The organism is Microbaculum marinum (assembly GCF_037855135.1).
Classification (GTDB): domain Bacteria; phylum Pseudomonadota; class Alphaproteobacteria; order Rhizobiales; family Tepidamorphaceae; genus Microbaculum; species Microbaculum marinum.
This window is the reverse complement of record NZ_JAZHOF010000002.1, coordinates 56,565-113,547: the sequence shown is the minus strand read 5'-3', so window position 1 is coordinate 113,547 and position 56,983 is coordinate 56,565. Positions and strand designations below refer to the sequence as shown.

Sequence of the window (56,983 nt, the reverse complement as noted above, 5' to 3'; positions counted from 1 at the left end):
CGCTGGCTACTGGGCGAAGTAGGCCTTCGTCTCCTGCCACAGGTCCAGGTAGGTCTGGCGCTGCTCGTCGGTGAGCGGCCCCTTGAAGTTCAGGCGCTTGAGGGCATCCGGCTGGGTCAGGATCTCGCGCGTCAGGGAGCTTTCCGGCAGGTCCCCGATGGCCTTCTCGTTCGCCGAGACCGGCGCGCCGCCGATGTCCACCCAGCCCGCGTAGAAGTCCTTGCTGATCATGTAGTTGATGAAGGCGTTGGCGCCGGCCTCGTTGGGCGGATCGGCGGCGATCGACATGCCGTCGCGGAACGCTATGGCGCCTTCCTCGGCGACGATGAAGCTGACCGGCAGGCCGTCTTTCACGGCTGCGGCTTCGGTGTTGTTGGTCCAGATCGTCGACAGGTCGCACTCGTTGGCCGCCACCAGCTTCAGCCATTCGTCGCCGGACTTCCAGAACGCCTTGATCTGCGGCTTCAGCGCCTTGAGCTTCTCTGCGATCGCGTCCATGTCCTCCGGATCGTCGGGGTTCTGGCCGAGCGCCAGCGCGGCGAAGCGCACCGAATCCTCCGGATCGTCGCGCCAGCAGACGCGGTCGGCGTATTTCGGATCCCAGAGCACCTCGAGCGAGGTTGGCGGGTCGGAGAACACCTCGGTGTTGTAGCTGACCGAGGTCCCGCCCCAGACCCAGGCGACGCCCCAGACCTTGCCGTCGAAGCTGAGCTGCGGCGCGTCGCGCATGTCGGGATAGAGCTCGGCGAAGTTCGGGATCTTCGAGGTGTCGATCGGCTGGATCAGTCCCTCCTGGGCCGCCTGGCCGATGAACGCGGCGTTGAGGACGACGACGTCGTAGTAGCCCGGGTTGGTCCGCAGCTTGGTGAACACCTCCGGAAACGAGGTGATGTAGTCGTGCACGACCTTGGTCCCCGTCTCCTTCTCGAAGGCCTCGACCGCCCACGGCTCGTCGGTGCCCCAGCCCTTCCAGTTCAGGACGCGGACTTCATCTGCGAGCGATGCCGAGGCGCCGAGCGCCGCCGTGATGCCCAACACCGAAATCCCGGCAAGCAGACGGTGAAATCCCCGCTTGCGTGGCGTGCGTTCCGTCATCGACATACCCTCCTGTTGCCTCAGCCCGCGCCATTGTGACAGCGCTTACACTATGAGGCGGACAAGAAGGCGTCAATCGCCCCGCGCGGCGTCCCGTGCATCGGCTGCCGAGACCTAACCTTCTGGTATTGATGAGTGTTTCCGCCTGCCGGAGCAACCTTCAGTAGAATCTCCGGGGCTCCGGCGCTGCAACGCGCGCACGCCCGGCGATGCGGCCGGTCACCGTTGTGCATCCATTGCCCACCCCGCAGAACCCTGGTCGGATGGAACCATAATGCCGCATATTCCTGCATTTCATCCCGGAAGCCGCCTCCCGGGATGGCCGACCGACGTCATGTAAGCGCTTGCACAAATTCGGCCCTGCGCTACGAATATGCCGGGCAGACGGATTCGTGGACACGGTCGCCGATGAAGAAGAAGACGGGAAAGCCGCCCCGCGAGACGGCACGCCGCCGCCATCCCGGCCGCGTCCGCGTCGAGGACGTGGCACGCGCGGCAGGCGTCTCCGGCGCCACCGTGTCGCGGGCGCTGAACAGGTCCGGCCCGGTCAGCGAGGATATCCGGAAGCGGATCGAGCGTGCCGTCCTCGATCTCGGCTACGTTCCCAACGGGGCGGCGCGCGCCCTCGCCTCGCACCGCACCCGCGCGATCGGCATCGTCGTGCCGACGCTGAAGAACGCCAACTTCGCGGTGACCGCGGAGGCAGCGGAAGGCCGGCTCGTCGAGGAAGGCTACACCTTCCTGGTGGCGACCAATTCCTACAGCACCAGCCGCGAATCCGATCTCATCCAGTCGCTGGCGGCGCACGGCATCGACGGGCTGATCCTGGTCGGCGCGCAGCGCGATCCGGCGATCCTTCGCTTCCTGGACGCCCGGGGGATCCCCTATGTGGTGACATGGACGCTCGCCAGGGGCGACGTTCCCAGCGTCGGTTTCGACAATACCGAGGCGGCGCGCCGCCTTGCCTCCCACCTGCTCGATCTTGGCCACAAGCAGATCGGCGTGATCGCCGGCCTGACCGGCAGCAACGACCGGGCGGCCGCGCGGCTGGCGGGCGTGCGTCAGGCGCTTGGCGAGCGCGGCCTGGAGCTGTCCCAGGAACTGCTGATCGAAAGGCCCTACCGGATCGCCGAGGGCCAAATCGCGCTAGGCGCCCTGCTGGACCGCGCCCCGCCGCTGACCGCCATCGTCTGCGGCAACGATCAGCTTGCCTTCGGCGCCCTGATCGAGTGCGGCCGGCGCGGCATCGAGGTGCCCGACGAGCTGTCCATCGTCGGCTTCGACGACCTGGAGTTCTCCAGCCAGATCAAGCCCGCGCTGACGACGATCCACGTCCCCGCCGCCGAGATCGGCGTGCGCGCGGCCGAATACCTGCTTGCGAAGATCGCCGGCCGGCCCGCCCCGGTCACGACCACCGTCAGCGTCAGCCTCATCGTCCGCGAGAGTTCGTCGCCGCCCCGGACGGCAGCCTGATGGCAGCCGTTCGACCGGCGGCCCGGCGCCTCATCCCCGTTCCCCGCAGTTCTCGAAGAGGTTCGCCATGGCGCCCCGACCGCTGATCATCGACGCCGATCCCGGCAAGGACGACGCCGTGGCGATCCTGCTGGCGCTGGCCTCGCCGGAAGAGCTCGACGTGGTGATGCTCGGCGCGGCGGCCGGCAATGTCGGCCTCGACCACACCACCGCCAACCTGCTGCGGCTGCGCGAACTGGCGGGCCGCACCGACATTCCCGTCCATGCCGGATGCCCGCGCCCGATCATGCGGACGCTCGCGACGGTGCCGCACATCCACGGCGCCGACGGGCTGGGCGGCGCCGAGCTGCCGCCGCCGGCCGGCGCGGTCAGCGAGCCGCACGCCGTCGCCGCGCTGATCGAGGCCGTCCGCGCCTCCCCGGTCCCCGTCACCATCGCCGGCATCGCGCCGCTCACCAACATCGCTGTCGCCCTGGTCATGGCGCCCGACATCGTCGGGCAAATCCGCGAGATCGCGGTGATGGGCGGATCGTTCTCCGGCGGCAACATCACCCCGCATGCGACCTTCAACGTCTTCAACGACCCGCACGCCGCCGACATCGTCTTCAGGTGCGGCGCCCCGGTCACCATGATCGGGCTCGACGTCACCCGCAACACCATGCCGACGCGGGAGTGGTGCGAGCAGTTGCGCGCCACCGGCACGCCGTTCGCGAAGGTCGTCGCCGACCTGTGGCGCGAGCCGACCGCCTTCATGAACGATGCCTGCGTGATCGCCCATCTGATCGCCCCGGACCTGCTGCGGTGCGAGCCGCACCGCATCGCCATCGAGACAGACGCGTGCGAGGAGATCGGCAGGACGACGTCGGTCGCCGGCGAGCCGAACGCCGCGGTTGCGACCGGGATCGATCGCGAAGGCTTCTTCGAGCTGCTGATGGACCGGCTGGCGCGGCCCTAGGCCTTCCGTATCGCGGAAGAGGCATCCGGGCGAGGCCTCCGCTCAGCGCATTGAGACGCCTGTACATTCCTCCGTTTTCGGCCCCGACCTCCGGACCCTGCGGCATCCGACGGCCGGCGCCTGCCGGACCCGCTTTTCTGCACAGCGGAAGAACTCGGGCCGGATCTCCTTGACTTGAATTCTCCCGCCTTGCTTTTGTGAGCCGCACCCTGGAGGTCCGGAAAAGAGACCGGCCCCGCCCTACAAAAGCATCAACACCATCGGGAGGTTCTTCCACATGGCACGTTTTTCGGTCCTCGGCGCGATGGCGATCGCGGCGACCGCCTTCGCAGCTCCTGCGCACGCTGAAACCCTGACCCTGCTGTCGAGCTGGGACGAGAGCTACAACGCCGTGCCGGTGTTCGCGCAGGCCTTCGCCGAGCAGGTCACCGAGAAGTCCGGCGGCGAGCTGACCGTCGAGATGCGCGGCCCCGAGACGGTGCCGCCGTTCGAGCAGCTGCAGCCGGTGTCGGCCGGCCTGTTCGACATGCTGTTCACGCACGGCGCCTACCATCTCGGCGAGACCGCCATGGCGTTCGGCATGGACGCCGTCGTCGACGATCCGGAGGCGCGCCGCCAGAGCGGCATCTACGACGTCATCGACGCCCACTACCAGAGCCGCAACCTGAAGCTCATCGGCGTCTTCTCCGCCGCGTCCGGCTACCACATCCTGCTGAAGCAGCCGATCGGCGACGACGGCGGCCTCGAGGGCCGCAAGATCCGCGCGTCCGGCACCTATCACGACCTGGTCAACGAGCTCGGCGGCTCGGTCGTCACGCTGCCGGCCAGCGAGATCTACTCCTCGCTCGAGCGCGGCGTCGTCGACGGCGCGGCCTGGCCGGTGTTCGGCGCCATGGACTACAAGTGGTTCGAGGTCGCCGACTACATGACGCGCCCGACCTTCGGCGTCACCAACCTTACCCTCTTGATGAACCTCGACAAGTGGAACGCCCTCACCGAGGAGCAGCAGACCCTGCTCGTCGACACCGCAAAGCAGCTCGAGATCGACGGCCGCAAGCACTTCGAGGAACTGTGGGCGAAGGAAGACCAGGCGATGCAGGACGCGGGCCTCGAGGTCACCGAGTTCGGCCCCGACGTCGCCGACCGCGTCGACGCGATCTTCGCCGCCGGCGTCTGGAAGCAGGTCGAGGAGAAGGCCGGCGAGGACGGCGCCTCGTTTCACAAGCTCGCGGTCGAGAAGGGCCTGACCGCCCAATAAGCGAAGGGACGGCCTGCGATGCGGTGGCTTCTGCGCCTGCATGACGGGCTGACGGACGCGAGCTTCTGGGGGGCCACCCTCGCGGTGGCCTACCTGACGCTGGTCACCGCGTGGGAGGTGTTCGGCCGCTACGGCCTGCAGGCCCCCAGCGACTGGGCGCCCGACACGGCGGCGGTGAGCTTCGCGATGATCACCTTCCTCGCCGCCCCCATGGTCACCCGCAACGCCGGCCACGCCCGCATGACCTTCGTGGCCGAGCGGGCGCCGGCCGCGGTCGGGCTCTGGCTGAACCGGCTGGTGCTGCTGATCGGCGTCGCCGCCTGCGCCCTCTGCGCCTGGTACGGCGCCGCCGAGACCGCCCGCCAGGTCGGCCGCGGCGTCATGATGATCGCCGTGACGCCGATCCCGAAATGGGTCGTCACCGGCGTCATCGCCTACGCGCTCGCCTCGATGGCGATCTACTTCCTGCGCCACTTCGCGGCGACGTTCCAGGCGCACCCGGCAGCCGCCGCGCCGGCGCAGGACTGACGGACCGGATCGATGGACTGGTGGATCGTCCTCATCGGCATGTTCGCGATGCTGCTCGTGCTGTTCGCCACGGGCCTGCCGATCTTCCTGTCCTTCCTGGTGCTGAACCTCGCCGCGCTGTTCTACCTGACCGGCAGCTTCGGCGGCGTGCTGCTCATCGTCAACTCGATGTTCGACACCGGCACCAGCTTCTCGCTGGCGGCGATCCCGCTGTTCATCCTGCTCGGCGAGATCCTGTTCCGGTCCGGTTCCATCAACATCCTGTTCAACGCCGTCGACGCGATGATCGGCAACATCCGCGCCCGCCTCTATGCGGTGGCGATCGTGCTGTCGACGATCTTCGGGGCGCTGTCCGGCTCGGCCATGGCGGTCGCCGCGATGATGGGCTCCTCGCTGCTGCCCGAGATGCGCTCGCGCGGCTACGGCCGCGACCTGTCGATCGGCGCGCTGCTGGCCGGCGCCAGCCTCGCCCCGATCATCCCGCCGAGCGTCATGGCGGTGGTGCTCGGCATCCTCGCCAAGGTCTCGATCGCCGCGCTGCTGATCGCCGGCATCCTGCCCGGCATCCTGCTCGCCATCGCCTTCTTCCTCTACGTGGCGGTGCGCGGCCGCATCAATCCGGCGCTGGCGCCGGTCAGCGACCGGGTCGCCCTGCCGGCGCGGGAACGGGGCATGCTGGTGCTCCGGGCGCTGCCGTTCCTGCTGATCATCGCCTCGATCCTCGGCTTCATCCTCGGCGGCATCGCCACCCCGACGGAGGCCGCCGCGGTCGGCTGCGTCACCGCCGCGATCGTCTGCACGATCTTCTCCGAGCTGACCTGGCGCAAGATGGTCGAGTGCCTGCGCTCGACGGCGGCGATCACCACGGTGATCACCATCATCATGGTTTCCTCCGTCTCCTTCAGCCAGGTGCTGAACATGACCGGCGCGACCTTCAAGCTGGTCAGCGCCGCCACCGCCCTCGACCTGCCGGCCTGGGCGATGTTCGTGCTGCTGCAGATCCTGCCCTTCGTCCTGTGCATGTTCATCGACCAGATCGCCCTGATGATCATGCTGGTGCCGCTCTACGGGCCGATCGTGCTGGCGCTCGGCTTCGACCCGATCTGGTTCTGGACGATCTTCCTGATCAACATGTCGATCGGCGGCATCACGCCGCCCTTCGGCTACACCCTGTTCGCCCTGCACGGGGTGACCAGGGACGTGCCGCTGCAGGCGATCTTCCGGGCGGTGGTGCCGTTCATCGGCATCTTCATCCTGGTCATCGTCATCCTGGCGCTGTTCCCCTCCATCATCCTGTTCCTGCCCTCCTTCCTCTGATCTGACGGAGCCATTTCATGGATCTCGGCATCTCCGGCCTCAACGCTCTCGTCCTCGGCTCGACCCAGGGGCTCGGCCTGTCCTGCGCCGTTGCGCTGGCGGAGGCCGGCGTCAACGTGGTGATCAACGGCCGCGACGCCGAGAAGGGCAAGCGCGTCGCCTCGGAGATAGGCAAGGGCGTCGCCTTCGTCGCGGGCGACGTCTCCGAGCCCGCCGAGCGCCGCCGCATCGTCGAGGAGGCGCGGCGGCTGACCGGCCCGATCGCGATCCTCGTCACCAATGCCGGCGGCCCGCCGCCGGGGCCGCTGGAGACACACGACCACCCGGTCTGGCAGAAGGCGCTGGAAAGCAACATGCTGTCGGCGATCGACCTTGCCGGTCTGGTGCTGCCCGACATGCGCGCGGGCCGCTTCGGCCGGATCGTCAACGTCACCTCCTTCACGGTGCGCGAGCCCTACCCCAATATGGGGCTTGCGACCGGCGTGCGCGCCGGCCTGACCGGGGCGATGGCGAGCCTCGCCCGCGAGGTCGCCCGCGACGGCATCACCGTCAACAACGTGCTGCCCGGCCTGATGGACACCGGCGCCCTGAAGCGCGTCTACGACGCCCAGGCGAAGCGGCAGGGCATCACCCCCGATCAGGCCAAGACGGCGATGGCCGAGAGCGTGCCGATGGGCCGGCTCGGCGAGGCCGACGACTTCGGCCCGGTCTGCGCCTTCCTGTGCTCGCGCCACGCGAGCTACATGACCGGACAGAACATCACCGTCGACGGCGGTCTCGTCCGCGCGCTGATCTGAAGCGCAACCAAGAGGAAATCCCAAATGCAGGACATGAACGCGGCCGGGCTGTCGCTCGGCGTCGTCGGCGCCGGCGCGATGGGCACCGGCATCGCCCAGGTCGCCGCCCTCGGCGGCATCGAGGTCAGGCTCTTCGACACCCGTGAGGGCGCGGCGGCGAAATCCTGCGAGGGAATCGCCGGCCGGCTGTCGAAGCGCGCCGCCGAGGGCAAGATGCCCGCCGACGAGGCCAGGGACGCCGCGGCGCGGCTGAACGCTGCCGGCGCGCTCGCCGACCTCTCGGGCTGCGACGTCGTCGTCGAGGCGATCGTCGAGGATCTCGAGGTCAAGCGGTCGCTGTTCGCCGAGCTCGAGGCCATCGTCTCGAGCGACGCGCTGCTGGCGTCGAACACCTCCTCGCTGCCGATCGGCGCGATCGGGGCGGAGATGAAGCATCCCGAACGGTTCGCGGGCCTGCATTTCTTCAACCCCGTGCCGCTGATGAAGCTGGTCGAGGTGATCCCCGGCCCGGACACGACGGAAGCGGTCGTCGAGGCGCTGACCGTGCTGTCGCGCCGGCTCGGCCGCACGCCGGTGCGGGTCAAGGACACGCCCGGCTTCCTCGTCAACTACGGCGGACGCGCCTACGCCACCGAGGCACTGGCGATCCTGCAGGAGACCGTCGCCACGCCGGCTGAGATCGACGCCGTGATGCGCGACTGCTTCGGCTTCCGGATGGGCCCGTTCGAGCTGATGGACCTGACCGGCGTCGACGTGAACTTCCCCGTGACCCGCTTCGTCCACGAGAGTTCGTTCGGCGACCCGCGCCTGCGGTCCACGGCGCTGCACCGCTACATGCTCGAGACGCGCCGGCTCGGTCGCAAGTCCGGGCGCGGCTTCTTCGACTATGCCGACGGCGCCGCGCGGCCGTCCGCGGACGCCCCGGGCGACGCCGCGCCGGCACGCTCGGTCTTCGTCCACGGCGATGCGCCGATATTGAAGGATCTGGTCGGCGACTGCGGCGCGCAGGTGCTGGACGCCGACGACGGATCGTCCCCGATCCTCGCCGCGCCGGTCGGCGAGGACGCCACGGCCCATGCCGTCCGCTGTGGCGTCGACCCGCGCCGTCTGGTCTGCGTCGACACGGTCGGGGATATGTCGAAGCGTGTGACGGTGATGACAGCGCCGGGGGCCGATGCCGATGGTCTTGCCAGCGTCGTCGCGCTGCTTTCGGCGAAGCGGGCCGTCACGGCGATCGCCGACTCGCCCGGCTTCATCGGCCAGCGCATCGCGGCGATGGTCGCAAATCTCGGCTGCGAGATGGCCCAGATGGGCCTCGCCGAACCGGCCGACATCGATCTCGCCATGCGGCTCGGCCTCAACTACCCGAAGGGGCCGCTGGAACTCGCCGACGCGATCGGTCCGCGCGTCGTTCACGCGATCCTGTCCGAGCTGCAGGCGCTGACCGGCGACGACCGCTATCGCCCCAGCCAGTGGCTGCGCCGCCGCGCCGCGCTCGGCCTTTCGGCGCTCCAACCCTGACTATTCGGCGGGCGCGTGCGACAGGACCGGCCCGAGCAGCTCCGCGACGCCCTTGAGGGCGTCGGAGAGCGTCGTTCGCATCGTCTGTTCGGAGATCGAGCCGGTCGCGACGGGAATCGTCAGCGCCGCGTACTCTCCCTGGCTCTGCACGGGCACCGAAACGCCGCCGATCCCCGGCTGCCAGAGGTTGCGGACGATCGCCACGCCTTCGCGTCGGCACTCGGCGACGGCCTTCGAAAACAACTCGGGATCGTGTCCGCCGCGCGTCATGTCGGCCCGCACCCGGGCGGAGACCATCCGTCGCTCGGCGTCCGGCAGCGCCGCGACCAGCGCGATGCCCGCAGCCGAGACCGGCACCCAGAGCCGGCCGCCGGTCGCCAGCCTGACGGCGACCAAGTTGGCGCCCTCGACCACCGCGACGAAGGTTACGTGCAGCTTGTCGCGGATCGCCAGCGCCGCCGTTTCGCCGGTCGAGCCGCTGAGCTGTTCCAGGTGCGGGCGCGCCTGTTCGAGCAGCCGCATGCCGGCCAGCACCGGATAGCCGAGGGTCAGGTTCTTCGGCGTCAGTTCGTAGGCGCGGCTCGACCGGCTGAGGCGCACGTAGCCCATCAGCGTCAGCGTGTGGGTGAGCCTGCTGACGGTCGAGGCAGGCAGGCCGGTGACCTTGGTGAGCTGCCCGTTGGTCAGCGGCTTCTGGGCCCGGGACAGCGCCTCCAGCACGGCCAGTCCCCTGGCCAGCGCTACCACGAATTGCCGATCCGGTTCACTCATCCGACACGCCCGAACTTTCTGCACTGCGGAACCGCCTTCCGCAATATCGCGTTGCAGCTAGCCGGTTTTTTAATGAAAGTCACCCGCGACTTGCGCAGGTGCGGCATGGCCGGGCCTGCCTGCCCGATCGCCCTGCGAACGCTGACGACAGACAAGGGAGGCTGCGGCCAATGCTGACAGGCGACATGTTGCGCCGCTCTGCGGAACGCTTTCCGAAGAAGCCCGCGATCCTCTGGGAAGGCGGTTCGCTCGGCTACCGTGAACTGGACGAGGCCGCGAACCGTCTCGCCAACGCGCTGATCGGAGCCGGCCTCGCCAAGGGCGCCAAGGTCGGCATCGTCAGCCGCAACCGCACCGCATACGGCATCGCCTTCTTCGGCGTCGCCCGCTCCGGCGCCGTGATCGTCAACGTCTCGGTGCTCTACGCGCCCGACGAGCTCGCCTACGTCCTCGACAAGGCGGACGTCGAGCTGTTGTTCTACGAGGACATTTTCGCCGAGAAGGTCGCAGCGGTCCGCGACCGGCTGCCGAAGCTGCGTCGGACGATCCGCATCGGCGGCGACGGCGACGAGTTCGCCGCCTTCTACGCCGACGCATCGCCGGACTGCCCCGCCGTCGACATCGACGAGGACGATCCCTTCTGCATGACCTATACCGGCGGCACCACCGGCCGGCCGAAGGGCGTCCTGTGCAGCCACCGCAACCGGGTTGTCACAGCCCACACGGTGATGGTCGAGGAGGCAATCGACGAGCGCGACGTGGTCGGCATCGTCACGCCGCTGTTCCATGTCGCTGCCCTCAATATCATGTTCCAGCCCGCCGTGCTGGCGGGCGCGACCTGCACCTTCCTGAGCAAGTGGAACCCCGCCGATTTCGCCGCGATGGCGCGCTCCACCGGCATGACGGCCGCCTTCATGGTGCCGACCCAGGTCTCGATGGTGGTCAGCGACCCGCAGTTCGATCCGGCGAACTTCGCCACCTGGCGGAAGCTGTCCTTCGCCGGCGCGCCGATGCCCGACTGGGTCCAGCAGGAGATGCTGAAGGTGCTGCCGGAGGTGAAGATGACGCAGATCTACGGCCAGTCCGAGATGGGCGTGCTGACCTCGCTGCGCCACTGGTACCTGCCCGAAAAGCTCGGCTCGATCGGCCGCCAGGCCTACAACGTCGATGTCGCGGTTATCGACGGAGAGGGCCGGCACGTCGGGCCGGGCGAGATCGGCGAGATCGTCTCGCGCGGCCACAACGTCATGCTCGAATACTACGACGAGCCCGAGCAGACGGCCGCCTTCTGGAAGCACGGCTGGGCGCACACCGGCGACGTCGGCACCATCGACGAGGACGGCTTCATCACGCTGGTCGACCGCTCCAAGGACATGATCATCTCCGGCGGCGAGAACGTCTATCCCAAGGAGATCGAGAACGCGATCTACGAGCACGAGGCCGTCGCCGAGTGCGCCGTGTTCGGCATTCCCGACGACAAGTGGGGCGAGGTGCCGGCCGCCTACGTGCTGCTGAAGTCCGGGTCCGAACTGAGCGAAGAGACCCTCGTCGAGCATTGCGCCGCCCGGCTCGCCCGCTTCAAGCGGCCGCGCGTCGTGAAGTTCGTCGAGGACTTCCCGAAAACGCCGATCGGCAAGATCCAGAAGAACATCCTGCGCGAACCCTACTGGAAGGATCGGGAGAAGAAGATATGACCGACCGCTACGCCAAATACGAACGGCTCAAGTTCGACTGGCCGGAAGACCGCATCCTCCGCATCACCATGGAGAATCCCGGCCGGCTCAATTCCGCCGACCGGATCATGCACGCCGAGCTGGTCGAGATCTGGCGCGACATCGACAGCGACCCGGACGTCGCCGCCGCGATCATCCGCGGCGCCGGCGACGCCTTCTCGGCGGGCGGCGACCTCGACCTCGTCAGGGAGATGACCGAGGACTTCGACACCCTGACCCGGGTCTGGAAGGAAGCGCGCGACCTCGTCTACAACCTGGTCAACTGCTCCAAGCCCCTGGTCTCGGCGATGGAAGGCCCCGCCGTCGGCGCCGGACTGGTGGCGGGCCTGCTCGCCGACATCTCGATCGCCTCGCGCACCGCCCGCATCATCGACGGCCATACCCGCCTCGGCGTCGCCGCCGGCGACCACGCGGCGATCGTCTGGCCCCTGCTGTGCGGCCTCGCCAAGTCGAAATACTACCTGATGCTCTGCGAGCCGGTCAGCGGCGAGGAGGCCGAGCGGATCGGCCTCGTGTCGCTGTGCACCGAGCCGGAGGACCTGCACGACAAGGCGCTGGACGTCGCCCGCAAGCTCGCCGCCGGCTCGCCGACCGCGCTGCGCTGGACGAAATACGCGCTCAACAACTGGCTCCGGATGGCCGGCCCGACATTCGACACGTCGCTGGCGCTGGAATTCATGGGCTTCAAGGGTCCCGACGTCCAGGAAGGGCTGGCCTCGCTGAAGGAGAAGCGCAAGCCGGACTTCGCGCCGCGCGCGCCGCTATGACGTCACCGGAAGCAAAACCCGGCGTCCTGCTGGAGCGCCCGAGCCCCGCCGTCGCCGTCGTCCGCCTCAACCGGCCGGAGGTCCGCAACGCCCTCGACCTTGCCGTCCGCAAGGAGCTGGCCGGGATCTTCTGGACATTGGCCGAGGACGCCGAACTGCGCGCCGTCGTGCTGACCGGCGACGCCCGCAGCTTCGCCGCCGGCGCCGACATCCAGGACATGTCCCGCATCGACGCGGTCGAGATGTACCACCGCCACACCGAGCGCCTCTGGGGCGCGGTCGGCGACTGCCCGGTGCCGGTGATCGCCGCGGTCAACGGCTACGCGCTCGGCGGCGGCCTCGAGCTCGCGATGCACGCCGACATCATCGTCGCCGGAGGGGGTGCGAAGTTCGGCCAGCCCGAGGTCAACGTCGGCATCATGCCCGGCGCCGGCGGCACCCAGCGCCTGACCCGCGCGGTCGGCAAGTTCCGCGCCATGTACCTCTGCCTGACCGGCCAGATCATCGACGCCGAGGAGGCCTACCGGATGGGGCTCGTCAGCGTCCTGACCGAGGACACGGACGTCGTCGACCGCGCCCTGCAGATCGCCGGGCGGATCGCCCAATTGCCGCCGATCGCTGTCGCCCAGATCAAGGAAGTGATCCTCGCCGGTCCCGATGCGCCGCTTTCGACCGCGCTCGCGCTCGAGCGCAAGGCCGTCCAGCTGCTGTTCGCCACGCGCGACAAGCAGGAGGGAATGCAGGCCTTCCTCGACGGCCGCAAGCCCCAGTTCACCGGCTCCTGACGCCGGCGAACCGGGCACGAGGCCGCCGGCGCGCGGCTGGCAGGATCTTGGCACACCGACGGCATGCCCACGGCACATCGACGGCATGGTCCTGACACACTGGCGGCAGAGCCGGCGACAGCCTGATCGTGCTCGTCGCCGGCCCGAAGTTCGGCCGCATTCCGGCGCGCGCCGTCTCTCCCGCCGATCCGTTGACTTGCCAATTGTTCCATTTTACTATCGATGAAGTTCCGCATCGTGGAACAAAATAGAACACTGGTTCGGCGGTCCCTGGGCATCCGCCGATCGGAAACGCGGCAGATTCTCCGGTAGGAAATCTGTAAGAACGAGGGTGGAATGCCGAGTGGCGAACCGGTCCGGGGCTCGAACCTGGACATCGACCGTTATGTCGCGCGCTTTCGGGCCATGTGCCGGATCCGGGAGTTCGAGAACGCGGCAATCAAGGCAGCAGATGAAAAGCTCGTCCTGGGTGCGATCCATCCCTCGATCGGGCAGGAAGCCGTCGCCGTCGGCGTCTGCGGAAACCTGCGCAGGGACGACATCATCCTGTCCACGCACCGCGGCCACGGCCACACCATGGCCAAGGGCGCCGATGCGCTCGCGATGATGCGCGAGCTGTTCGGCCGGGCCGGCGGCACCAGCCAGGGCAAGGGCGGATCGATGCACATCGCCGACTTCGAGGTCGGCATGCTCGGCGCCAACGGCGTCGTCGCCGCCAACATCAACATCGCCGCCGGGGCCGCCCACGCCATCAAGCTGAAGGGCGAGGACAAGGTCGTCGTCTGCTTCTTCGGCGACGGAGCGATAAACCGCGGGCCGTTCCTGGAAGGCCTCAACTGGGCCGGCGTCTTCAACCTGCCGATCCTGTTCGTCTGCGAGGACAACGGCTTTGCGGCAACGACGCGAACAAACGCCATGACCTCCGGCGACGGCCCCGCCGCGCGTGCCGAAGCTCTTGGAATCAAGGCGGAAATCATAGACGGAAACGATCTCGTCTCGGTCGACGAAACGGCCCGCGCCCTGCTCGACGAGGTGCGTCGCGGCACCCCGCGGTTCCTGCTGGCGCGCACCTACCGGCTGACCGGGCACACCTCCAGCGATCCCGCCGCCTACCGGCCGGATACCGAGGTTCAGGACCGCTGGCTCAACGATCCGATCGAGGCCGTGCGCCGCATCCTGCAGACCGCCGGCATACCCGACGGCGACCTGCAGGCGATCTGGGACGAGGCCAAGGCCGAGATGCAGGACGCCTACGAAACCGCCAAGGCCACCGACTGGCCCGAGAAGTCACTCGCATATGCCGATGTCCAGGACATCGGCGATCCGCGCCAGGGGGCGTTCTGATGGCGGTTCTCAGCTACATCGAAGCCGCGCGGCTCGCCCTCGCCGAGGAAATGCGCCGCGATCCGATGGTCTGGGCCGTCGGCGAGGATCTCGGCCGAGGCGGCGTGTTCGGCCAGTACAAGGGCCTGATCGACGAATTCGGCGCGGACCGGATTTCCGACGCCCCGATCTCGGAATCCTGCATCATGGGCGCCGCCGTCGGCGCGGCCATGATGGGGACGCGGCCGATCGTCGAGATGCGCTTTTCCGATTTCGCGCTGTGCGCCGTCGACGAACTGGTGAACCAGGCCGCCAAGGCCCGCTACATGTTCGGCGGCCAGACCCGCGTTCCGCTCGTGGTGCGCGAGCCGATCGGCATGTGGCGCTCCTCCGCCGCCCAGCATTCCCAGTCGCTGGAAGCCTGGTATGCCCACATTCCCGGTCTCGTGGTCGCCGTTCCCTCGACGCCGGCCGACAACCGCGCGCTACTGAAGGCGGCGATCCGCTGCGACGACCCGGTCGTCTTCATGGAGCACAAGAACCTCTGGCCGCTGGAAGGCGAGGTCCCCGACAACGACGAGGTTGGCACCTTCGGCAAGGCCCGCACGGTGCGCGAAGGATCGGATCTGACCATCGTCACCTGGTCGGCGTGCGTCCACACTGCCGCGCAGGCGGCCGAAACGCTGGCGAACGAAGGAATCGAGACGGATCTCATAGATCTCCGGACCCTTTGGCCATGGGACCGCGAGGCGGTGTTCCACAGCGTCGGCCGCACCGGCCGGCTGCTGGTCGCACAGGAAGCGGTCTCGGTTGCCGGCTTCGGGGCCGAGATCGCCGCGACCGTTGCCGAACACATGCACGGTGCCCTGAAAGCCCCGGTCAGGCGGCTCGGCGCGCCGCGCATTCCGATCAGCTACGCGCCGGTTCTCGAGGACGAGGTGCGCGTAACGAAAGACGCCATCGCCGCTGCTGCGCGCAAGATGGTCAACGATAGATAATACCGGCTTCTGAAAAGGGAGAAATGTCCATGCGTCTTGCCAAACTTGCCCTTCTGGGCGCCATTGCGGCGGTCGTGGCGATGCCCGCCGCCGCCGATTACAAGGAAGAGTACAAGATCTCCACCGTCGTCCCCGCACCGTTCCCGTGGGGCATTGCGGCCGAGGAATGGGCGAAGCTCGTCGGCGAGCGCACCGACGGCCGCATCAACATGAAGGTCTATCCCGGCGCCCAGCTGGTGTCCGGCGACCAGACCAAGGAATTCACCGCGATGCGCCGCGGCATCATCGACATGGCCGTCGGCTCGACCATCAACTGGTCGCCGCAGATCAAGGAACTCAACATCTTCTCGCTGCCGTTCCTGATGCCGGACTACGCGGCGATCGACGCCCTTACCCAGGGCCCGGTCGGCGAGCAGATCTTCGAGATCCTCGAGGAAAACGGCGTGGTTCCGCTTGCCTGGGCCGAGAACGGCTTCCGCGAGGTCTCCAACTCCAAGCATCCGATCCGCACGCCGGAGGACCTCAAGGGCCTGAAGATGCGCGTCGTCGGCTCGCCGCTGTTCAACGACACCTTCACGGCGCTCGGCGCCAACCCGACCCAGATGAGCTGGGCGGACGCCAAGCCGGCGCTGACCACCGGTGCCGTCGACGGCCAGGAGAACCCGCTGTCGGTGTTCACCGTGGCAAAGGTTTATGAAGTCGGCCAGAAGAACCTGACGATGTGGCACTACGTGGCCGATCCGCTGATCTTCGCGGTCAACAAGGACGTCTGGGATTCCTTCACGCCGGAAGATCAGGAAATCGTCCGCCAGGCCGCGCTTGACGCGGGCGCAACCGGAATCGAGATCGCCCGCAAGGGCCTGACCGACGGCGACAACTCCGCCGTGGAGGAAGTCGAGGCGCTGGGCGTCGAGGTCGTCGAGCTGACGCCGGAAGAGCGCCAGGCATTCGTCGATGCGACGCGCGGCGTCTATGACGAGTGGAAGGAAAAGATCGGCGCCGACCTGGTCGACCAGGCCGAGAAGTCGATCGCCGATCGCTGACACCCGAGCCATGGGGCGGCCCCCGAGCGGCCGCCCCGCGGCAAGAGGGCGCACACGTGTCCGACAAGCACGAAGAGATGACCGAGGCGGGATCGATCCGCGGGGTGGCCGAGCATGCGCGGGTCCCGGTATCGATCGAGCGCGCGCTCGGCGCCATCGCGATGGGCCTGCTGTGCCTGATCAGCTTCGCCAACGTCGTGGTGCGCTACGCCACCAACGTCTCGTTCGCGTTCACCGAGGAATTCTCGGTCTTCCTGATGGTCTTCATGACCTTCGTGGGTGCGTCGCTGGCCTTCGCCACCAACGAGAACATCCGCATCGCCTTCCTCGTCAACAAGCTCTCGCCCAGAGGGCGCCTCGCCTGCGAGGTGCTGGCGGCGCTCGCATCGCTGCTGATGTTCGTGCTGATCCTCTGGTACTCGGGCGAACTCACCTGGGATGAGTTCCGCTTCGGCGAGACCTCGCCCGGCCTCGGCTATCCGACCTGGATCTACACGATCTGGCTGCCGATCCTCAGCGTCGTCATCCTGCTCAGAATTTTCGGCCGGCTGATCGCCACCCTGCGGGGGCGGACATGATCGCCGCCAACTTCGTCCTCATCGGCGTCTTCGCCCTGCTGCTGGTGATCGGAACGCCGATCGCCGTCGCGCTCGGCCTCGCCGGCGCGGCCGCCGTCGCCATCGGCCTGGACCTGAACACCGTGGCGATGATCGGCACGAACACCTATGCCTCGGTGGCCAAGTATCCTCTGATCGCGATTCCCCTGTTCGTGCTGACCGGAATGGTCTTCGAGCGGTCCGGGGTCGCCGGGCGGCTCGTGATCTTCGCGCAGGCGATCGTCGGTCCGCGCCGGGGCGGCCTTGCCATCGTCGCGACGCTGGTCTGCCTGATCATGGGCGGCATGTCGGGCTCCGGCCCCGCCGACGCCGCGGCGGTCGCCACGATCATGATCCCCTCGATGATGAAGGCCGGCTATCCGCGCGAGTTCTCCGCCAGCATCATCGCCGCGTCGGCCTCCACCGCGATCCTTATCCCGCCGTCGATCGCTCTCATCGTCTATTCGATCCTCGTGCCCGGCGTCGATCTGCGCGCGCTGTTTGCCGCCGGCCTGGCACCCGGCCTGCTCGCCGGCATCGCCGTGATCGTGCCGACCATATTCCTGTCGCGCCGGCATGGATTCGGTGCGGCCGACACGGCCGAGCGGCCGGACTTCTGGCCGGCCCTGCGCGGAGCCATCCCCGGCCTTCTGGCCCCGGTCATCATCCTGGGCGGCCTGCGATCCGGCCTGTTCACCCCGACCGAAGCGGCAGCGGTGGCGGTCGCCTACGGCTTCTTCGTCGGCGTCGTCATCTATCGCAACATGAGCTGGAAAGACGCCTGGGACGTACTGGCGGACAGTGCCGAAACATCCGCCGTCATCCTCGTCATAATTTCGCTGGCGGGACTGTTCGCATGGGCCGGCTCGACACTCGGCGCGTTCGATCACGCCGCCCAGGCAATCCTGAACGTCAGCTCCAACGGCACCATCGTGCTGATCCTGATCATGGTCGTCCTGCTGATCGCCGGAATGATTCTCGACGGCGTGTCGATCTACCTGATCACGCTGCCGCTGCTCGTGCCGATCGCGCTTGCCTTCGACTGGAACCTGACCTGGTTCGGCGTGCTGATGGCCATGAACATCGCCATCGGCCAGTTCACGCCGCCGGTGGCGGTCAACCTGATGGTGACGGCGCGGATCGCACGGGTGCCGATCGAAGCCACGGTGCCCTGGATCATGTGGCTGATGCTGACCATGGGGATCGCGATGTTGCTCGTGATCCTGTTCCCCCAGATCGCGCTGTGGCTGCCGCAGATGCTCGGCTACCGGATCTGACATGTACCGACCTTCCGCAGGAGACCTGACGTGAGTTCCAACGAAATGACCGGCGGCGAAGCACTGGCCCGTATGCTCAAGGCAGCGGGGGCGGGACCGATGTTCGGGATGGGCGGCTTCCAGTTGCTTCCCTTCTACGATGCGGCGCGGCGCATCGGCCTCGACCACAACCTGATCAATGACGAGCGCTGCGCGGTGTTCATTGCCGACGCCTACGCGAAGGTCTCCGGGCGCGTGGGCATCTGCGACGCGACGCTCGGACCGGGCGCGACCAACCTCGTCACCGGCCTCGTCGAGGCCCTAAACGCGGGCACGCCGCTCGTCGTCTTCGTCGGCGACTCGCACAGGCTGCACTCCTGGAAGAACATGACCCAGGAATCGCGGCAGACGGAGATACTGAGGCCCGCCTGCAAGGAACTCATCCGCATCGAGATGGTCGAGCGGATCCCGGAATTGGTGCGTCGCGCCTTCCAGGTCGCGACATCCGGCCGGCCAGGTCCCGTCGTGGTCGACGTGCCCGAGGACATCTGCCACGGCACCTTCCCGTTCGACGAAGCCGAGTTCAGCATCGACGAGAGCATCGCGAGGGCACCCGCCATTCGCTGCCGGCCGGCGGCCGACGACCTGGAACGTGCCGCGGAAATGCTGTCCGGGGCGAAGCGCCCGCTGATGCTGTGCGGCGGCGGCGTCCACATCAGCGGCGCGGCCGAGGCTGCCGAGGCGCTGGCACACGCCATCAACCTGCCCGTCGCCCACACGATGACGGGCAAGGGCGCGATCGCCTGCACCGACCCGCTGAGCGCCGGACTGTTCGGCCGCTACGACAGGATCGCCAACGCGCTTATCGAGGAATCCGACTGCCTGCTCGTGGTCGGCTGCAAGCTCGGCGAAATCGCAACCAAGCGCTACACGGTGCCGGCCGCCGACAAGACCGTGATCCACCTCGACAACGTCGCCGAGGAGTTCGGCCGCACCTTTCAGCCGACGCTGCGTCTGTGGAGCGACGCGCGCGCCGGCCTCGACGATCTGAGGGACGCGCTGGCGGCCGACGCCGACGCGATCCGCGGGCGGCAGCAGGGCTACGCCGACGAGGTGGCCTCGAAGATGAAGGGGTGGCGCGAGTCGGTCGATGCGCGCCTGACCTCGACCGAGCAGCCGATCAACATGGCGCGCCTGCTCAACGAGCTGAACAAGACGATGCCGGCCGACGGGATCCTGGTCGCCGACGGGGGGTTCGCCGCGCATTGGGGCGGGCTTCTCTACGATACCAAGGAGGCCGGGCGCGGCTTCGTGCCGGACCGCGGCTTCGCGTCGATCGGCTACGGACTTCCCGGCGCGATGGGCTGCGCCCTGGCGGCCCCGGGCCGGCCGGTCGTCGGGCTCACCGGCGACGGCGGTTTCAACATGGTGATGGGCGAACTGGAAACGGCGCGCCGGCTGGCCCTGCCGCTGACCGTCATCGTCGTCAACAACGCCGCGTCGGGCTATGTCAAGGCGCTGCAGCACCTGATGTACGGGACCGGCAACTACCAGTCGAGCGACCTAGCCGAGGTGAACTACGCAAAGGTCGCGGAGTCGCTCGGCTGCACGGGTATCCGCGTCGAGGATCCCGAGGACATCGCGGATGCGCTGAAAGCTGGCATCACCGGGAAGGACGGCCCGACCCTGATCGATGTCGTGGTGACCCGCGACCCGGCAAAGATGCTGCCTGGCGTCGACAACCGTACCGTCCAGGCCAAGAAGGGAGACCGTGTCGCCTGACCTGCAGCGTACCGCTGCCTGAACGAGACAACGAAAGAAGTGGAGGAAATACGATGAAAGCTCGCGACTTCCTGACGATCTCGGCTGCTGCCGCGACCGCGCTGGCCCTCGGGTCCGCCGTCGCCAGGGCAGAGATTCCTGAGACCACCATCCAGATGGCCCACGTCTACAATCCAGGCAATATCTGGTTCGAAACCACCGAGAAGTACGCGGAGGGAATCGAGGCGGCCACGGACGGCAAGGTGACCGTGAACATCGCCCCCGGCGGCACGACGGGGACGTGGCAGGAGGCGATCGAGGCGCTGCAGATCGGCACCAACAACGTGGTTCTGGAATCGATCGGCACGCTCGACCGGTACGACCCGCTTCCCGGCATCGAGGCGTTTCCCTACCTCATCCGCGACCTCGACCATTTCAAGAAGGTCTACTACGGCGACATGGGCGGCGAACTCGCCGACGAGATCGAGGAGCGGACGGGCTTCAAGATCGTCGGCGCCGGCTATCGCGGCGCCCGCAAGCTCTCCGCCAACAAGAAGGTGGAGACGCCGGACGACCTGAAGGGCCTGAAGCTGCGCGTCCCGCCGCTGAAGATGTACCGGCGCACGTGGGAACTGCTCGACGCAAGCCCCGTTCCGATGCCGGCGCTGGAGATCTATACCGCCCTCCAGCAGGGCGTCATCGACGGTCAGGAGAACCCGCTCGAGGTCATCTACACCTTCAAGTGGTACGAGCATCAGCCCTACGTGATGTCGACGGATCACGTGATCGGCGCGATGACGTTCATCTTCGATGCAAACTGGTTCAATTCCCAGCCCGAGGAACTGCAGCAGATCCTGATCGACGAAGGCGAGAAGGCGATGCTCTGGGCGACGGATCAGATGCTCGCCAAGGAAGGCGAGTACGAAAAGCTGCTCGAGGAGAACGGCGTGGAGATCGTCCAGCCCGACATGGAAGCCTTCCGTGCCACGGTGGCGCCCATCAAGGACGAATTTCCCGAGTTGAAGGACTGGGTGGAGCGTATCAACGCGGTTCAATGACCGGGGTTCGATGATCCCGGCCGCATCCGGCCGCCCCTAGGAGGCGACTGTCATGTTCCGGTCCGTCGCCGGCGCGATCGAGAGGGTTCTGGACGTCGTGCTGCTGGTGATGATCGCCGTGATGGCGGTCAGCATCTGCTGGCAGGTGTTCGGTCGCTACGTCCTCAACGACGCGCCCGGCTGGACCGAGGAAACCGCACGGTTCCTGATGGCCTGGATCACCATGCTCGGAAGCGCATTGGTGATGCGCCGCAACGGCCATGTGGCGGTCACCTTTGTCGCCGACCTGCTTCCTCCCGGACCGCGAGCGGTCATCGCCTGGATTCGCGACACGCTGATCCTGGTGATGGCCGGCTCGCTGGTCTTCTACGGCTACAAGTTCGCCGTCATCGGCGGGCGGCGGGATTCCGCCGCCCTCGAGATCCCGATGTTCTGGCCGTACCTTGCAATTCCCGTCGGCGGCGCGCTGATCGCCATCCTGCTGGCGCTGCATCGCGCCGACGGGCTGCGGACCGGGACGCCGTCATGACGATCGTCCTGCTCGCCGTCGCGATCGTGCTGCTGATCCTGATCGGCATGCCGCTCGGCTTCGCCATCATCACCGCCTGTCTCGGCGTCATCTGGTCGACCGGCACCAATCCGGTGATCGTCGCGCAACGGCTGTTTTCCGGCATGGACAGCTTCACGCTGCTGGCGATCCCGTTCTTCCTGCTCGCAGGCTCTCTCATGGGACGCGGCGGGATGACGACCCGGCTGGTCGAGTTCGCCAACGCGCTGGTCGGCCGGTTCGCCGGGGGGCTCGCCATGAGCAACGTCGTCGCCTCGACGTTCTTCTCCGGCATTTCCGGATCGGCCGTTGCCGATACCAGCATGCTCGGGCGGATCTTCATCCCGGCGATGGAGAAGGAAGGCTACAGCCGCGGATTTTCGGTCGCCGTGACCGCCGCGTCTTCGGTCGTCGCTCCGATCATCCCCCCGTCGATCGGCTTCATCGTCTACGGCGTCATCACCGGCCAGTCGATCGTCGCCCTGTTCCTGGCCGGCATCATCCCGGGCGCCCTGTTCAGCGCGGTCGCGCTGTCCTACGTCTTCGTGACCGCCAGACGCCGGAACTACCCGGTGCACGAGCCGGTGTCGTTTGCCCAGATCGGGGTCGCCTTCCGGCGCGCGATCGCCGCGATCGCCATGCCCGTGCTGATCCTCGTGGGCATCGTGTCGGGCATCTTCACCGTCACCGAATGCTCCGCCGTCGCAGTGCTGTACGCTCTCGTCGTCGGCGGGCTGGTATATCGCGAACTCACCTGGAACGGGCTGATCGAAGCGCTGCGGGAAGCGGTGCAGACCACCGCGGTGATCATGATCATCGTCGGCGCCGCCCAGCTCTTCGCCTGGCAGCTCGCCTATGCCCAGATACCGCAGGCCGCCGTCGCGCTGATCACCTCGATGTCCGACAACCCGATCGTCTTCCTGCTGATGATCAACCTGCTGCTGCTGTTCATCGGCACCTTCATGGAGGCCAACGCGGCCATGGTGATGCTGGTGCCGATCCTGCACCCTGCCGGCGTCGCCCTCGGGGTCGATCCGGTGCAACTCGGCGTCGTGGTGATCGTGAACCTGTGCCTGGGCCTGATCACACCGCCGATCGGCCTGTGCCTGGCGGTGGCCTGCAAGATCGCCGACCTGCCGCTCGAAAAAGGCGTACGCGACGTCATGCCGTTCGTGGCGATCGGCCTTGTCGTGCTGGCCGCCATCTCGCTCGTCCCGGCCCTATCGCTCTGGCTGCCGGATACCGTCCTGAAGTAACGGAGTTTTCGCATGGTCGACCGCCTGAAAGACAAGACAGCACTCGTGTTCGGTGCAGGCTCCGTTGGAGAAGGGTGGGGCAACGGCAAGGCGGCGGCGGTCGCCTATTCCCGCGAAGGCGCCAAGGTGGCTTGCGTCGATATAGCCCTGGAGGCCGCAGAGGCGACCGCCCGGGTGATCCGCGATGAAGGAGACCAGGCCATCGCCTGCGCCGCCGACGTGACCAGCCTCGCCGATGTGGAGGCTGCGGTCGCGGCGACGATGTCGGCGTTCGGCCGTATCGACATCCTGCACAACAATGTCGGCATCAACGCGCCGGGCGGCCCGGTGGAGGCCAGCGAGGAGAGCTGGGACAAGGTCATGGACGTCAACGCCAAGAGCGTCTTCCTCGCGTGCAAGGCCGTGCTCCCGATCATGGAGGAGCAGGGCGGCGGCGCGATCGTCAACATTTCCTCGCTCGCCGCGATCCGCTGGACCGGGTACCCCTACATCTCGTACTACGCCTCGAAGGCGGCGGTGAACAACTTCACCCGGGCACTGGCGGTCCAGTACGCGCCGAAGAACATCCGCGCCAATTGCATTCTGCCGGGCGTCATGGACACGCCGCACATCTACCAGCAGATCAGCGGCTACTATAAGAGCACCGACGAGATGGTCGCGGCCCGCAACGAGATCCCTCCGATGAAGCGGATGGGCACCGGCTGGGATATTGCCATGGCGGCCGTGTTCCTGGCCTCCGACGAAGCGCAGTACATCACCGGCGTCGAGCTCTGCGTCGATGGCGGCCTGCACTGCACCGTCGTCTGAGAAGCGGAGAAAGTCAGTGACCGAATTCCTCTTCAAGGACGCGTTCTCCACGACCGGTCCCGAACCGGCCGCTCCCTTCACCGGCCTGCCCCGATACAATTTCGTGTTCGGGCACAACGATCCCGCCGAGATACCGGTCGAGGAACTTGCAAGGAGCGCGGAGAAAGTCATTCGCGAGAACGGCCCCGCGCTTGCGATGTACCATCTCGGCCATGGGCCCCAGGGCTACAAGCCGCTGCGCGAATTCGTGGCGCGCAAGCTCGTCGAGACGCGGGCGATCTCCTGCAATGCCGATGACGTGGTCCTCACCTCCGGCTCCCTGCAGGCCATGGACCTGGTCAACAGCACCTTCCTCGAGCCGGGCGACACCGTCATCGTCGAGGAATTCACTTATGGCGGCGCCGTCGGCAAGCTGCAGCGACTCGGCGCCAACATCGTCGCGGCACCGCTCGATGGGGACGGTATTCGCATGGATGCGCTGGAGACGATCCTGGCGGACCTGCGCGGCCGCGGCGTCCGGCCCAAGTTCCTCTACACGATTCCGACCGTTCAGAATCCCACCGGCTCGATCATGCCGATGGAGCGGCGCCAGCAGCTGCTTTCCCTGTCGGAGCGCTACGACCTGCCGATCTTCGAGGACGAGTGCTACACGGACATCGCCTGGCAGTCCGAATCGCCGCCCGCTCTCTACGGTCTTGCTCCGTCCCGCGTCGTCCATATCGGCTCCTTTTCCAAGTCGCTGGCGCCGGCCCTGCGGGTCGGCTACATCGTGGCGAGCTGGGACGTGCTCTCCCGCGTGCTGGGGCGCAAGACCGACGCCGGTTCGCCGGCGATCGAACAGATGGTCATCGCGGACTATTTCGGCGCCCAATTCGATAAGCACCTCGCCGCCCTGAAGCCGGCGCTGCGCCGCAAGCTGGACGTCATGATCGACGCGCTCGATCGCGAATTCGGCACATCGGCCGAACTGTTCGTCCCGAAGGGAGGCATCTTTCTCTGGCTGAAGCTCCCCCACCATGTCGACGTGCGCAGCTTCGCCCAGTCTGCCCTCGACCAGGGCGTCGCCTTCAACCCCGGCCCGGAATGGGCCTGCGATCCCGACTCCGCCCGGAGCTACATGCGGCTCTGCTTCGCGTTGCCTGACGAAGACACGATTCGTGAGGGAGTCGCTGAACTGGCGCGGATCTGCTTCGAGCACACCGGCGTGCCGGAACGGCGGGCCAACGTGGTGCAACGGAGCTGAGATGGCGCACGCGGCACCCGACTTGTCCGACCTGCCCCCCGGCATCGTGGTTGCGGACACGATCACGAAACTGCCGGCGAACGCAGCCGGCTGCGTCGTGGTGTCGGGCTCGCACGGCGGGCGTTATCCGGGTTACCTGGCCGCGGCCGGCGGCGTCCGCGCGGTCATCCTCTGCGACGCCGGCATCGGCCGGGACGAAGCCGGGATCGGTGCCCTGCCCTATCTGGAGGGCCTGGGAATCGCCGCAGCCGCGGTTTCGCACCTGAGCTGCCGGATCGGCGACACGACCGACATGCTGGAGCGCGGAACGATCAGCCGCGCCAATGGCCCGGCGGCGGCCATCGGCGTTGAACCCGGAGATACGACGCTGGCGGCCGCAGAATGTCTTCGCGCCGCGGAGCTTGCAGTCGTCAAGCCGGCCCCGCTCGGTGAAGCCCGCAGTTTCGTCGATCTGCCCGGCGAGCGGCGCATCGTGCTGCTCGACTCGGCCGCTCTGGTCGGCCCGGAAGACATCGACCAGATCGTCGTCACGGGCTCGCATGGCGGGCTTGTCGGCGGCAGTCCGGCGATGGCGCTGCGCGTCGATGGCTTCGCGGCCGTCTACAACGATGCGGGAATCGGAATGGAAAGCGCCGGGATCGCGCGTCTGCCCGCGCTCGACAGGCGCGGCATCGCCGCCTTCACCGTATCGGCGCAGAGCGCACGGATCGGCGACGCCCGCTCGAGCTACGAGGACGGCATGATCTCCGCAGTGAACGAAACTGCCGCAACGCTCGGCGCGCAGGTGGGCGAACCGGCACATAGCGTGCTGCGCCACTGGGCCTCGCTGCCCCGCGCGTCCCGACATACATCCGGCAGGGAACGCGCGTGAGTGCCGACACCACCGTGAAGTCGGTCCAACGGGCCGCGAGCATTCTGAAACTGCTTGCCGGCGAAGCCACCACGGGGCTGCGGCTGTCGGACATCTCCCGCAAGGCGGGGTTGGGAAAGGCGACGACCCACAGGCTGCTCGCAGCGCTTTCGGAGGCCGGATTTGCCTACCAGTCACCGGAGAACCGCCGGTACTTCCTGGGCTACGAGATCATCCGCCTCGGCTACCTGGCGACGCGCTACGACATTGCCCACCTCGCCCGCCCGGCGTTGCTGCGGATCGCCCGGGAGACCGGCGACACCGTCTTCGTTTCCGTCAGGGAGGGTCTCGATGCGCTGTGCCTGGAGAGGCAGGTGGGCGGCTACCCGATCAAGACGCTGACGCTCGACGCCGGCGACAGGAGACCCCTTGGCGTCGGGGCGGGAAGCCTCGTCCTGCTGTCGTTTCTTGCCGAGGACGAGATCGACGAGATCATCGCCAGCAATGCGCCGCGCCTCGAGCAGTATCCCAACTTCAGCCCCGCGGCATTGCGGGACCTGACAAGACAGACCCGGGCAAACGGCTACTCCTTCAACGAGGGCCGGATCGTCACGGCCATGTGCGCCGTCGGGGTTCCGCTGTTCGACCCCGGGGGCCGCGTCGTGGCGTCGATCAGTGTCGCGGCCATCCGCGAACGCATGAGCGCCGAGCGGGTCGTCTCGATCGTCGCGATGCTGAGGGCAGAGGTGGACCGATTGCAGCGCCGCCTTTCCGAGCTCGCCGGGACACCGGCGCTGCCGGGTGCAGCGGAGCAACCGGAACTCACCCGCGTCTCGTGACGGTCCGCGTTGATCGGCGGGAAATCCCGCCTCTGCCGGCACCGGCCGCCGGTCCCGGCGCCGCTAGTTAGACGCCGACGAAGGCGAGGCCGACTTTCCGGATATCTGGCTTTCTGGGACGGGCGGCGAGAACAGGAAGCCCTGGAAGTCGTTGCAGCCGACTTCCACGAGAAACCGATGCTGTTCCTCCGTTTCGACCCCCTCCGCAATGACGTCGAGGCCGAGTATCCTGGCGATGTACATGACGGCCTGCACGATCGGCGCGGAATCGGAGCGGCCGCCAAGATTGCGGATGAAGGATCGGTCGATCTTGATCCGGTCGATCTCGATGTCCTGAAGGTGGCTGAGGCTGGAGTAGCCGGTGCCGAAATCGTCCAGCGCAATCCGGATGCCGGCATCCCGCAACTTGCGCAGATTGGCCTTCGTCGCCGCATCCGCGGTCAGCATTGCCGTTTCCGTGATTTCCAGTTCGAGCCGTTCAGGCGGTACTCCGTGCTGCTTCAGACCGGCGACGATGCGCCTTGCCAGTTGCGGGTCGCTGAGTTGGATCGCCGAAAGATTGACCGCCAGCCTGAAGTCGGGCCAGCGCCGGAGAGCCGTGAGAGCCGCATTGAGGACGAAATCGCCAAGCTCGATAATCAGTCCCGATTCTTCGGCAACGGGCAGAAATCCCGCCGGGCCGAGCAGGCCGAGCCGGGGGTGGTTCCACCGCACCAGCGCCTCGACGCCTGAAATGATCTCGCCCGATATCTGCGGCTGATAGTAGACCTCCAACTGCATTCCCGACCGTAGCGCGTCGCGCAGCTCGGCTTCTATCATCACCCGATTGCGGCGGCCGGCATCCATCTCTTCATGATAGATCCGGTAGCGGCCGCCGCCTTCGCTCTTCGCCACGTTGAGGGCGACATCGCCACGACGCAGCGCTTCCGCCGAACTCCGGACCTCCTCGAGACCTGCCACCACGCCGATCGATACGCCGACCTTTATCTCGACGCCGGACGCCGTGTAGGGCGCTTGCGCGGCGCGAAGGATGCGCCGGCACAGCTTGGAAACCGCATCCTTGGAGCGAACATCCATCAACAGGATCGCAAACCCGTCGCCGCCGAGCCGCGCGACCGTATCCATGGACCGGACGAGCGCCTGAAGGCGGGTGGCGAACTCGCGGATGAGTTCGTCGCCGGTGGGATAGCCATAGGCGTCGTTGACCTGAACGAACCGGTCGAGATTGATGCACAGGAGACAGCCACCGAGGCCGAATGCCTGCGGCTGGGCCATCGCCTTCTCGATCTTGTCCTGCAGGAACACCCTGTTCGGCAGCCCGCTCAGGGAGTCGTGCAAAGCCAGATACTTGCTGTGCGCCTCGGCCTGCCGGTAAGCGGTGATGTCCGTCAGGACCGAGACGATATAGACGGAACCGCCGACTTCGATCGCTCTCTTGTTGGCGACGACGACAAAGATCCGACCGTCGTCGCCGACGAGTCTTGCCTCCCTTGAGACGTCCCCCTTCGTGCCCGGAGAAATCGGGTCGAATCCGCCAAGAATCTCCGCCTGTTCCTTCGGAAAGATTTCGTAGTCGAAGCAGCCGATCAGGTCGGCCTTGGACCGACCGACAAACGTGCAGAACGCGTCGTTTACCAGGACCAGACGATTGTCCTGGTCTGTGACGGACACCGGCGTTGACAGGACGTCGATGACGGCATTGAGCCCTTCGCCGCTCCCGAACGATTCCGCCGCTTCCATCTATTGTCCCGACTGGCTGGATTGGTATCTACAAAAGAAACGTATTTTGGGCCGATGGTACCTGGAAAAAAGGAACGTACGTAACTTAGCGGCAACTTCCTTAACCGGCGACGCAACCCCTTGGCATAAAACCAGTTTATCCGAAAGGCCGCCGCGTTGCCAATCCTGAACTGGCATTTCTCTCGGCCGCCGGAAGGCACCGATGCACCGTGCCGCATGCCGGCCGCGGCCGGACTGAGGCGCCGCGGAACCCCGGCATCCCGCGGCCCGTTGCCCATTCTTTGTGGGATGGTGACGCCGTTACGTGCTTCCGCGCGACCGGGTGTTTGTGGCAGAACTGCCGAAGGGCGCGATCATGGGATGCGCATCGGGGAAGTTCAACAACCGCGGCAAGCACCGACAACATGCCCGGACGCGATACCGGGCCGGGTAATTCCAGAGCCGCAACGACGAGAGGGGAAAATGCAATGAACAGGAGTTTGGGAGCAACGCTTATTGCGGTGGCCGTCGCACTTTCGGCGGCGCCGGCATCCGCGCAGACCGTTGTTCGAGTGGCGAACTGGCTGCCGCCGCAGCACCCGCTGTTCGCCCAGATCATCGTCCCGTGGACCGAACAGGTCGAGGCTGCCACCGAGGGACGGGTCGACATGCAGATCCTCGACGCCCCTCTCGGTCCGCCGCCAGCCCATTTCGATTTCGCGGTCAACGGCGTCGCCGACGTCACCTTCGGCGTTCACAACTACTCTCCCGGCCGCTTCACGGCGACCAAACTGGGCGAGATGGCCTTCCTGTGCGAGAAATCCGCGTACCTGTCGCCGGCGTGGTGGCGGATCCACCAGCAGTACTTCGCCGATCTGAACGAGCACCGCGGCACCAAATTACTGGGCATCTGGACGCACGGGCCGGGACAGCTTTGGACGCGCAACCGTGACGTCACCTCGCTCGACGCAATCAAGGGCGCCAAGATACGCATCGGCGGCGGTTTCGCCCAGGACGTGTCGCAGGCCCTCGAACTTACCCCAATCCAGGCGCCGGTCACCAAGGCATACGAAATCCTCTCGGGCGGTGTTGCGGACGGCATACAGTTCCCCGCTGAATCCGTGACCGCCTTCAAGGTCGACGAGGTCCTCACCCAGGGCCTGATCGTCCCGGGCGGCCTCTATACCGCCTCGATGTTCCTGGTGATGAACCAGGCCAAGTGGGACAGCCTGTCGGCGGAGGACCAGGCGGCCATCGAGAGCGTTTCGGGCGAGGCGCTGGCCAAGCTTGCGGGCAAGGTCTGGGACGAGGCCGACGACAAGGCCTTCGAGAAGATCGAGGCGGCCGGCAAGATCACGCTGGTGACGCCCGACGATGCGGAGATGACCGCGATCAAGGCCGCGCTGAAGCCGTACGAGGAGAAGGTGCTCGCCGACATCACCGCCAAGGGCGTCAACGGGCAGGAAGCCTATGACGCGCTGGTCGCCGAGATCGCCAAGGTGAAGGCAGGCGACTGAGCGGTCGGTCATCGGCGACATGAGCGAACCCGGCGCGACTGCGTCGGACACCGCGGGGCGCTCGCGCGCCCTGCGGCTGGCCGAGTTCGTCCTCGGCGTCATGGTCGCGGTGCTGCTGATCGCGATGATGCTCGTCACCGCGGTCGACGTCTTCGGCCGCTATCTCCTGTCGCGCCCCCTGCCCGGCGCCTTCGAGATCACCGAGATCATGCTGGCGCTGATCATCTTCATCGCCCTGCCGCTCGTCTGCCTGCATGAGGAACATGTCTCGGTAACGCTGATCACGGACCGGCTGCGGCCGCGGTGGCGTCAGATCCATTCGGTCGTGGTGTCGATCTTCAGTGCGGCGGTCCTGTTGTTGATCGCCTGGCGGATTACCGCCCATTCCCTGCAACTGGCCTCCTATGGCGAGGTGACGATATTCCTGCGGTTTCCCAAGGGACCGATCGGCTACACGATCGCGGCCTTTACCGTACTCGCGGCGCTGGCGACCATGATCGTCGCCTGGCACCACCTGAACCGGTTCCGGCGCACCGATGCTTGACTGGATAGTCGGTATCGTCGTCCTGCTCGCGCTGATCGCCGCCGGCGTGCCGATCGCGTTCGCCATGACGGCCGTCGCGTTCGCCGGAATCGTGGCGCTGATCGGCCTCTACCCCGCCTACGCCATCCTCGGCCAGGTCTTCTACGACAACGGCATGAGCTACACCCTGTCGGTGATGCCGCTGTTCGTGCTGATGGGCAATTTCGTGCTCAAGGCGGGCCTCGCCGACGACATGTATGCGGCGGCCAACGCGTGGCTTCGCCACTATCGCGGGGGTCTGGCGATGGCGACCATCGTCGCCTGCGGCGGGTTCTCGTCGGTGTGCGGATCGTCGCTTGCCACGGCAGCGACCATGGCACGCGTCTCGATGCCGTCGATGCGCCGCTTCGGCTATTCCGACAGGCTGGCGACAGGCTCGATCGCGGCCGGCGGTACCCTGGGCATACTGATCCCGCCCTCGATCGTGCTGGTACTCTATGGCGTCATCACGCAGGAGAGCATCGGCAAGCTCTTCCTCGCCGGGATGCTGCCCGGACTCGTCGGCGTACTCGGCTACCTGATCGCCGTCCGCATTTCGCTGCTGATCGAAAAGGAGCACACCGAAAGGCTGGAGCCGCTGCCGATGATGGAGCGGGTGCGGGCGACGAAGGGGGTCATCGGCATCCTCGCGCTGTTCGCCTGCGTGATGGGCGGCATCTATATCGGCGTTTTCACCGCAACGGAGGCTGCCGGTGTCGGAGCGACAGGCGCTTTCCTGCTGGCGCTCCTGCGGCGCAGCCTGACGCTGCGGACGCTGTACGAGGTTCTGATCGAGACGGGACGGATGACGGCAATGCTGTTCTTCGTGCTGTTCGGAGCCCTGCTGTTCTCCAATTTCGTCAACCTCGCGGGGATGCCGGGCGACCTGCGGAACATGATCATGGCGCTCGGTGCCCACCCGACAATGGTGCTGCTGGTCATTCTCGTGATCTACCTGGCGCTCGGTGCGGTGCTGGAATCGATCTCGATGATGCTGCTGACGGTACCGGTGTTCTTTCCCGTCGTGATCGGCCTCGGCGTGGATCCGATCTGGTTCGGCATCTTCGTGGTGGTGGCCATCGAGATCAGCCTGATCACCCCGCCGGTCGGTCTGAACGTGTTCGTCCTCAAATCGATCGTGCCGGATGTGCCGACCGGAGTGATATTCCGCGGAGTGATGCCGTTCATCGCCGTCGACATCGTCCGCATTCTCATGCTCATCGCCGTACCGTCGCTGGCGCTACTGCTTCCCTCAACGATGTAACCGCAAATACAAGAGACTGAAGATGGAAATAGCCGTACTGGGCGGCGGCAACGGATCGCATGCCGCAGCCGTCGATCTCACCGAGCAGGGCCACGCCGTCCGCTTCTGGCGCCGCGACCGGGACGGCGTCGCAGCGCTCAACTCAGCCGGCAACGCGCTGACCCTGAAGGACTTCAGAGGCAGCCGCGAGGTCGCGATTGCCGTCGTCACCGCCGATATCGGCGAAGCTGTCGCCGGCGCCCGTCTGATCGTCTGCCCGGCACCGGCCTTCGCCCAGGCGGACATTGCCCGGGCGATGGCGCCGCACCTTGCCGACGGCCAGGTCGTGTTCCTGCCGCCGGGCACTTTCGGCTCCTATCTCATGGCCCGCACGATCCGCGAGGCGGGCTGCGCGGCCGACGTCGCCTTCGCCGAGACCGGCACGCTGCCCTACCTGACACGCAAGCACGGCCCCCGCGAAATCGCCATCACGGTGCGCGCGACGCGGCTGCCGACCGGCGTCTTCCCGCACCGGCACAAGGACCGGGCGCTGGCCGTGATCGGCGAAGCCTACGGCAGCGTCGAGGATTGCGGTGACGGGCTGTCGGGCGCGCTGATGAATGCCGGGCCGATCATCCATCCGCCGCTGATCGTCATGAATGCCGGCCCGCTCGAACATTTCGATCACTGGGACATCCACAACGAGGGCACGCAGCCCGCCGTCCGCCGCGTCACCAATCGGCTCGATGCCGAACGCGTGGCGGTGCGGGAGGCGCTGGGCTATCGCGCCCCGCATTTCCCGCTGGCCGACCACTACGCGCAGGACGGCGATGAATGGATGTACGGGCGCAAGGGCCACGAACAGCTGGTCGATTCCGGCGACTGGCGCGAGCACATCGTGCTGACCGAACACCGCTATATGCGCGAGGACGTGCAGCAGGGTCTGGCCTTCCTCGTTTCGGTAGCAGACTGGGCCGGGGTGCCGGCACCGACTGCGACGGGGCTGCTGGCGGTCGCCTCGGCGATCTGCGACGACGACTTCCGGACGAACGGACGCACCCTGGAAGGTCTCGGCCTCGCCGATCTCGATCGCACCGCGATGACCACTCTTCTGGAGGAGGGGATCTGATGGAAGCGATCGCAGCCGCCGGCGCAGGGCGCATGGGCCGCGGCATCGCCGTGGTCTTCGCCTATGCGGGACACCCGGTCACGCTGGTGGACTTGAAGACCCGAACGCCGGACGACGCTGCTCGAGTGCGCGGCGAGGCGATGGAGGAGATCGAGCAGACGCTGTCGATGCTGGCGGCGATCGGGATGATGGATGAAGCCGCCGTCGCGCCGATCCTGGCGCGCGTCGCCTTCGCCGCGGCGCCTGAAGCAGCAGACGCATTGGCCGGGGCGGACGTGATCTTCGAAGGCGTGCCCGAGACGAAGGAGGCCAAGGCGGAGGCGTTCGCAGGGCTGTCCGCGATGACCCGCGCCGACGCCATCATCGCCTCGACCACTTCGACGATGCTGGCCGACGAGTTGCAGGGCATGGTGACGCCGCCCGGCCGGTTCCTGAACGCGCACTGGCTCAACCCCGCCTTCCTGGTGCCGCTCGTGGAGGTTTCGCCGGGCGCCGGGACCGATCCGGCCGTGACCGAACGGCTGGTCGGTCTGCTCGAGGGAATCGGCAAGGTTCCGGTGGTCTGCAAGGCGAGCCCGGGCTTCATCGTGCCGCGGCTGCAGGCCCTTGCCATGAACGAAGCCGCGCGCCTCGTCGAGGAAGGCGTGGCAAGCGCGGAAGACATCGACAAGGCGACCAAGTACGGCTTCGGCTTCCGCTTCGCCGTGCTCGGTGTGCTCGAGTTCATCGACTGGGGTGGCGGCGACATTCTCTTTCATGCCGACCGCTACATGTCCGAAGCGCTCGGCACCGATCGCTATGCCGCCCCCAAGGTGATCGAGGACAACATGGCGGCAGGCCATATCGGTCTGAAGACCCGTCGCGGCTTCCTCAACTACGCCGGCATGGACGTATCAGCCTATCAGCGTGAGCGGCTTGGCGCCTTCGCCGCGATGCTGAAGCACCTGGGAGCAGCCAGGCAGCCGGTGCTCTGAGCCGGCGGCGCGGCGCAGCGCGGTTCAGGTCCTGGCGACCGCATGCCGGCGCAGCACCTCCTCGTTGATCTCGATGCCGAGACCCGGTCCCTGCGGGACTGGAAGCAGCCCGTTGTGCGGCATTATCGGATTGACGAGCAGTTCATCGCGGATCGGGCTGTAGGAGTAGTCGTACTCGACCAGCGACGGGTACGGCGACTGGAGCGCGAATGGATCGGCCGGCATCGCGGCGACGTAGTGGATGCCGGCGGCGAGCCCGACGGCCGAACCCCACACGTGCGGTGAGACGCGCGCGCCGTACAGCCGGCAGAGCTGCAGCGCGGTCTGGCCCTCGTCGAAGCCGCCGCCGACGGTCAGATCCGGCATCAGGATGTCCACGGCACCCGTGTCGAGCAGGCGCTTGAACTCGTAGGCCGTCATGTGCGACTCGCCGCTGGCGATCGCCATGATCCTGCGCTCTCCAAGCCGCCTCAGCCCTTCGAAATCCTCCGGCGCCACCGGCTCCTCGATCCAGTGTATGTCGAACGGTTCTATGCGGCGCATGCAGGCATACGCCGTTTCGGCGTTGTAGGCGCCGTTGACGTCGACGAGAAGCGCCGCGTCCGGGCCGATCATCTCGCGGGCAAGGCGCACACGGGCGACATCGTCGGCCAATCCGGCGCCGATCTTGATCTTGTAGGCGGAATAGCCCCTGCCGATGACGCGGTCGAGCTGGTGCTCGAGCTGGTTGTTCGGATCATTGCAGAAATACCCGCCCGAGGCATAGCACGGGACGCCTTCGCTGCCGCCGCCGCCGAGCAGCTTGTAGACCGGCACGCCAAGGAGCTTGCCGGCAAGATCGTAGAGGGCGATGTTGATGCCGCTGACGGCACCGGTGAGCAGGTTCTGGACGCGCAGGGCGTAGCCGGCGCGCACGAGTTCGTGCCAGCCGGCGTTGCGGTCGAAAACGTCCTTGCCGATGAACTTCGGCTTGACCGCCTCGAGATATCCGAGCGTCGCCTTTGGCGCAGCGCCCCACGCCTCTCCCCAGCCGCGCGTGCCGTCATCGGCGATCACCTCGATGAGGACGCTGGCGCGCCGGTCGAAGCGGCTGCGGGCATTTCCGAAAGCGCGATCCTGGCCGACCACGACCTCCAGAACGGTAGCCTTGATATCTGCAATGCGCGGCATGGATCTTCCTCAGTGGAACAGGCCCGGCAGCCAGGACGAGAGGCCGGGAATCAGGATGATGAGCACGATGACGCAGACCTCCGCGACGAAGAACGGAGCAAGCGCCTTCACCAGCCTGGCGATCGAGATGTCGCCGATCTTGCAGGCGACGAACAGGCAGACGCCGACGGGTGGCGTGATCAGCCCCATCGTCAGCGTGAGTATGATCAGCATGGCGAACTGCAGCGGATCGATGCCCATGGCGCGGGCGGCGGGAAACAGCAGCGGCACGAACAGGACGATCGCCGCGCCGGGCTCGAGGAAGCATCCGACCACCAGCAGGCCGGCCATTACCGCGAGCATGAACAGCAGCGGCTGCCCGTCGAACACCTGCACCAGGTTGCCGGCGAACTGGTTGATGCCCGAAAGCGCCAGCACGTAGGACACCACCGTCGCCGCACCGATGATCAGGAACAGGCTTGACGTAGTGCGCGCGCTGATGACGAGCGCCGCCCACAGCTCTTTCAGGTCCAGGTGGCGGAACACGAAATAGCCGAGCAGCATTGCGTAGATCGCCGCGACGCCGCCGGCTTCTGTTGCCGTGAAGGTTCCCGACAGGGTGCCGACGACGATGAAGACCGGCAGTGAGACGACCAGCAGCGTGTCGATCGCCATGCGCGGCACCTCGCGACGCGGGACGTCAATCCGCGAGACCGGAAGTCCGCCATTGCGTCCCTTGAGGAAGATCACCACCGCGACGGCCGCCGCCAGCAGGAACCCGGGCACGACGCCGGCCAGGAACAGGTCGATCACCGACAGGCGGGACACCGCCGCGAAGATGATCATGATGACGGAGGGCGGGATGATCGGTCCGATCATCGACCCGGCGACGGTGACGGCAGCCGCGAACTCCTTGGTGTAGCCTTCCTTCGGCATCCCCTTGATGAAGACCTGGCCGAGCGCCGCGGTATCGGCGATCGCCGTGCCGGATATGCCGGCGAAGATGATCGAGGCCAACGTGTTGGCGTAGGCCGTGCCGCCGCGCAGTCCGCGTGTCAGCAGCTGGGCGAACCGAATCAGCCGGTCCGTGACGCCGCCCCGGTTCATGACCTCGCCGGCGAGAATGTAGAACGGCGCCGACAGCAGGATGAAGCTGTCGATGCCGGTAAACATCCGGGTCGGAACCGAGACGAGTGCAAAGCCCTTGTCGAGGATGCCGACGGCGCCGGCCAGGCCCAGCGCGATCGCGATCGGCACGCCAAGCACCAGCAGGACTGCGAAAGCGATGATCAGATAGATCATGCCGAGCTCCCGCCCTTCGGGCCGCCTTCCTGCCCGGTTGGCTCGAGGTCGCCGGCACCGAGATTGCCGTGCACGCGCTCGGGATCGGCGATGATCAGGCAGATCGCCTTGACCAGCATCAACGCGCCGCCCGCAACGACGCTGAAATAGGGAACGATCATCGGGATCTGGGCGACCGGAGACACCTGCTTCATGTTGCGCACCGCCTGCGGCCAGCCGTAGGCGACGAGGATGAAGCAGAAGAGGGAAATCAGCAGAAGCACGAGAATGCTCTGCAGACGCCTGATCCTGGGCGGCAGGATGCCGCCGAGCAGGTCGATCGACAGTTGTTCGCCGCTATACAGCACGGCGCCGGCGACGATGAACGTCATCCAGGCCACGGAGTATCGCATCGCCTCCTCGGTCCACCCCAGCGGATCGAAGAGGACGTAGCGGAAGAAGACCTGCAGGACGTTCATGACGACGATGCCGAGCATCAGCAGGGCACCGATGCTTTCGGTGATGCGCGTCAGCCAGTCCGCAAGTCTCAGGGCGTTTGCCTGCATGGCCTCCCCCTCCCCGATGAAGGCCGCCCGGCCGGGTCGAAACGCCTTCGGCCGGGCGGATAGCGGCTACTGGCCGTAGACCTGCTTCTCGGATTCGTCGACCTGCGCGAGCACCGCGTCAACGAACTCCTTGCCGAGCTGCTCGTTCACGTACTCCACCACCGGCGGCTGGGCGAGTTCGCGGAAGGCTTCCTTCTCCTCCGGCGTGGTGATGTGGACCTGCAGCCCCTTCTCGTCGCGAATGCGCTCGATGTAATCACGATCGGACGTGACCTTGAACGAATTGGCCACTGCCGCGTAGAGCTGGCCGGCCTCCATGATCACCTGCTGCTGGGCGGGCGTCAGGCCCTGGTAGAACTGATCGTTGATGGTGATGATGGTCATGGAATAGATGTGCTCGGTCGTCGAGAAGAACTTCTGCACATCGGCCATGCCGTTCTCGTAGACGTTCGAGGACGCGTTCTCCTGCCCGTCGACGACACCCTGCTGCAGCGACATCACGAGCTCGGAAAACGAGATCGGCGTCGCGGCCGCCCCGAGCGACTCCATGAAGCGCATGAAGACGGGGCTTTCCATGACCCGCATCTTCAGGCCCTGCATGTCCTCGGGGCCCTTCACCTCGTGCTTGGAGTTGGTGAGGTTGCGGAAGCCGTTCTCACCCCACGCGACCGTCCGCAGGCCGGTCTGCTCCAGCATCTCCTGCTGCATCTGCTTGGCCATCGGAGACCGGGCGAATTCCCAGGCGACGGGGGCGGACTTGAAGAGGTAGGGAATGCCGAAAACCTGCAGTTTGGGATAGAAGCCCGAGACCGCGCCGTCGGCGGCCAGCGCCATGTCGAGCGCCCCCTGCTGGACCATCTCGGTCAGTTCGCGCTCGCCGACGCCCATCGTGGCGAACAGAAGGTCGACCTCGAGCGTGCCGCCGCTCTTGAAGTCGATGTAGTCCTTCATCGCCTTCATGCCGAGCACTTCGGCGGTGTTGGCCTCGGGCACCGAGGTTGCAAACCGGATCTTGGTCTGGGCGTCGGCGCTGGCGAGCGGCAACGCGACGAGCGCCGTGCAGACCGCGGCCGCAGCGATGGTCTTGAAGCTGTATGACATCAGACGTTTCCTCCGTTTGGATCATTTGACCTTGTTGTTGAAGCAGCAGTACATCAGCCCGGGCCGAGAGTGGCGTCCGGAACTGGTGGTCAAGATACGCAATGTCTCCTTTTCTCCGGTTCGGGCTGCTCTTTCAGGCGGTCGGCGAGGCGGACCAGACAGCCCGCATCGCCGAAACCGCCGGCTTTCGTGACGACCCATGTTGAGCGTCCGCAGATCGACGCGCGGGCGACCGGGACGCCGGGCTCGACCTCGGCGACCACCGACATCGTCCGGGTCCCCAGTGCGGCAAGGCAGCGCTCGGCAATATGGCCGCCGCACAGGAACAGTGTGCCGGGCGCCAGCTCTTCGCACCGCCTCGCGGCGGCAGCGGCGATGCGGTCGGCCACAAGCGCCGACGAAGCCAGAACCGTTTCCGGCTCCGGCCTTAACACCTCTATTTCGGCCTGGTCCCGCGGCAGCGCAGCCGTCGGACAATCCGGCCCGACAAGCCTCGTCGCCACGCGCGGATCGCCATCCAGTTCCTGCAGTTGCGCGAGCGTCGCAGCCGCACGCGATCCGACCACGAACAGGCCGGGCGCGGTCATCGTCAAGACTGGGCCGCACCGCGCACCATACAGCTTCGCGGCGAGGGCACCGGCAAGGCCGGCGGCGCCGACGGCGATCGTTCCGGACGCCTCCCGCAGAACGCGTTCGGCGACCTCCATCAGGTCGGCGCCGTCGGCCGAATCGCAGATACGCAAACCGTCGGCAGGTCCCGACGTCTCGAACAAGGGGCGGATCGGACGTCCGTCACCAGCTGGAGACCCAGCCTGCCCCGACAGGACGAGTTCACCCGAACGCACGATGCGGCCCTGGTCGGGAACGGCCGGGCAGACGATCATCCGGTGTCGACGCGCCGCATTCGCGACGGCCCGGGATTCGGGCGCAATGTTTCCGCGCAGGGTCGAATCGATCTTCTTGAACAGGATACGCGGCCGGAGATCGACAATCCGTTCCGTGACGCTTCGGACGATCGAGGCCGCCTGTTCGCCGGGCAGGTCCCGGGTGGCGGCGTTGACAGTGATCACGTCGGCGGAGACATCGATCTCTGCAACCGCCGCCGCCGAGACGGCTGCCTCCACCCGCCGGCCACGCGCGGCGAAGGGAGACGCTGCGTCGAGCGCGCCGGTCAGGTCGTCGGCGATGATCGCCACATCAACCATCCGGCCCCCCTCTGTCCGAGGAAACGGCGACGGTCATCACGTCCACGCCGGCTTCCGCCAGATCGGAGATCACCTCGCCAGAGGCGCCCTGATCGGTGATGACGCGGTCGATCTCGGTGATGCCGCAGATCGTCGCGAAGGCAGGCGCACGGAACTTCGTGCTGTCCACCAGGAGGACCGTCTGCCGGGCACAGGCGATCATCCCCCGCTTCATCCGGGCAACCTCGGGGGAGGTCTCGGTCAGCCTGCCCCCTGCCACCCGATGGGCCCCCAGCAGCGCAAGATCGGCGTGCAAGCTGCCGATATAGTCCTCGCCTGGCTCGCCGGTGAGAGTGTTCGATCCCCGGCGAATGGTGCCGCCGAGCACGATGACACGGATCGACTCCGTCTCCGACAGCGTCCGGGCGATCGCCAGGTCGTTGGTCACGGCGGTGATCGGGATCTGTCGTTCCGCGATCACCGCGGCGGCGGCATGCACGGTGGAACTCGAGTCGAAAATGACGCTCTGCCCGGGCCTCACCAACTCGGCGGCCGCCGCTCCGATAGCCCGCTTTTCGTTCGCGGCAGTGTGGGCGGAAATCGCGGCCTCGGGCTCGAAAGTCGAGCGCGGGTAGGTCGTGAGGGTGGCGCCGCCGTGACTGCGTTCGATGTGGCTGTGCGCCGAAAGCCAATCCAGATCGCGGCGCATCGTCGATTCAGACGCACCGACCGCCTCGCACAGTGCCTGCACGGACGCGGCGCCGTGCTGCCGGAGGTATTCCATGATCACCGCACGTCGCTGGGCAGGGATCACGGCACGCCTCCCTATGCCCGGCGCACGGACAGATCGATCGCGAAATCGATCGCCTCGATCATGCTGTCCGCATTGGCAACGCCCTTGCCGGCAATGTCGAAGGCGGTGCCGTGATCGACGGAGGTGCGGACGATGGGCAGGCCGAGCGTGATATTGACGCCGCTGACCGATTGATACGCGCCCGTCTCCGGATCTATCGCGAAGCCCATCAGCTTCACCGGGATGTGGCCCTGGTCGTGATACATGGCGACCACCGCATCGTACTGTCCCGCCCGCAGCTTGACGAAGACCGTGTCGCCCGGGACCGGGCCCTGCACGTCGTGCCCCTCGGACCTGAACGACCTGATCACCGGCGCCGACACGTCGATGTCCTGGCGGCCGAAGATGCCGCCGTCGCCCGCGTGGGGATTCAGGGCCGCTATGCCGATACGGGGCGAGGCGATTCCGAGACGCTCGAGCGTTTCGATCGTCAGTTCGATGATCCGGCGGAGCCGCTCCGGCGTCAGCCGCGCCGTTACCTCCTGCAGCGGAATATGGGTGGTGAGATGGCTGACGCGCATCGCCCCGTGCGCCAGCATCATGAAGGAATCCCGGCTGCCGGTCAGATCCGCCAGCAGTTCGGTGTGCCCGCCGTAGTGGTGTCCGGCCAGATTGAGCCCTTCCTTGTTGAGAGGCGACGTGACGATCGCGTCCGCCTGCCCGTTCAGACATAAGCCGACGGCGCGTTCGATTGCCTGATATGCCAGCCGGCCGGCATCGGCGCTGACCCGGCCGGGCGCGGGCGGCGTCTCGCCTGCTCCGATCGATACGAGTTCGATGGCGCCGGTGTCGCTGGGTTCATCGACTGCGGGGATGTGCCAGGGCAGTTCGAGGCTTCGCGAATACATCTCGAAGCACCTGGCAGCGCCAACCACGCGAACGGACAATTTTCCGCGTTCAATGCGCGGCCGCAGCCTTTCGACCGCCTTCATCACGATCTCGGGCCCGATACCGGCCGGATCTCCCATCGTGACGGCAATGCGGGGGGTATTTGCGGATCGGTCGCTCATGGGGCTCCAGTGTGCGAAAACATCAATCGGCCGGGAGTGTCGAGCCGCGCCTTCAGGATCGTCCCGGTTTCCGATTCGGTTATGTAGAGGTCGCGGCGCTCGGGACCGCCATAGGCCATGTTGGTGGTGTGGCGCCCGGCCGAGGAGCGGATGCGACGGATCGGTTCGCCCTGCGCCGAGAACAGCCAGACCGAGCCGATTCCGATATGGGCGACGGCAAGATTGCCCGCCTCGTCCAGGGCCAGACCATCCGGACCGCCGCCGCCCGACATCTGGATGAAGGTGCCCACCTTGGCCACGGTTCCGTCGGCTAGGAACGGCAGGCGCCAGACGGCGTTCGCACGCGTCACGGCGACGTAGAGCGCGTCTTCCGCAAGGCTCAGGACCAGCCCGTTGGGACTCGGCACATTGTCGACAAGGCAATCGACGCGCCCGTCCGGCCGCAGCCGGAACACGCGGCCGGTCGGGTCTTGCCAGCCGGTCAGCCCCTGATCGGTGAAGTAGAGATTGCCGGCTGAATCGAAGACGAGGTCGTTCACCGCCTTCAGCCTCTCCAGGCGGACACGCTCGAGCACCGGCGTCACCTTGCCGGTGTCCGGATCGACGGTGACGATGCCATGGCGATAGTCGGCCACGAAGATCCGCCCGTCGCGGTGGATCTTCAGGCCGTTGGGCTCGCCGTGATAGTCCGCCACCACGTGCCACTCGCCCCCCGGCGTGATGCGGAAGACGCGGCCGAAGGCGATGTCGACGCACCACAGGTTGCCGTCACGATCGAAGGACGGGCCTTCGAGAAGCGAGTGCGGCGGCTGTGCGCCCGGCTGCCCGTCGCGCCACTCGGACGGGTGGCCGTCGCGCCGCAATTCGTCGGGCAGCCTGGTGAAGACCTCGGTCGTTGTCTCGGGCGGCGGAGCGTACAAGGCTAGCCTCTCCCCGTTTCGGCTTCAGTCGATCGTCGGTTCTTCAATTGTGCATCAGCTCCGGTAGGTACAGGGCAAGGTCCGGCCAGGCGTAGAGCAGGAAGCAGAGCCCCAGGATGATGGCGGCGTAGGGCAGCGACGAGCGTCCGATCACCGACATGGGCGTCTTCGGCGAGATCGACTGGACTGCGAAGAGATTCAATCCCATCGGCGGCGTCAGCGCGCCGAGTTCGATCAGGACGATGATGACTACGCCAAGCCAGACGCCCGGAAACCCCAGCCCGCTCAGGGCGGGATAGAGAACCGGCACCGTGAGCAGCATGATCGACAGGCCATCGATGAACATGCCGAGGACGATGTAGAGGCAGACGATCGCCAGAAACATGACGAACGGCGCCAGGTTCAGGTCGGTCAGGTAGTTGGAGATGCCGCGGCCGATCCCGGCCTGGACGACGGCAAAGCTGAGGAACTGGGCGTTGATCGTGATGAACAATACGACGCAGCTGGTGATCACGGCGTTCTTCAAAGACTGGCCGAGCGCGTCGAGGCTGAAATCGCGATAGACGAGCGCGATCAGGATCGCCACCGCGCAGCCGAATCCGGCGGCTTCGGTCGGCGTGACGAGGCCCCAGTACATTCCCCCCAGCACCGCCGCGATGAGCAGCACGACGGGCAGTGTATCGGCGAGGCTCCCGAGCAAAGAAGCGTCGCCGACCGCGGCGCTCCCCGATGGCGCCAGCGAGCGGTTGAAGAAGACGCGAAACGATACGTAGCAGGCGAACGCGACCGTCAGCACGATCCCGGGCAGGATGCCGGCCGCGAACATCGCCAGGACAGATTCCTGGGTGACCGAGGCGTAGACGATCATCGGGATGCTCGGCGGGATCAGGATGCCGAGACAGCCGCCGCCGGTCAGAGTGCCGAGCGTCAGACCGTCGGAATATCCGCGCGAGCGCATTTCCGGCAGCGCGACGGTTCCCATGGTCATGGTCGTCGCGACGGTCGACCCGGACAACGCGGAAAAGACCGCGCACCCCAAGATGTTGGTGTGGGCGAGCCCGCCCGGGATTCGCCCGAAAATGCGCGATACGCCGGCATAGAAGCGGCCTGACACGCCGCTGCGCAGTATGATCTCGCCCATCAGGACGAAGAGCGGAATGGAAACCAGCGTGAAGCTGGTCGAGGTGTTCCAGACGATGTCGCCGAGGCTGATCCAGAGCCTGGTGCCGGAGACCATGGTGATGCCGAGGATGCCGACGATGCCGATGACCGTGCCGATGAGGACGCCGCCGAGCAGGCAGCCAGCCATCACCAGGCCGTAGACCAGCAGCGCGATCTCCCAGCTCATCGCGGCCCCTCGTCGGCAGGGTTTCCGGAAGTCGCGGCCATCAGACTCGACAGGAACTCCTCGAGAAACGAGAAGCCGAGCAAGGCGAACCCGAGGGGAAGCGCGACCTGCGGGATCGCCAGCGGCGTCTCCGACGCGAACGCCGACGTGGCGGAGAACCTCACGCTGAGCGACAAGGTGAACCAGGTGCCGTAGCCGGCGACCACGCACAGAATGACGCCGAGTGCCGCACCGAAGGCGCGGAAAGCCGCTGCCGGGCGTTGCGAAAGCGCCGACGTGACCACCGAGACATTCAGGAAACTGCCGTGCCGGTGCGCGTACAGGAACCCGCACATCAGGATCCACGCGAACGCATAGCCGCTGTATTCATCGGCGATCAGCGTCGACCTGTTCAGAAAGTAGCGGGAGACGACCTCGACATTGATCAGAACGAGCACCAGCGCCAGCGCCACGACGCTAACCCAGAGCAGAACAACGCTCAGGCGGTCGAGCAGTCTGCCGAACATGGCAATCGGTCTCACGGGGGCCGACCTGCAGGATTGCCGGGGGCGGGCGTAACGCGCCCGCGCCCCGGCGGATGACTCAACGAACGGGCCGCGCCGTTCGGCTCACTTGCTGCACGCGTTCGAAACGGTCTTCAGCAGTTCGGCGGCCAACGGACCGTTCTCCTCCGCCCAGGCATTCCACATGGGCTTCGTCACGTCCCGCGCCGTCTGAATGTCGCTTTCGGAAGGATCGATCAGCTCCATGCCTTCCTCTTCGAGCTTGCTGCCGGCCTCGACGGCTGCCGTCTCGATCGCCTCGCGGAACTGGAGCTGCCAGTTCTGCACCGTGTCGTCTAGGGCGGCACGGACATCGTCGGGCAACTTGGCGTACTGCTCCTCGTTCACGGCGATGACCTGGTTGGTCATGGTGAAATTCAGCATGTAGCCATAGTCGAGAACCTCGTAGAACTTCCAGTCATAGGCGGGGATCGCCGCCGTGACGGCACCATCGACGACGCCGCGCTGCAGTGCCGGAATGACCTCGGCCGGCGTGATCGCCACGCCGCTGGCCCCCAGCAGGTCAAGCATCTCGACCTGGGTCTTGTTCCAGGTGCGGATCTTGCGGCCCTTCAACTCCTCGATCTTGCCGATGTCCTCGGTCAGCCAGATCTCCTGCGGAGGCATGGTCCACGCGGTAAGGCCGCGGACCCCGAACTTCTCCTGAAGCCGGCCATCGATGATCGGCAGCGCCTCGTCCGCGGCGGCGTAGAACTGATCCATCGACGTGCAGATGAACGGCAGCACGAAGACGTTCAGCTCCGGTACCTCGCCGGCCACGGGTCCGATGGCCAGGTCGGCCATCTCGACCTGATTGGTCGCAACGATCCTGAGCACGTCGGAGTTCTTGTAGGGCAGCTCACCTGCCGCATAGACGTCAATCTTCAACTTGCCGCCGGTCGCCTTCTCGACGTCCTCGGCAAAGGCCCGATAGAGCTGAGTCGGCTTGTCGTTGACGGTGAACGGCGTGAAGAGCTTCCAGTTGAAATCGGCGGCATGTGCAATGCCCCCGCCGAGGCCCGCGCCCGTCAACAGCACGGTCGACGCCAGCCCCACCACCCCGAATTCGTGAATCAGGTTCATTGATCTTCCCTCCCATCCTTATTGGCGCGAGACAGTAGGTTTTCGATCAATTTCTGTCAACTACGGTCATAATCGCTCGATTTCACCCAGTCGCTGATTCCTGGATGGCTACGGGGGAACCTCCAAACGATCGGTCCGGAACGTGAGCGTACAACCCTGGTGAGAAAACCCTGGCTTCGTGCTGATGCTCGAGGCCGCGACCGGTCAGCAACGCACGCAGCCGGGCAGCATCGTCAGCGAAGGGGCACGGCCGTCGCCGTTCCCGGAGACTAGCTCACGGCCGCGGACGCGAATCGCGTCCTGGAGAATGCGGAGATGTCGAATTCGGGCGCGGTGCCGGCCAGTGCATCCGCCATCAGATGGCCGCAAAAGGCACCGGCGAGATTGCCCGAGAAATGCCCCGCATTGATGGCGAGGCCGTCAACACCGCACCGCACATCCATCGCCGGCAGGGTATCGGGCGTCTGCGCCACCACCCCGGCCCAATGAGCTTGCAGCGGCAGGCCGGCAAGCGCGGGGAAGTTCCGGCACATGATCGAGAACGCCATCGCCTGCCCGGCGACGGTCGCCTGGTCGGAAGTACTGCCGACCTGGTAGGCGCAGCCGAACTTCAGCGTCCCGTCGGCGGCGGTGGCGATCTGCTCGGTGAAGCCGAGTTCGGGACTGAGCCGCTCGGTGGGATCGCGCGGCAGGCTGTCGGGATCGACGCCGGCCGGCGTGAAGAACCGGAACAGCGATTGGCCAGCAACGACCGGCCCGAGCCGGAACGGCGCAGGACCGGCGGACGCCGCCTCGAACCGGGTCGGGCGAAAGTCGATCGCAAGGCCGAGCGGCGCCAGCAGTTCGTTCGACCACGGCCCCGCGGCGACCACGACGATGCCGGCGGATACGGTTTCGCCGCCTTCGAGCACCACGCCGCTGCATGTCGAGCCGGCCGCGTCGAGACGGCTGACGCGCGCCGGCGCGAGAATGTCGCCGCCGTTGCTGCCGAACTCGTCGGCCATCAGCGCAACGAGGCGCGCGGTGTCCTGGTGGGCGTCGAGCGGATTCCACACCGCGCCCGACACGTCCGGGCCGATTTGCGGGCACAGGTCCAGCAGGGCGGTCCGATCGACCAGCTCGACGGGAAGACCCGCCGCGTTGCGGTCGGCAACGAAGGCGCGCGCCACGGCCGCCATCGCCTCGTCGCGATAGAGGATCAGGCCGCCGCTGTCGCGGAACCCGAAGTCCGGGAACTGCGCGGCCACCCGTCCCGCGTAGTCGCGGGCCGCAAGGGAGAACCGCATGGCAAGGCCCGGGGCCTTGGTCTGCAGCCACAGAAAGCCCGGGTTGCGGCCGGACGCGCCCCAGCCCGGGTGACGGGCGTCGAGCAGCGCGACCGACATGCCGTGGCGGCGCAGACAGGTGGCCGTCGCGGTCCCGGCGATGCCGGCGCCGACGACAACGGCGTCGTAGGTTCTGGCCGCCACCCTGGCCCCCTATCCGGCTTGCCGGACGACCGGATTGCGCAGCGTCCCGATCCCGGAAATCTCGATCTCGACGACATCGCCGTCCAGCAGGTTCGGCGACGTCCCCTCCGTCCCCATCCAGACGACGTCGCCGGGATACAGCGTGAGGTACCGGGTCATCCGCACCAGATAGTCGACGATGCCGAAGATCATGTCGTTGGTCGCGAAGCGGATCTGCTCCTCGCCGTTGAGCCGGACGACGGTCTCCAGGTCATCGAGGACGACGTCGGTCTCGATCCAGGGGCCCATCGGCTTGAAGGTGTCGGTGTTCTTGGCACGCCAGAACGTGCTGTCGGTCTTCTGCCAGGTCCGCTCGCTGACATCGTTGCCGATCGTGTAGCCGAACACCGCCGACAGGGCATTGTCGCGGTCGAGGTTCTTCGCCTTGCGGCCGATCACGACCACGATCTCGCCCTCGTAGTTCACCTTGTCGGTGGCGTCGGGGGGAACGATGATCGGTTCCTCGTGGGCGATCAACGCGTTGGTCGCGCGGTAGCCGATATTCGCTTCCTTGGGAGCGGGACGGTCGGGGCTCGCCAGCCCCGCGGAGGCAGCATGGGCCTGGTAGTTGAATCCTGCCGCATAGAAGGTGCGCGGAAACACCGGCACGTCCAGCCGGACGTCGGCGAGATCGAGGCACCGGTCCTCGATCTCGTAGTCGGAGAACATGTCGCCGCGCACGGGGCGCACCGTCGAGCCTTCAAGGATGGCCGTGCGGACCGCCCCGTCGTCGTGAAAACGTATCCATCGCATTCGCCGGTTCTCCTCGGGCCAGCGCCGGTGCCGCGACCGGTCGCCGGCGGCTAGTGGTTGACGAGCTTCAGGTACTGGAATTCGCGAAGACCTTCCATCCCGCCTTCGTATCCGTACCCGCTGTCGTCGATGCCGCAGTTCGGCGCATCTGCGGCGATCCCCTTCAGCCGGTTGAAGCTGACGCTGCCTACTGCGAGGCCGGCCGTCGCCTGCGCCCTGCGGTCGCGCGAGGCGGTGAACACATAGGATGCCAAGCCGTAGTCGGTGGTGTTGGCCTGGCGTATGGCATCGTCGAAATCCTCGAATCGCGACACCGCGAGAACCGGGCCGAAGGGCTCCTCGCGCAGGATGCGGGCGTCCGCGGGGACATCGGTCAGGATCGTCGGCGGCCAAAAGAAGCCCGGTCCGGCGGGTTCTGCGCCCCCGATCAGCACGTTCGCGCCGCGATCGACGGCATCGCCGATCAGTGCACGCATCGCCTCGATGCGGCGGGCGTTCGCCATCGGGCCCATGTCCGTTGCCGGGTCGCGGCCGTCGCCGACCCGTATGGCGCCGGCCATCGCGACGAGATGCTCCAGGAACCGCTCGTAGACGGTCGCCTCGACGATGACCCGGCTCGGCGCGTTGCAGCTCTGCCCGGCGCATTCGAACTTGTAGTCGCATATCGCGCGGGCCGCGGCGGGCAGGTCCGTGTCGGCGCAGACGATCACCGGCGAATGTCCGCCCAGTTCCAGCACGCAGCGCTGCAGGTTTGCGGCCGCCAGCGCGGCAAGCTGCTTGCCGACCCGGGTGGAACCGGTGAAGGTGAGCGCCTTCACGGCCGCGGAGGCGACGAGACGCCGGGATATCTCCGGCGGATCGCCGAACAGGAGGTTAACGACACCCGCCGGCGCGCCCGCTTCGTGCAGGACCTCGACGAGATGGCACCCGGCACTCGGTGCCTCTTCCGCCGCCTTGAGGATGACGGTGCAGCCGGCGACCAGCGGCGCGGCGAGCTTGCGGGCATTGAGGACGGCCGGGTAGTTCCAGGGCGTGAACGCGGCGACGACGCCCACCGCGCTGGGAACGAGGGTCCGGCTTCGGTCGAGCGCGACCGGCGCGCACAGGTCTGCCGCGTTGGCGCCGTACCATTGCAACGTCTCGACGGCTCTTGCGTATTCGCCGCGTGCTTCGGCAACGGTCTTGCCCTGTTCCTCGGACAGATCGGCTGCGGCTGCATCGAGCCGTGCGTCGAGCAGGTCGGCGGCATCCAGCAGGATCCGCCCGCGATCGTCGGGTGCGCGCGCCCTCCAGGCGTCGAGAGCCCCGGCTGCGGCGGCAAGCGCATCGTCGATGTCGTCGGGCGCGGCGCAGGCGACCTGCCCGATGCCGCGCTCGGTTGCAGGATCGATCAGGTCCAGGCGGTGCCCGCGCGCGCCCGGCCGCCAGTCGCCGCCCACGAACAACAGGTGATTCCGCGCCATCGCGTCAGCGCTCGCGGATCATGTCGGAGGCCTTCTCGGCGACGACCATCGTTGCGGTGTGCGTGTTGGCGGAGGGTATGCCGGGCATCACCGAGGCGTCGGCGACGCGTAGCGCCCCGACACCATGCACCTTCAGGCGATCGTCGACGACGGCCATCGCGTCGTCGGGCGAGCCCATTCGCGCGGTGCCGACGAGATGGTAGCCGGTGGAGCCGTTTCGCCGGCAGAAGTCGAGCATCTCGTCGTCCGTGTGCACCTTGTCGCCGGGAATGGTCTCGGCTTCCAGATAGGCCGCAAGACCAGGGGAATGCAGGAGGCTGCGGACGAAATTCATGCCTGCGACCATCACCTGCCGGTCGATGGGGTGGGCGAGGTAGTTGGGCTGGATGACCGGGTCGACGCGGACATCCAGCGAGCGTGCGTGGACATGACCACGGCTCAGCGGCCGATGCTGCCAGGCGCCGCCGGTGACGCCCGGGTAGCTGTCGAGCACGTAGTGCTGGCCTTCCTTGTAGCTCCCCGGCGTGAACACGCATTGCAGATCGGGAAGGTCGAGCTCCGGCGAGGACTTGCGGAACAGGTAGATCTGAGACGGCGTGAGGGCGAGGATGCTCGGGCGCTTCGCCGCCCAGCGCAGGATCTGCCCGGCCAGGCGCGGACCTCTGGCGAGCTCGTTGAGCGTCACGACATGAGGCCTCGCCCGCATCACCAGGCGGGCGGAATAGTGATCGATCAGGTTGGCCCCGACGCCGGGGCGATCGGCGACGACATCAGCGCCGATATCCCGCAGCAGGCCGGCGGGGCCGATGCCCGAGATCTGAAGCAGCCGGGCAGTGTTGACGGTTCCGGCGCACAGGATGACCTCCCGCTTCGCCTTGATCGTCTCCTCCGCCTGGACGCCGTCGCGCAGGACGCGCACGCCGGTCGCGCGGGTACCCTCGAAGGTCACGGCAGTGGCCGTCGCGCGGGTCACCAGACGGATCGCGCCGCGCCGCATGGCGGGCTTCAGATAGGCTTTCGCAGTGGTGGAACGCAATCCGCGGTCGATGGTGCGCTGGAAATAGCCGACCCCTTCCTGGTCGCCTGAATTGTAGTCCGGGTTACGAGGCATGCCGGCCTTTACGGCGGCGTCGATGAAGGCCTCCGAGACGGGATGGATCCAGTCCATGTCGGTGACCGGGATAGGGCCGGACCGACCCCGCACGGCCTCGTCGGTGCCCCCGTCGGAACCGCCGCCGATCCGCCGCTCGACGCGCCGGAAATACGGCAGCAGGTCTTCGTAGCCCCAGCCGCGGTTGCCGAGCTGCGCCCAGTGATCGTAGTCGGCCGGTTGGCCGCGGACATAGATCATGCCGTTGATCGCGCCGGACCCGCCGAGCACCCGCCCCTGCACCGTCGCGATTTGGCGGCCAGCGGTTCCCTCGGAGGGTTCGGTGCGGAACTGCCAGGTGACAGAGGGCTCGGAGAGGAGCCGGGTGAAGCCGGCCGGAACATGAATCAGCGGATGACGGTCGGCGGGGCCGGCCTCGACGACGCAGACCGTGGTGCCGGTGTCCTCGGCAAGGCGCGCCGCCAGGATCGAACCGGCCGTCCCCGCGCCGACAACGATGTAGTCGAAGGCCTGCGCCACCGAGATGCCGGCGGGCATCTAGCTGGTCCCGCCGGCTACCATGGCAGTCCCGCCTCGGCCAGTTCGCCGCTGAGCCGGGCGAGGAAGGCCCGGCAGGCATCGATCTCGCTCAGGTCCAGAAATTCGTCCGGCTTGTGAGCCTGGTCTATCGAGCCCGGGCCGCAGACGACGGTGGGAATTCCCGCCTCGCGGCTGAACAGCCCCGCCTCGGTACCGTATGCGACCTTGAGGTGATCGTTGCGGCCAACGAGCCGCTTGATGAAGGTGACCGCGGGATCGCCGGCGTCCGTGGACAGTCCCAACAGTTCGACGACCGGCTCGATCTCGACGGAACTCGTCGGCTCGATGGCGCGCATCCGCGGCAGGACCTCGGCGTCTATCCGCGCCCTCAGCCGGGAGATCACCGTAGCCATGTCGAGTTCGGGAAGAGAGCGGATGTCGAACTTCAGCTCGCATGTTTCCGGCACCACGTTATACGCGGTGCCGCCATGGAGGGCGTTCACCGAGATCGTCGAGTGCGGGATCTCGTACCCGTCCTCGCGCGGGCCGGTGGTGGCCTGCTCGCGCGCGAGGTCCCTGATGATCGCAGCGATGTCGGCGGCATACTCCACCGCGTTGACGGCCTTTGGTGCCAGGCTGGAGTGGGCCGAGCGACCATGCACCGTGACCCGGTAGAAGCCGCCGCCCTTGTGGCCGACGACGACCTGCATCGAGGTCGGTTCGCCGACGATGCACAGCGCCGGCCTGACTTCAAAGCCGGCCAGCCGGTCGATCAGGCTGCGGACGCCGGTGCAGCCGAGTTCCTCGTCATAGGAGATGGCGATGTGGACCGGAACCTTCAGGTCAAGCGTCACCAGGGTCGGCACGAATGCGAGCGCGATGCCGACGAAGCCCTTCATGTCGCAGGCGCCGCGGCCGTAGATCCGGTCGTTGTCGATGCGCAGGGCGAAGGGGTCGGCGGTCCAGGCCTGGTCGGCGATCGGGACGACGTCGCTGTGGCCCGACAGCACGACGCCCGGCCGGTCGTCGGGGCCGATGGTCGCCCAGAGGTTGCCCTTGGAGCGGTCCTCGTTCCAGAGGATCTCGCTGTCGACGCCGTGATCCGCCAGGAAGCGGGCGACATAGTCGAGCAGGTCGCGGTTGGGCCGGTCGGAGACGGTGGGGAACGCGATGAGGTCCCGGATCACGGCGATGCAGGCGTCGCGATCGGGTCCGGCCGGTCCGGTCATGGCTCGGCCGGCCGGAACACCGGAAGCGGCGGCAGGCCGTCGCGCTCCCGCCAGTCGAGGGTCACGCGGTCGCCGATGGCCGCGTCCCCCGCGATGATGTTGGTCAGGAGCCGCGGCCCCTCGTCGAGGTCGACCAGCGCAACCTCGTAGGGCGGGGTCAGCTCTTCGATCACCGGGACGCGCACCGTGGTCAGCGAGTAGACGGTGCCGGTGCCGGCGACGGCGACCCAGTCCAGCGCGTTGCTTTCGCACTCCAGGCAAAACGGCCGCGGGTAGAACTGATGGGAACCGCAATCGGCGCACTTCTGGACCAGCAGCCGGCGCTCCGCGCAGGCCTTCCAGAAGGTCTCGGTGGTCGGGTCGGCGGCGCCGACGGCGATCAGGTCGGTTGTGTCAGTCACGGGCCAGCACCACTGTCGAGGCGGTCGAGAATGCAAGACCGCCGGTGCCGTGCGCAACCGCAATTTCGGCGCCGTCGACCTGGCGGTCGCCCGCCTCGCCACGCACCTGCCGCACCGCCTCGATGAGCAGCAGGATGCCGAGCGCGCCGGGGTGACAGTAGGACAGTCCGCCGCCCGACGTCATGCTCGGCAGGCTGCCGCCGGGCCGGAGCCGACCGTCGGCGATGAAGTCGCCCGCCTCTCCCTTGCCGCAGAAGCCCAGGTCTTCCAGGTAGAGCAGCACCGCATGGGTGAAGTTGTCGTAAGGTTCGAACACGTCGACGTCGCCGGGCCTGATGCCGGCCATGCCGAAGGCCTCGCGACCCGAGACCACGCCCGGCGTGACGGTCAGGTCGGGGCACTGGGCGACGTTCCACTGAACGTGGCTTTCGCCTGCGCCGAGGATGCGTACAGGCGTCTTTACGGCATCGCGGGCGCGGTCCTTGCGGGCGATGACGATTGCGCCGCCGCCGTCGGTGACGAGGCAGCAGTCGAGCTTGCGCAAAGGATCGCAGATCATCGGCGAAGCCATGACGTCGTCGAGCGAAAGCGGGTCGCGTACCCAGGCCCTTGGATTGAGGGCCGCCCATTGCCGGGCTGCCACGGCGACCTCCGAGAGATGCTCCAGTGTCGCGCCGTATTGATGCATGTAGCGCGCCGCGGACAGGGCGTAGTGGCCGATCGGGAAGTGTATCCCGTAGGGCGCCTCGAACTGGCCGGTCAGCGAGCCGTCGAGACTGTCGGAGGCGCGCTTGCGGTTGCGCCGGCTGCGCTGACGGGAGGCATAGCCGACCAGCGCGACGTCGCAGCGGCCCGCCGCGATCGCCAGCATCGCGTGGTGCACGAAGAACTCGAAGGAGGCCCCGCCCATGTCCGAGGACTCGGCATAGCGCGGCTGGATCCCGAGGTACTCGCCAAGCTGGACCGAGCCCTCCTCGCCCATGTAGTTGGTGAACAGCGCGTCGACGTCGGAGAAACGCAGGCCGGCCTCGCCCAGCGCTTCCTGCGCGGCGACCGCCACCATCGAGAACTCGTTGTGGTCGGGGACCTTGCCGAGGGGCGTCTCCGCGGCGCCGACGATGTAGACCGGCGGCTGCGCCATCAGACGGGCCTCGTACGTGCTGCGCCCGGCCCGAAGACGCGTCCCAGCCCGGCGCCGGAGAATGCAACTTTCGATGGAACCACGGCGCACCCGGAGTCATGCTGGAGACACCGTCGGAGGACCGATTCGCCGCCGGATCCGCACGGGGTCACTGGAGATTTGCGGACGTTCCCCTAATATGAATATGAAGTCAATGTCAAATTTGGAACGCGAACTCGCGAGCCGGCACAATGGCGTCGGCGGCTGTTCCGGCAACATTGAATGTTGGCGGGAACGGTGCGATAGCACGATCTGGAGGGCCTGAAGATGGATGGGCAGGCGGCGGCGCGCGGTGCGGCACGCGGCTCCACACGGGGAGCGAAACACCAGGTCGTGGTCGACGACGGCGAGGGCCGGTATTGCGACTACCTCGCCGGCCGGCTGGAGACGCAGGCGTTCGCCTCCAAGGGCGACCGCACCAAGTTCCGCCTGAAGATCGCCGCCGCCAGGGCGCTCGAGGAGATCGGCTACCAGGCCCTGAAGGTGTCCGACGTATGCGCCTATGCCGACGTGGCGCTCGGAACTTTCTACGTCTATTTCCGCGACAAGAACGACATCGCCATCGAGGTGGTGCTCGAATTCGTCGACCACCTCTACGAACGCGCCAAACAGGTCAGCCGCGGCACCGGCGAGTTCGAGGCGATCTACTACACCAACAGGTTCTTCATCTCGGCCTACAAGGCCAATGCTGGCCTGATGCAGTGCCATGTCCAACTGCAGACGCAGGTGCCGGAGTTCCGCGACCTGTGGCAGCCACGGCATTTCAAGTGGATAGAGAAGCTCGCCCGGTCGATCGCCCGCCGCGGCCGGGTGGAGGAGGACACCCCCGGCTCGCTGCTGCAGATGGCCCGCGCGCTGGAGGGGATGGTCTTCCACTATCTCTACGCCGTCATCATCAACAGGGATCCCGCCTTCACCGACGGCGAGGTGGACGACGACGAGGTGGCGATGATGTTGTCGACGCTGTGGTACCGCGCGGTCTACTGCAAGGATCCGCCGGCAACTTGACGGGCGGCGGGCGCCCGAAGGGCCCCCGACACCACGTGCAGCTCCCGACGCCCCAAAAAATTGATATTGACGTCATATTCAAGATCATTACTATTCTCGTACGGAGCGCCACGCGGGAGAGAATCGGGCGGGCGAAAGAGGCTCCGGAGGGGCCCCGGAAAGGTCCGGGACAGTTGTTCGGCCGGCCCGCGGGGCCGGGCCGCAGCGGGGGAGCATGAATGACGCATCGCCGGCTTGACGGGCGTGTCGCGATCGTAACGGGTGCCGGCCGCGGACTTGGCCGGGCCTATGCGATCGCCCTTGCCGAGCAGGGTGCCGATGTCGTCGTCAACGACCTCGGCGGCGACCTGCAGGGCAACGGGCGCGATCCGGCGCCGGCGCGCGAAGTCGTCGAGGAGATCACCGCGGCCGGCGGGCGGGCCGTCGTCAGCCCTCACGACGTCGCCGACTGGAACGATGCCGCCGCGATGATCGACCAGGCGCTCGAGGCCTTCGGCAGGCTCGATGTCCTCGTCAACAATGCCGGCATCCTGCGCGACCGGCTGTTCGCCAACATGTCCGAAGAGGAATGGGACGCGGTGATCCGGGTCCACCTGAAGGGCCACGCCGCGCCGGCGCGGCATGCCATGGCCTACTGGCGCGCCCGGTCGAAGGACGGCGAAAAGGTCGCCGCCTCGATCGTGCACACGACGTCGCTGGCGGGACTGATCGGCAATTTCGGCCAGGCCAACTACGCCTCGGCGAAGCTCGCCGTCGTCGGCCTCAGCCGCACGCTGGCGATGGAGGGCGCGAAGTACGGCGTCCGCTCCAACGCGGTGTCGCCGTCCGCGCGAACCCGCATCGAGGCGTCGCTGCAGGCACCGCCGCCGGATCAGTTCGACGTCTTCGCGCCGGAGAACGTCGCGCCGCTGATCTGCTGGCTTGCCAGCGCCGACTGTCCCGCTAACGGCCAAGTGTTCCAGGCCTACGGCAACCGGGTCGAGGTGATCGCGCCCAGCGCGGTGGCGGTGGACGTGCGCACGCAGGGCAAATGGAGCGTCGACGAGATCGATGCGGCCATCGGCCGGAAGCTGCCCCGGCTGCCAACGCTCGGCGATTTCGTGGAAGGGCTCTAGCGATGACCGCTGCGATGTCCAGCGCAACTTCAGAACCCGCCGCGATGATCGGCCTGTCGCGCGACTCCGAGGAGTTCCGCACCGACACCCACCGGCTGGCGCAGTTCGCCCGGGCCGTCGACGATGCCAACCCGCGCCACCTCTCCGGTGAGATCGCGCCGCCGGTGTTCGCGCACGTGCCGGTCATGCAGTCGATGGTCGAGGTTCTCGGCCGCATCACGCCGGCCTTCATCCTGCACGGGGAACACGATTTCGTCTTCCATGAGCCGATCGTGCCGGGCCAGCGGCTGTTCTCGGTTTCGACGCTGCAGGGGATCCGCGGCACCCGTGCCGGGACCGTCTTCATCGTGCGCTCCGACACGACGACCCACGACGGGCGGCTGGTGTGCAGCCAGTACAGCGGCTGCCTTCTGCCGGGCGAGCGCCACGAAGACGCCGGCGAACCGGTTCCCGAACGCCCAGCCCCCGAGCGCGGCGCCACGTCCTCCGAACGCTACGCCCTGTCGCCCGATCAGACGCGGCGCTACGCCGACGCCGCCCGCGACTACTCCGCCTACACGATCGATCCGGCGGCGGCGGCGAAGGCCGGCTTTCCGGCGCCGATCGTGCACGGCATGTGCACCCTCGCCTTCGCCTCGCGCGCCATCGTCGACAACCATTGCGGCGGCGACACGCGGCGCCTGAAGCGCTTCGGCTGCCGCTTCACCGGCCCGCTTCTCATGACACCGGGCCAGGAGTTGACGGTGGTCCACTGGAGCGGCGGCGCAACCGGCGTCGGGTTCGAGGCCACGGATTCGGAAGGCACCGCCGTGATCCGCAACGGCTACGCGGAGATCGAGCCATGAGCGCCGTGATCGATGCACTGGCGCCGCGCCGCATGGAACTGGGTTCGACCCGTGTGCCCGATCGTCCGGCCCACTGGGTCAAGCACGAGAACGTTGCCCCGGACTGGAGCGCGGTGCCGCAGCAGACGGTGATCGAGGTCGTCAGTAAGGGCTGCCTGGAAGACCCCGAGCGGCCGGCGATCATCATCGACGGCGGACCGGTGATGACGCGCCGCGAGTTCCTCGACCGGTGCCAGAAATTCGCCGGCTATCTCAGCGGCATCCTCGCTCCCGGCGACCGGGTGGTCGTCATGCTGGACAACCGCCTGGAGTTCATGATCGCGCTGTTCGCGATCATCGCCAACCGCTGCACGCTCGTGTCGATCGCCCCCACCGCGATGGCCTATGACGCCGGCCACATCGTCAGCGACGCGATGCCGACGGCCGCGATAGTCGGCGAAGCGCAGGCGCCGATCATCGAGGCGGTCAGGGACCGGGCGCCGGGGCTCCGGAACATCATCACGGTCGAGGGCGAGGAGCCGAATGGCCTGGCCGCCTACGAGGACGCCGCCGAGCCCCTCGACTTCACGACCGTCGGCTGCCAGCGCGAAGACATCATAACGGTCTATTACACCTCGGGCACCACCGGCGCGCCGAAGGGCTGCATGCTTCACCACGGCTGGTGGCTGCGCGTGATCGACCTCGATCTTCGGATGTTCCGGCGCGGCTGGCAGGACCGGCAGCTCTGCTGCCTTCCGTTCTACTATGCGGATCCGGCCATCCAGCTGCTCACCTCGCTCGCCTCGCGCGGCACGCTGGTGGCGATGCGCCGCTTCTCGGTCTCGCGGTTCTGGGAGGTGGTGACGACCTACGACGCCACCGAGATCCTGTCGATCGCCTCGATTCCCGCGCTGCTGACCAAGGGCGAGAAGAGCCCGGCAGAGCGCGACCACAGGATCCGGCTGGCGATTCACGCCGGCCTGCCGAAGGACCTGCACCACGAACTGCTCGAACGCTACGGGTTTCACTGGCACAACCAGTACGGCAGCACCGAGGGCGGCGTGATGAGCCGGGTGCCGCACCACCTCGCCGACGAACTCGTCGCCACTGGAAC

General features: G+C 67.0%; 53 protein-coding genes (1 of these 53 running past the window's edge). 32 read left to right on the top strand and 21 right to left on the bottom strand.

The window, feature by feature from the left end:
- Window positions 1-6: 6 nt before the first annotated feature.
- Complete coding sequence (locus tag V3328_RS04015; RefSeq protein ID WP_340328372.1) at window positions 7-1,095, bottom strand: ABC transporter substrate-binding protein; 1,089 nt, start codon at window positions 1,093-1,095, stop codon at window positions 7-9.
- 408 nt (window positions 1,096-1,503) lie between these two features.
- On the opposite strand from V3328_RS04015, the gene V3328_RS04010 reads away from it, so the two are divergent.
- The 7 genes from V3328_RS04010 to V3328_RS03980 all read left to right on the top strand — a co-directional run bounded on the left by V3328_RS04010 (window position 1,504) and on the right by V3328_RS03980 (window position 8,944).
- Window positions 1,504-2,568 carry a LacI family DNA-binding transcriptional regulator gene (locus tag V3328_RS04010; protein WP_340328371.1) on the top strand — a complete coding sequence of 355 codons (1,065 nt, stop codon included), beginning with the start codon at window positions 1,504-1,506 and terminating at the stop codon, window positions 2,566-2,568.
- 67 nt (window positions 2,569-2,635) lie between these two features.
- Window positions 2,636-3,523, top strand: coding sequence for a nucleoside hydrolase (locus V3328_RS04005; RefSeq protein ID WP_340328370.1), 888 nt, complete (start codon window positions 2,636-2,638; stop codon window positions 3,521-3,523).
- Window positions 3,524-3,800: 277 nt separating this feature from the next.
- Entirely contained in the window at window positions 3,801-4,781 is a 981-nt protein-coding gene (gene dctP / locus V3328_RS04000) for a TRAP transporter substrate-binding protein DctP (RefSeq protein WP_340328369.1), read from the top strand.
- Window positions 4,782-4,799: 18 nt separating this feature from the next.
- A complete protein-coding gene (locus V3328_RS03995; RefSeq protein WP_340328368.1) occupies window positions 4,800-5,309 on the top strand; it encodes a TRAP transporter small permease in 510 nt (169 codons plus the stop codon).
- A 12-nt stretch (window positions 5,310-5,321) separates the two neighbouring features.
- On the top strand, window positions 5,322-6,626 hold the full coding sequence (locus V3328_RS03990; protein WP_340328367.1) for a TRAP transporter large permease: 1,305 nt from the start codon (window positions 5,322-5,324) through the stop codon (window positions 6,624-6,626).
- A 17-nt stretch (window positions 6,627-6,643) separates the two neighbouring features.
- Window positions 6,644-7,423 carry an SDR family oxidoreductase gene (locus V3328_RS03985; protein WP_340328366.1) on the top strand — a complete coding sequence of 260 codons (780 nt, stop codon included), beginning with the start codon at window positions 6,644-6,646 and terminating at the stop codon, window positions 7,421-7,423.
- A gap of 24 nt (window positions 7,424-7,447) precedes the next feature.
- Window positions 7,448-8,944: a 3-hydroxyacyl-CoA dehydrogenase gene (locus tag V3328_RS03980; RefSeq protein WP_340328365.1), complete on the top strand. Its 1,497-nt coding sequence runs from the start codon at window positions 7,448-7,450 to the stop codon at window positions 8,942-8,944.
- Here V3328_RS03980 and V3328_RS03975 read toward each other — a convergent pair whose 3' ends face one another.
- Entirely contained in the window at window positions 8,945-9,715 is a 771-nt protein-coding gene (locus tag V3328_RS03975; RefSeq protein WP_340328364.1) for an IclR family transcriptional regulator, read from the bottom strand.
- A gap of 170 nt (window positions 9,716-9,885) precedes the next feature.
- Between V3328_RS03975 and V3328_RS03970 the strand changes: the two genes are divergently transcribed.
- From V3328_RS03970 to V3328_RS03895, 16 genes are all read left to right on the top strand, one after another.
- Window positions 9,886-11,409 (top strand): class I adenylate-forming enzyme family protein, encoded by a 1,524-nt coding sequence (locus V3328_RS03970; RefSeq protein WP_340328363.1) that lies wholly within the window; start codon window positions 9,886-9,888, stop codon window positions 11,407-11,409.
- Complete coding sequence (locus tag V3328_RS03965) at window positions 11,406-12,215, top strand: enoyl-CoA hydratase/isomerase family protein (protein ID WP_340328362.1); 810 nt, start codon at window positions 11,406-11,408, stop codon at window positions 12,213-12,215. The genes V3328_RS03970 and V3328_RS03965 overlap by 4 nt, the downstream gene beginning before the upstream one ends.
- Window positions 12,212-13,000, top strand: coding sequence for an enoyl-CoA hydratase-related protein (locus V3328_RS03960; RefSeq protein ID WP_340328361.1), 789 nt, complete (start codon window positions 12,212-12,214; stop codon window positions 12,998-13,000). Before V3328_RS03965 ends, V3328_RS03960 begins: the two co-directional genes overlap by 4 nt.
- Before the next feature lie 336 nt (window positions 13,001-13,336).
- On the top strand, window positions 13,337-14,344 hold the full coding sequence (locus tag V3328_RS03955) for a thiamine pyrophosphate-dependent dehydrogenase E1 component subunit alpha (RefSeq protein WP_340328360.1): 1,008 nt from the start codon (window positions 13,337-13,339) through the stop codon (window positions 14,342-14,344).
- Window positions 14,344-15,321, top strand: a complete 978-nt coding sequence (locus V3328_RS03950) for an alpha-ketoacid dehydrogenase subunit beta (RefSeq protein WP_340328359.1) — start codon at window positions 14,344-14,346, stop codon at window positions 15,319-15,321. The genes V3328_RS03955 and V3328_RS03950 overlap by 1 nt, the downstream gene beginning before the upstream one ends.
- Before the next feature lie 29 nt (window positions 15,322-15,350).
- Window positions 15,351-16,364, top strand: coding sequence for a DctP family TRAP transporter solute-binding subunit (locus tag V3328_RS03945; protein WP_340328358.1), 1,014 nt, complete (start codon window positions 15,351-15,353; stop codon window positions 16,362-16,364).
- A gap of 56 nt (window positions 16,365-16,420) precedes the next feature.
- On the top strand, window positions 16,421-16,942 hold the full coding sequence (locus tag V3328_RS03940) for a TRAP transporter small permease (protein ID WP_340328357.1): 522 nt from the start codon (window positions 16,421-16,423) through the stop codon (window positions 16,940-16,942).
- On the top strand, window positions 16,939-18,237 hold the full coding sequence (locus tag V3328_RS03935; RefSeq protein ID WP_340328356.1) for a TRAP transporter large permease: 1,299 nt from the start codon (window positions 16,939-16,941) through the stop codon (window positions 18,235-18,237). The genes V3328_RS03940 and V3328_RS03935 overlap by 4 nt, the downstream gene beginning before the upstream one ends.
- A gap of 30 nt (window positions 18,238-18,267) precedes the next feature.
- Window positions 18,268-19,998: a thiamine pyrophosphate-binding protein gene (locus V3328_RS03930; RefSeq protein ID WP_340328355.1), complete on the top strand. Its 1,731-nt coding sequence runs from the start codon at window positions 18,268-18,270 to the stop codon at window positions 19,996-19,998.
- A 53-nt stretch (window positions 19,999-20,051) separates the two neighbouring features.
- On the top strand, window positions 20,052-21,035 hold the full coding sequence (locus tag V3328_RS03925; protein ID WP_340328354.1) for a TRAP transporter substrate-binding protein: 984 nt from the start codon (window positions 20,052-20,054) through the stop codon (window positions 21,033-21,035).
- Between the two features lie 52 nt (window positions 21,036-21,087).
- The gene (locus V3328_RS03920; RefSeq protein ID WP_340328353.1) at window positions 21,088-21,564 is read left to right on the top strand and encodes a TRAP transporter small permease; all 477 of its coding nucleotides are present in this window, start codon (window positions 21,088-21,090) and stop codon (window positions 21,562-21,564) included.
- On the top strand, window positions 21,561-22,838 hold the full coding sequence (locus tag V3328_RS03915) for a TRAP transporter large permease (RefSeq protein ID WP_340328352.1): 1,278 nt from the start codon (window positions 21,561-21,563) through the stop codon (window positions 22,836-22,838). The genes V3328_RS03920 and V3328_RS03915 overlap by 4 nt, the downstream gene beginning before the upstream one ends.
- Before the next feature lie 12 nt (window positions 22,839-22,850).
- Window positions 22,851-23,645 (top strand): SDR family NAD(P)-dependent oxidoreductase, encoded by a 795-nt coding sequence (locus tag V3328_RS03910; protein WP_340328351.1) that lies wholly within the window; start codon window positions 22,851-22,853, stop codon window positions 23,643-23,645.
- 16 nt (window positions 23,646-23,661) lie between these two features.
- Complete coding sequence (locus tag V3328_RS03905) at window positions 23,662-24,888, top strand: aminotransferase-like domain-containing protein (RefSeq protein ID WP_340328350.1); 1,227 nt, start codon at window positions 23,662-23,664, stop codon at window positions 24,886-24,888.
- 1 nt (window position 24,889) lies between these two features.
- Window positions 24,890-25,759 (top strand): hypothetical protein, encoded by an 870-nt coding sequence (locus tag V3328_RS03900; RefSeq protein WP_340328348.1) that lies wholly within the window; start codon window positions 24,890-24,892, stop codon window positions 25,757-25,759.
- Window positions 25,756-26,577 carry an IclR family transcriptional regulator gene (locus tag V3328_RS03895; RefSeq protein ID WP_340328347.1) on the top strand — a complete coding sequence of 274 codons (822 nt, stop codon included), beginning with the start codon at window positions 25,756-25,758 and terminating at the stop codon, window positions 26,575-26,577. Before V3328_RS03900 ends, V3328_RS03895 begins: the two co-directional genes overlap by 4 nt.
- A 63-nt stretch (window positions 26,578-26,640) precedes the next feature.
- Here the strand turns inward: V3328_RS03895 and V3328_RS03890 are convergent, their stop codons facing one another.
- Window positions 26,641-28,317 carry a sensor domain-containing protein gene (locus V3328_RS03890; RefSeq protein WP_340328346.1) on the bottom strand — a complete coding sequence of 559 codons (1,677 nt, stop codon included), beginning with the start codon at window positions 28,315-28,317 and terminating at the stop codon, window positions 26,641-26,643.
- A gap of 467 nt (window positions 28,318-28,784) precedes the next feature.
- On the opposite strand from V3328_RS03890, the gene V3328_RS03885 reads away from it, so the two are divergent.
- From V3328_RS03885 to V3328_RS03865, 5 genes are read left to right on the top strand one after another with little or no spacing between them, the layout of a single operon-like run.
- Window positions 28,785-29,813 carry a TRAP transporter substrate-binding protein gene (locus V3328_RS03885; protein WP_340328345.1) on the top strand — a complete coding sequence of 343 codons (1,029 nt, stop codon included), beginning with the start codon at window positions 28,785-28,787 and terminating at the stop codon, window positions 29,811-29,813.
- Between the two features lie 19 nt (window positions 29,814-29,832).
- Complete coding sequence (locus V3328_RS03880; RefSeq protein ID WP_340328344.1) at window positions 29,833-30,357, top strand: TRAP transporter small permease; 525 nt, start codon at window positions 29,833-29,835, stop codon at window positions 30,355-30,357.
- Window positions 30,350-31,639: a TRAP transporter large permease gene (locus tag V3328_RS03875; RefSeq protein WP_340328343.1), complete on the top strand. Its 1,290-nt coding sequence runs from the start codon at window positions 30,350-30,352 to the stop codon at window positions 31,637-31,639. The genes V3328_RS03880 and V3328_RS03875 overlap by 8 nt, the downstream gene beginning before the upstream one ends.
- Window positions 31,640-31,661: 22 nt before the next feature.
- Window positions 31,662-32,747 carry an NAD/NADP-dependent octopine/nopaline dehydrogenase family protein gene (locus V3328_RS03870; protein WP_340328342.1) on the top strand — a complete coding sequence of 362 codons (1,086 nt, stop codon included), beginning with the start codon at window positions 31,662-31,664 and terminating at the stop codon, window positions 32,745-32,747.
- The gene (locus V3328_RS03865) at window positions 32,747-33,721 is read left to right on the top strand and encodes a 3-hydroxybutyryl-CoA dehydrogenase (RefSeq protein ID WP_340328341.1); all 975 of its coding nucleotides are present in this window, start codon (window positions 32,747-32,749) and stop codon (window positions 33,719-33,721) included. The genes V3328_RS03870 and V3328_RS03865 overlap by 1 nt, the downstream gene beginning before the upstream one ends.
- 24 nt (window positions 33,722-33,745) lie before the next feature.
- On the opposite strand, the gene V3328_RS03860 is transcribed toward V3328_RS03865, so the two are convergent.
- The 18 genes from V3328_RS03860 to V3328_RS03775 all read right to left on the bottom strand — a co-directional run bounded on the left by V3328_RS03860 (window position 33,746) and on the right by V3328_RS03775 (window position 52,883).
- A complete protein-coding gene (locus V3328_RS03860) occupies window positions 33,746-34,891 on the bottom strand; it encodes a mandelate racemase/muconate lactonizing enzyme family protein (protein ID WP_340328340.1) in 1,146 nt (381 codons plus the stop codon).
- 9 nt (window positions 34,892-34,900) lie between these two features.
- Window positions 34,901-36,172, bottom strand: coding sequence for a TRAP transporter large permease (locus tag V3328_RS03855; protein WP_340328339.1), 1,272 nt, complete (start codon window positions 36,170-36,172; stop codon window positions 34,901-34,903).
- Window positions 36,169-36,717: a TRAP transporter small permease gene (locus tag V3328_RS03850; protein ID WP_340328338.1), complete on the bottom strand. Its 549-nt coding sequence runs from the start codon at window positions 36,715-36,717 to the stop codon at window positions 36,169-36,171. The genes V3328_RS03855 and V3328_RS03850 overlap by 4 nt, the downstream gene beginning before the upstream one ends.
- 66 nt (window positions 36,718-36,783) lie before the next feature.
- Window positions 36,784-37,818, bottom strand: a complete 1,035-nt coding sequence (locus V3328_RS03845) for a TRAP transporter substrate-binding protein (protein WP_340328337.1) — start codon at window positions 37,816-37,818, stop codon at window positions 36,784-36,786.
- An 89-nt stretch (window positions 37,819-37,907) separates the two neighbouring features.
- A complete protein-coding gene (locus tag V3328_RS03840) occupies window positions 37,908-39,023 on the bottom strand; it encodes a four-carbon acid sugar kinase family protein (protein ID WP_340328336.1) in 1,116 nt (371 codons plus the stop codon).
- Complete coding sequence (locus tag V3328_RS03835; protein ID WP_340328335.1) at window positions 39,016-39,816, bottom strand: DeoR/GlpR family DNA-binding transcription regulator; 801 nt, start codon at window positions 39,814-39,816, stop codon at window positions 39,016-39,018. The genes V3328_RS03840 and V3328_RS03835 overlap by 8 nt, the downstream gene beginning before the upstream one ends.
- 11 nt (window positions 39,817-39,827) lie before the next feature.
- Window positions 39,828-40,865, bottom strand: a complete 1,038-nt coding sequence (pdxA, locus tag V3328_RS03830) for a 4-hydroxythreonine-4-phosphate dehydrogenase PdxA (protein ID WP_340328334.1) — start codon at window positions 40,863-40,865, stop codon at window positions 39,828-39,830.
- The gene (locus V3328_RS03825; RefSeq protein ID WP_340328333.1) at window positions 40,862-41,785 is read right to left on the bottom strand and encodes an SMP-30/gluconolactonase/LRE family protein; all 924 of its coding nucleotides are present in this window, start codon (window positions 41,783-41,785) and stop codon (window positions 40,862-40,864) included. Before V3328_RS03825 ends, pdxA begins: the two co-directional genes overlap by 4 nt.
- 43 nt (window positions 41,786-41,828) lie before the next feature.
- Window positions 41,829-43,133 (bottom strand): TRAP transporter large permease, encoded by a 1,305-nt coding sequence (locus V3328_RS03820; protein ID WP_340328332.1) that lies wholly within the window; start codon window positions 43,131-43,133, stop codon window positions 41,829-41,831.
- A complete protein-coding gene (locus tag V3328_RS03815; protein ID WP_340328331.1) occupies window positions 43,130-43,639 on the bottom strand; it encodes a TRAP transporter small permease in 510 nt (169 codons plus the stop codon). Before V3328_RS03815 ends, V3328_RS03820 begins: the two co-directional genes overlap by 4 nt.
- 102 nt (window positions 43,640-43,741) lie before the next feature.
- On the bottom strand, window positions 43,742-44,758 hold the full coding sequence (locus tag V3328_RS03810; RefSeq protein ID WP_340328330.1) for a TRAP transporter substrate-binding protein: 1,017 nt from the start codon (window positions 44,756-44,758) through the stop codon (window positions 43,742-43,744).
- Between the two features lie 269 nt (window positions 44,759-45,027).
- Window positions 45,028-46,227 carry an NAD(P)/FAD-dependent oxidoreductase gene (locus V3328_RS03805; protein WP_340328329.1) on the bottom strand — a complete coding sequence of 400 codons (1,200 nt, stop codon included), beginning with the start codon at window positions 46,225-46,227 and terminating at the stop codon, window positions 45,028-45,030.
- Window positions 46,228-46,236: 9 nt separating this feature from the next.
- Window positions 46,237-47,019, bottom strand: coding sequence for a fumarylacetoacetate hydrolase family protein (locus tag V3328_RS03800; RefSeq protein WP_340328328.1), 783 nt, complete (start codon window positions 47,017-47,019; stop codon window positions 46,237-46,239).
- A 50-nt stretch (window positions 47,020-47,069) separates the two neighbouring features.
- Window positions 47,070-48,482 carry an aldehyde dehydrogenase family protein gene (locus tag V3328_RS03795; RefSeq protein ID WP_340328327.1) on the bottom strand — a complete coding sequence of 471 codons (1,413 nt, stop codon included), beginning with the start codon at window positions 48,480-48,482 and terminating at the stop codon, window positions 47,070-47,072.
- Window positions 48,483-48,486: 4 nt separating this feature from the next.
- Complete coding sequence (locus V3328_RS03790; RefSeq protein ID WP_340328326.1) at window positions 48,487-50,130, bottom strand: GMC family oxidoreductase; 1,644 nt, start codon at window positions 50,128-50,130, stop codon at window positions 48,487-48,489.
- Window positions 50,131-50,147: 17 nt separating this feature from the next.
- Entirely contained in the window at window positions 50,148-51,341 is a 1,194-nt protein-coding gene (argE, locus tag V3328_RS03785) for an acetylornithine deacetylase (RefSeq protein WP_340328325.1), read from the bottom strand.
- Window positions 51,338-51,742 (bottom strand): Zn-ribbon domain-containing OB-fold protein, encoded by a 405-nt coding sequence (locus V3328_RS03780; RefSeq protein WP_340328324.1) that lies wholly within the window; start codon window positions 51,740-51,742, stop codon window positions 51,338-51,340. Before V3328_RS03780 ends, argE begins: the two co-directional genes overlap by 4 nt.
- Window positions 51,735-52,883 carry an acetyl-CoA acetyltransferase gene (locus V3328_RS03775; RefSeq protein ID WP_340328323.1) on the bottom strand — a complete coding sequence of 383 codons (1,149 nt, stop codon included), beginning with the start codon at window positions 52,881-52,883 and terminating at the stop codon, window positions 51,735-51,737. Before V3328_RS03775 ends, V3328_RS03780 begins: the two co-directional genes overlap by 8 nt.
- 306 nt (window positions 52,884-53,189) lie before the next feature.
- On the opposite strand from V3328_RS03775, the gene V3328_RS03770 reads away from it, so the two are divergent.
- The 4 genes from V3328_RS03770 to V3328_RS03755 form a co-directional block, all read left to right on the top strand.
- Complete coding sequence (locus tag V3328_RS03770) at window positions 53,190-53,930, top strand: TetR/AcrR family transcriptional regulator (protein ID WP_340328322.1); 741 nt, start codon at window positions 53,190-53,192, stop codon at window positions 53,928-53,930.
- Window positions 53,931-54,148: 218 nt separating this feature from the next.
- Window positions 54,149-55,045 (top strand): SDR family NAD(P)-dependent oxidoreductase, encoded by an 897-nt coding sequence (locus V3328_RS03765; protein ID WP_340328321.1) that lies wholly within the window; start codon window positions 54,149-54,151, stop codon window positions 55,043-55,045.
- Window positions 55,046-55,047: 2 nt separating this feature from the next.
- Window positions 55,048-55,890: a MaoC/PaaZ C-terminal domain-containing protein gene (locus V3328_RS03760; RefSeq protein ID WP_340328320.1), complete on the top strand. Its 843-nt coding sequence runs from the start codon at window positions 55,048-55,050 to the stop codon at window positions 55,888-55,890.
- Window positions 55,887-56,983, top strand: partial view of a class I adenylate-forming enzyme family protein gene (locus V3328_RS03755; RefSeq protein ID WP_340328319.1) — the 5' portion only. 592 nt of this gene lie beyond the right edge of the window; 1,097 of the gene's 1,689 nt are visible here — the first part of the coding sequence; its start codon is at window positions 55,887-55,889; its stop codon lies beyond the right edge, outside the window. The genes V3328_RS03760 and V3328_RS03755 overlap by 4 nt, the downstream gene beginning before the upstream one ends.

Excerpts from the sequence above, each read along its gene's own strand:
- V3328_RS04015 (WP_340328372.1), bottom strand. The coding sequence starts at position 1,095 with ATGACGGAACGCACGCCACGCAAGCGGGGATTTCACCGTCTGCTTGCC.
- V3328_RS04010 (WP_340328371.1), top strand. The coding sequence starts at position 1,504 with ATGAAGAAGAAGACGGGAAAGCCGCCCCGCGAGACGGCACGCCGCCGC.
- V3328_RS04005 (WP_340328370.1), top strand. The coding sequence starts at position 2,636 with ATGGCGCCCCGACCGCTGATCATCGACGCCGATCCCGGCAAGGACGAC.
- dctP (WP_340328369.1), top strand. The coding sequence starts at position 3,801 with ATGGCACGTTTTTCGGTCCTCGGCGCGATGGCGATCGCGGCGACCGCC.
- V3328_RS03995 (WP_340328368.1), top strand. The coding sequence starts at position 4,800 with ATGCGGTGGCTTCTGCGCCTGCATGACGGGCTGACGGACGCGAGCTTC.
- V3328_RS03990 (WP_340328367.1), top strand. The coding sequence starts at position 5,322 with ATGGACTGGTGGATCGTCCTCATCGGCATGTTCGCGATGCTGCTCGTG.
- V3328_RS03985 (WP_340328366.1), top strand. The coding sequence starts at position 6,644 with ATGGATCTCGGCATCTCCGGCCTCAACGCTCTCGTCCTCGGCTCGACC.
- V3328_RS03980 (WP_340328365.1), top strand. The coding sequence starts at position 7,448 with ATGCAGGACATGAACGCGGCCGGGCTGTCGCTCGGCGTCGTCGGCGCC.
- V3328_RS03975 (WP_340328364.1), bottom strand. The coding sequence starts at position 9,715 with ATGAGTGAACCGGATCGGCAATTCGTGGTAGCGCTGGCCAGGGGACTG.
- V3328_RS03970 (WP_340328363.1), top strand. The coding sequence starts at position 9,886 with ATGCTGACAGGCGACATGTTGCGCCGCTCTGCGGAACGCTTTCCGAAG.
- V3328_RS03965 (WP_340328362.1), top strand. The coding sequence starts at position 11,406 with ATGACCGACCGCTACGCCAAATACGAACGGCTCAAGTTCGACTGGCCG.
- V3328_RS03960 (WP_340328361.1), top strand. The coding sequence starts at position 12,212 with ATGACGTCACCGGAAGCAAAACCCGGCGTCCTGCTGGAGCGCCCGAGC.
- V3328_RS03955 (WP_340328360.1), top strand. The coding sequence starts at position 13,337 with ATGCCGAGTGGCGAACCGGTCCGGGGCTCGAACCTGGACATCGACCGT.
- V3328_RS03950 (WP_340328359.1), top strand. The coding sequence starts at position 14,344 with ATGGCGGTTCTCAGCTACATCGAAGCCGCGCGGCTCGCCCTCGCCGAG.
- V3328_RS03945 (WP_340328358.1), top strand. The coding sequence starts at position 15,351 with ATGCGTCTTGCCAAACTTGCCCTTCTGGGCGCCATTGCGGCGGTCGTG.
- V3328_RS03935 (WP_340328356.1), top strand. The coding sequence starts at position 16,939 with ATGATCGCCGCCAACTTCGTCCTCATCGGCGTCTTCGCCCTGCTGCTG.
- V3328_RS03925 (WP_340328354.1), top strand. The coding sequence starts at position 20,052 with ATGAAAGCTCGCGACTTCCTGACGATCTCGGCTGCTGCCGCGACCGCG.
- V3328_RS03920 (WP_340328353.1), top strand. The coding sequence starts at position 21,088 with ATGTTCCGGTCCGTCGCCGGCGCGATCGAGAGGGTTCTGGACGTCGTG.
- V3328_RS03915 (WP_340328352.1), top strand. The coding sequence starts at position 21,561 with ATGACGATCGTCCTGCTCGCCGTCGCGATCGTGCTGCTGATCCTGATC.
- V3328_RS03910 (WP_340328351.1), top strand. The coding sequence starts at position 22,851 with ATGGTCGACCGCCTGAAAGACAAGACAGCACTCGTGTTCGGTGCAGGC.
- V3328_RS03900 (WP_340328348.1), top strand. The coding sequence starts at position 24,890 with ATGGCGCACGCGGCACCCGACTTGTCCGACCTGCCCCCCGGCATCGTG.
- V3328_RS03890 (WP_340328346.1), bottom strand. The coding sequence starts at position 28,317 with ATGGAAGCGGCGGAATCGTTCGGGAGCGGCGAAGGGCTCAATGCCGTC.
- V3328_RS03885 (WP_340328345.1), top strand. The coding sequence starts at position 28,785 with ATGAACAGGAGTTTGGGAGCAACGCTTATTGCGGTGGCCGTCGCACTT.
- V3328_RS03880 (WP_340328344.1), top strand. The coding sequence starts at position 29,833 with ATGAGCGAACCCGGCGCGACTGCGTCGGACACCGCGGGGCGCTCGCGC.
- V3328_RS03875 (WP_340328343.1), top strand. The coding sequence starts at position 30,350 with ATGCTTGACTGGATAGTCGGTATCGTCGTCCTGCTCGCGCTGATCGCC.
- V3328_RS03870 (WP_340328342.1), top strand. The coding sequence starts at position 31,662 with ATGGAAATAGCCGTACTGGGCGGCGGCAACGGATCGCATGCCGCAGCC.
- V3328_RS03865 (WP_340328341.1), top strand. The coding sequence starts at position 32,747 with ATGGAAGCGATCGCAGCCGCCGGCGCAGGGCGCATGGGCCGCGGCATC.
- V3328_RS03860 (WP_340328340.1), bottom strand. The coding sequence starts at position 34,891 with ATGCCGCGCATTGCAGATATCAAGGCTACCGTTCTGGAGGTCGTGGTC.
- V3328_RS03855 (WP_340328339.1), bottom strand. The coding sequence starts at position 36,172 with ATGATCTATCTGATCATCGCTTTCGCAGTCCTGCTGGTGCTTGGCGTG.
- V3328_RS03850 (WP_340328338.1), bottom strand. The coding sequence starts at position 36,717 with ATGCAGGCAAACGCCCTGAGACTTGCGGACTGGCTGACGCGCATCACC.
- V3328_RS03845 (WP_340328337.1), bottom strand. The coding sequence starts at position 37,818 with ATGTCATACAGCTTCAAGACCATCGCTGCGGCCGCGGTCTGCACGGCG.
- V3328_RS03840 (WP_340328336.1), bottom strand. The coding sequence starts at position 39,023 with ATGGTTGATGTGGCGATCATCGCCGACGACCTGACCGGCGCGCTCGAC.
- pdxA (WP_340328334.1), bottom strand. The coding sequence starts at position 40,865 with ATGAGCGACCGATCCGCAAATACCCCCCGCATTGCCGTCACGATGGGA.
- V3328_RS03820 (WP_340328332.1), bottom strand. The coding sequence starts at position 43,133 with ATGAGCTGGGAGATCGCGCTGCTGGTCTACGGCCTGGTGATGGCTGGC.
- V3328_RS03815 (WP_340328331.1), bottom strand. The coding sequence starts at position 43,639 with ATGTTCGGCAGACTGCTCGACCGCCTGAGCGTTGTTCTGCTCTGGGTT.
- V3328_RS03810 (WP_340328330.1), bottom strand. The coding sequence starts at position 44,758 with ATGAACCTGATTCACGAATTCGGGGTGGTGGGGCTGGCGTCGACCGTG.
- V3328_RS03800 (WP_340328328.1), bottom strand. The coding sequence starts at position 47,019 with ATGCGATGGATACGTTTTCACGACGACGGGGCGGTCCGCACGGCCATC.
- V3328_RS03795 (WP_340328327.1), bottom strand. The coding sequence starts at position 48,482 with ATGGCGCGGAATCACCTGTTGTTCGTGGGCGGCGACTGGCGGCCGGGC.
- V3328_RS03790 (WP_340328326.1), bottom strand. The coding sequence starts at position 50,130 with ATGCCCGCCGGCATCTCGGTGGCGCAGGCCTTCGACTACATCGTTGTC.
- argE (WP_340328325.1), bottom strand. The coding sequence starts at position 51,341 with ATGACCGGACCGGCCGGACCCGATCGCGACGCCTGCATCGCCGTGATC.
- V3328_RS03775 (WP_340328323.1), bottom strand. The coding sequence starts at position 52,883 with ATGGCGCAGCCGCCGGTCTACATCGTCGGCGCCGCGGAGACGCCCCTC.
- V3328_RS03770 (WP_340328322.1), top strand. The coding sequence starts at position 53,190 with ATGGATGGGCAGGCGGCGGCGCGCGGTGCGGCACGCGGCTCCACACGG.
- V3328_RS03765 (WP_340328321.1), top strand. The coding sequence starts at position 54,149 with ATGACGCATCGCCGGCTTGACGGGCGTGTCGCGATCGTAACGGGTGCC.
- V3328_RS03760 (WP_340328320.1), top strand. The coding sequence starts at position 55,048 with ATGACCGCTGCGATGTCCAGCGCAACTTCAGAACCCGCCGCGATGATC.